Origin of the sequence: Bacillus sp. Leaf49 (genome assembly GCF_001426125.1) — a bacterium.
Classification (GTDB): domain Bacteria; phylum Bacillota; class Bacilli; order Bacillales; family Bacillaceae; genus Bacillus; species Bacillus altitudinis.
In genome coordinates this window covers 167,831-225,501 of sequence record NZ_LMRK01000020.1, presented here as the reverse complement: position 1 = coordinate 225,501, position 57,671 = coordinate 167,831, and the positions used below count along the sequence as shown (strand labels likewise).

Genomic DNA, 57,671 nt, shown 5'->3' with positions numbered 1-57,671 from the left:
CTAAATATCCATTAGAAACTTTAGAAAAGAAATTCGGAGTTATGGGAAACCAAATGTTTCACCATGCTTGGGGCATAGACCTATCCGAAATAGGTGCTCCAGTGCCACAAGGGCAAGTTAGTTTCGGGAAAAGTCAGATTCTACTCAGAGATTATACGACAAAAGAAGAAATCAAAGCTGTGATTCTTGAAATATGCGAAGAGGTAGCTAAACGAACGAGAGATCATAACAAAGTAGGGAGAACGATTAGTTTAGGTATCGGATATAGCAAAGAAGAATATGGCGGTGGGTTCCACAGAAGCAAGACAATTGAAAGTCCAACCAATATCACTATGGACATCTATAACACGTGTATGGAGTTGTTTAACACGTTTTATCAGCATAAGACGGTCAGAAGTATTTCAGTAACATTAAGTAAAATTGAAGAAGATACTAATCAGCAGCTAACTTTATTTGATGAAAGAGGATTGGAGAAAAAAAGACAGCTTGGCTACGTTATGGATGGTATTAGGAATAAATACGGATCGAAATCGCTGCTTCGGGCAGTTTCATATACTAAAGGTGGTACGGCATTGTATAGAGCTGGCTTAACGGGCGGCCATAAAAGTTAATGTTGACATAAAATGATTTCTGATGTATTAATTTTTTCTTAATGAAGAAGGGCTAGAAGGTGTTCATGGATTATTCTGTGAGCACCTTTATTTTTCTCATAAAAATTGAAACCTCTAAGATGAATTCATTTGATTGCTAGACTGTTATAAGTTACAATTTAATTATAATAGTGGATAGCTTCATATTTTTCACCTCCTTTGAGGTGGAACGAGCTTGGGCTACTGGAATAGCCTAGGCTAAACAAAAAAGACATTCCATAAACGTGGACAGTTGTTGGAATGTCTTTTTTTATTTGATAAAAACGAAAAAAATACCCCTACTCAAATGAGGAGGGGCTTTGTTTATTGAACTCTAATCGCAATAAATTTTGAAATAAATGAGGAATATACTGTTGATGTTCCAGGAGTTGTTTCAAAAATTTTGTATGCTTTATCTGCATCTTTAATTAAGTCTCCATTAACAAGTCCATCTGTAGAACCGAAAGAGAAAACTTCAGGTATTGTACCCTTTAAGCCTTCGCTAGTACTCCCATAAATAACGTTACTCATCAATATGTTTTCACCGATTTTATTCTTACTACCTAACCCTAAGTAGGTTAAGCAAGTGATTGGTACAGTTGCAGTATAATCATTTTTGATGTCAGACACATACAACCGTCTGCCACTTCCAATGCTACTTGATGCAAATGCACAAGCGCTCCATTCATGTTCATCTGCAAATGTTACTGGAACACCTATGTAATTCAATGTAGAGGGCAGCGCAAGAGATAGAGCATAGTCAGTCAAGAAGATAATTCTGTCCTTATTACAGCTGTAATAAAGTTCAATTGGCTGATTAGGAAGAATTTCTGATTGATAAGTTATCGCTACAGTTTTCCAAGTGTCACTGTTTTTTGAAAAGGTACCCGAAACACCAGAAGGTCCAGGCAAGTATTTTCCTGATAATCTCATTGAAAAGACTCTTGCGCTAGAATTTGAAAATGATGTAGATGATCCAGCAATTGTACTAGCAATATCTCTTATCTGAAAATAGATTTCTTTCTTTCCATCCTCACCATTTGAGAACATCACATCATAGTCAGTTGATGGACGGCTAGAAATATTTTGCCATCCTGATTCAAGCATGATTTGTTTCAACTTACTATATAAATCTTTCTTTAAAACAGTTATTTTATTGAAAATTGTATCAGACATTAATTCTTCATCCCCTTAGTCCAACTATGCTCTAATGGTGTTTGTCTAGGGGCATTCATGGATGATCCACCTAAAACGAATCCTTTTCTAATATCAGTTTTCTTTTTTGCTGATTTAATTGCAATTGGATCAGAAACAATGATCTGTTTTTCAAAATTCGAGTCCCTTAATCCTACAGCAGGGGTAGGGGGAATAATCTTAACTTTAGTATACGATGGCTTTCTCTGACCATATAAAGTTGAGCTCATTATAAATCCTTTTAACTTATCCATTATTCCACCTCTATTCCAGTGTAGTTTGAGGGGAAAGAGGTTGTTCGGTTAGTTGTGTAGTAAGTATAGAACACCTTAAATTTTTTCTTTGTGATAGAGTCAATGTAAACATCTCCATCTAACAAGGCAGTGTCTTTTATAGCATATAGTCCATCTAAATAACCTCTCACACCTTCTAGGTTGTCACCAAAAGCAATTGGACTAATAAACATAGTGCCAAAAATGTTGGTTAAGTTATCGCTCATAAAAGTACTTAATAAATAAGAAGTTGCTTGAGGATAGTCTGCTTGATCGTCCATTAACACTTTCCCAATAGTCAATGGGTTAGCTGAAGTAGCATAAAGACAATTTACATTCTTGGCTGTTTTGCCGTAAATAGAAGGTTTACCAAAATAGCATATGCTGGCATTCGATCGCAAGATAGTAGGAGGAACGACAGTGAAAATTATCCGATCCCTGTTTACTGAGTAATACAAAGTTAAGTCAGTTTCTGGATTAAGCGTTGCAGCAGTTGTTATAAAAACAATGTTCCAAGCTTCATTTCTTTTGAAAGTCCCAGAATTCATTGGAGTAGAAGAGGGGGTGTATTCCTTACATAACCTGAAGGAAAAGTAAGCGTAGTCAGTTGATGAAAAATTTGTTGAAGCAGAAGGGGAAGTAACTGCACTAGCAAAAGGACGAATATTAAAATAGATACTTTCTTTACCAGTCTCACCTGTGGAATACATAACATCAAAATCTGTGTTTGGATTCGATGTAACATTAGTCCATCCGGCATCGATTAACAAGGAAATAATTCGATTATAGAGATTCTTTTTCTTAATGGTTTCCTTCTTGAACACACTCATAATTAATATCCTGTGACTTCGATTGCTATAGCTGCAGTGCCGAAAGAGTTACTAGAAAGAACCCCAGGAACAATTACAAAGTATTGTCTAGAACCGTCCTCTATAATACTTCCATGGAGTACATTATCGTTAGGAAGCCCATAGATACCAGTGATTTTACCTCTGGTGCCTTCACTGGTATTTCCATAGTAAAACTCAGACAACATATAAAAACCTTGAGTGTTTGGGTTCTTTGGTGATAGGTTTACTATAATCGGCCTAACTGTAGCACTGGTTGCTGGAGCAATATTAATTGGTGAATTTGAAATGATTACATTGTTAGCAGAATCTGCTCTTGTTGTTGTAGCATAAATTAAACCTCGGCTATCTGGCTCATCCGCATAAATTTCGTCAGGAATTCCAATGTAATTTAGAACACACCCTAGACCAGTTGCAGAGGGACTTTCAATGACGATAATCAACCTATTCTTGTTTACATTTAGACGATACGTCATTACAGTATCTTTAGATAGCAATCCAGTAGAGGGGGAAACCATGAAATACTTCCATGGCTCACTTGGTCTACCTACAGTTCCAGCGGCACCATTTGAACCCGGTGTGTATGATTCAACTAATCTAAATGAAGCTGTGCAATAATCAGTTGAGATTATTGAGTTTTTGTCTGTGACATCAGTTGGCCTCATTTGGAAAACTAGTTTTTTATCTCCTGATTCTCCAGAGGAGTAGAACACGTCATAATCAGAAGTAGAGTTAGAGGATTTGTTTTCCCATCCAGCATTAATTAGAGAATTCTTAATCACTGAGTAGAGGTCGCTCTTAAGACAAGTCCCAGTTGTAAATATGTATCCCATAAATAACCTCCTATAGTAAGTTTGTTGTTTTGATTTTTAGTGTTACTTGTGCATTGTTCTGACTGTGATTGATCAATTGAACATGTATTTTCTGCGTTCCATCTTTGTCTTGACAGGGAATGTTAGCGATATCGTAGATTGAATCTGACTTCAAGCTCTGATACACAATGTCTCCATTTGAAGACTTATCAAAAACAGATACAGATATTAAATTTTTGTTCTCATCTTTTGCATATACCGTTCTAATATCATACTTATCAAACCACGCATCTAATGAGAGGGTTTTTGTCTCACTCGGAAGTAATTCAACAGTCTCATTGATTTCGCTTAATGTAGGCACTCCACCTCGTCCTCCTGACATTGCAATAAAAACAATATGGTCTTCAACAGGGATTTCTTTAATAAATTCAATGGATTTATTCGATTTCTCAATGTAATCCATCTGTTTTGATTGAAGAACTCCGTTTTTGTAAACTATCATTGTGTCATTGTTGTTTTCATATTCTGGTACATTAAACAACTTAACAGGGATAGATCGATCATTAGGTAATGATTCATAACGATATTTAATCCCGCCGCTGTTGATTGAAGTAATTGTGATCTTTTTGCCAGTTTCATCTACTGCAAGTTTCGTATACCCTCCAGCAATCAACTCATAGTTTCCGGTGATTTTCTTCATGCCGACAACCACCGAACTGCTTTCGATAGGTATGTAATTCAGTCTTTCAGTGCCTTCGTTATACGCAAGCACTTTATTGTTTCCGATACTAGATTCATCAACTAAAACTGTACCTAATAAAGCAGGATCGTGAAGGTTTGTATGAGTGTGATTAGTACTAGACTTGAAATTTAAAGATTCGTTAATTTTATCACTTGACCAAGTCGATACCTTATCAACGTTATTGTCATTAATAGCAGTTGCTTGCCCATTAGCTATACTCGAAACTCTTCCTTTTTCATCAACTGTAACAGTGGGATTAAGGTATGTTCCAGCTTCAACACCGTTCTTGGCCAATTGGGGAAGAGAAGCCGTCCCTGTCAAGTCACCACTTAATGTAATTCCACCTTTAACTGTTGATGTGGCATCATTTATAGAAGAAGCGCCTCCCGCATATACCCAAACATCTCCACTGTAAATGTACTGAGTTTTACTTCCACTGTGATTCGAATCACTTTTTATGAAAATCCAATATCCACGCTGTGGAGAAGGAAAAGCTTGCATAGCAGCTGAGTATGTATCAAACTCACCTTTAAACTGAACTCCTGTAGTGATTCCATTAATCTGATCCTGTATATTTCCAGTAACACCCAATAAACTATTAATCTCATCGATTGAGGCTACTTGTCCAGACAGCGATTTTGCGAAGTCAACTATATCATCTCCGTCTGCATCATAGATTGATCTTTGCATATCTCCAGAAGCCACTTTTGAACTGCCGTACATTAGGTTTCCGTTTTGCTCAGAAAATTTATCAATCACTTGCTTGTTGCTGTGTATATGACTTTTTATCTCAAGTTGATCAGTAGAATCATTAACTGTTCTGATGTCTTCTGCTGTAGTTTTTAACCTGTTTTCGACATTGCCTGTTAACCCTTGTAAGTAAGCAATTTCTTTAGGTTTAACATTTCCAATGGAAGTTGTTTCGGGTAATTGGACAACACCTTCAAATACAGGGCTATCAACAGGAGCTTTTTTAAAGTCGAGTTCTTCAATGGCTGTTTGTACGGTGTCTGACTCAATTGAGTCAGTAGAGGTGAACACGATAGAAGAAGCATCACCACCTGAACCACCGCCTTGTGGAGCATCTACAAATATAAGTCCAGTACCACTTGGATTTATCTTGATCCATTTATTCGCAAAACCTTCGTATGAAGCAGGTGTATCAATCAGATCAAGAAAACTTAGCTCACCATCATCGACAAAAGATCCACTGACAAGCTCAAATTGCCCACCTCTATAAATATAAAGAGTTGGTTTATTTAACTGTGATTCATCGCTTAAAACTGCATAGATAGCTCCTTCTTGTCCATTTTCAAGCTTCGTTTTATTTTCAACAACGAGGATTGCTTCTTTTCCAGCTAAGTGCTGTATGGTCTGTAAGATTAAATTCAAATTATCACCTCATTTCTATCCAAAACATCTCACCATGATCTCGAACAAATTCGTATCAACTGGGTTATTGAAGGTTATATTGTTTTTATCGGTTTTTACATAAGAGGAAGGGGAGCACTCAACTCCTCCAACAATAACTGCAAGTTGATCTTTAGTTGGGTCGTAATCTGGAACTTCAATAAACGAGACTGTCTGCTCGTTCTCATTAGGGATATATTCAAAAGACCATTTCAGTGATATTCCGCTACTTACTCTCGGGTTGAAAAAACTCATGTGTGAGCACCTGCAAAGTTATACTGAATTCCTTTTTCTTTGATTACAAAGCTAAAGATAGGAGTGTCTATATGATCCATTGAAAAGCCATCCCCAGACCTGATGAAAATCGGTTCTCCGTGATTTATAGAAACAGTGCAATCTTGGTCATTGCGAAATTGAAATTTATAAAACTGTGTCGGCCTATTAGAACCTTGTGATTCTGGAGGGACAATATCGAAGTTCTCAATGTTTGTTGACTCTAGTTTTAAAGAGCCTTTGTATCCAGATCCTAATCGCATAATTTAACCTCCATTAAAAATGAAAAAAAAGAGAGGGATTACCTCTCTCACATTTGTTTAATCATATCTTTTAAAACTTGAAGAAATGCTTTAGCATCTTCTTTTTCCATCCTTAAAATGTCTTCGTTGCCCAAGCCTTCAGAAAGTGAAATCTTGAGAACAGGGAAAACCACTACATCACTTTCTTCGCTTGAAGCAGGGACTTCTATTTCATCAAGTAATAGAGTGAGGGTTTTTTCTTCACCCTCTGCATTAATATGAGCTTCTTTGAATTGATTTGGGTATGGCGAATACTTAATATTAACAGTATTCATTATTCTCTTGGCTCATCATATTCTAAAGCTTGATCGCTGTCTGACACGCCTTTAGTAGTAGGATCAACTACAATACCCATAACAGTTAACAGAGTAAGAAAAGCATTAAATTTTTCAGTTAAGTCATCACCAAGACCAGTCAAATCATATCCGAATGATTGAGCAATAGATTGAACAAAAATAAGAGTAGCAGAGAAGATAGCTACCCAAAATGTTTTCTTTTTTAAACGTACTTTCCAGTTGATTTTCATTTAACATTCCTACTTTCCGAATAATTTCATAATGTCTACACCTGCAAGATTGGCTCCAAGTAAACCAAGCACAACGATTAATAATATTTTAAATACTTGGCCTGAGGCGCTTGAGAGAAAGTCTTGATACCATTTAGTTTGAAGATCAGCACTTCTTTGCAGTTCATTTCTTAAACCAGCTATTTCATTATTCAAGTGTTGTTGATTTGTATCAATTTTTCTATTTTGTTCATTGATGTTTGTGGCCTGATTTTCTAGCAAAGTTGTAATTCTGACAACATTTTCACTTAATGTCTGATTAGTTTTCATCATTATTTTTCTATCAGCTTCAAGTTCTCTAATATTGTTTTTGATGTGGTCAATCTCAAGTTTTAAAACATCGTAATTTCCATCAGCCATAAATACCATCCTCTACAATTAAAAAGGAGATGACTCATCACCTCCTTGAAGTTGATTTTTATAAATTCTCATGGATATTTGTAAATCCACAAAAATCTATATTAATTTAGTTATACTTTACTTCCGTACTGACCTGAAATATAGGCTCGTTTACCTTTATAAATTACTTCCCAGTATCCTTTGGGGTTGTTAGAACCTTTTACAGATCCTGAAATTTCAATTGTTTTGTCTAAAGCGATGGTGTCTAAATTCTTGGCTGAATTGCGGTCAGGCTTATCCATAATAATAGCTGCATTTGAAACGCCGATAATTTTGATCTTTCCAACAGATTTAACTGATGAGCTCTTAGCTGCTTGTTTTGGTTTTGTGGCTTTCTTAACAGGAGTAGATGTTTTAACTGCGCCTGTTACTTCAACATACTTATCAGAAGCAGTAATGTAATAAGTCGCACCCTTAGAGTTTTTCACTTTATATTGATACGATGTTTCGACCTTAACTTTTTCGACAACAGTAGGGAAACCAACGCCTTTATTGACAGTACCTACAACATCTTTATCATCCCATGAGGCTTTAGCGTAAAATCGAAGACCGTCTACTTTAGATTTTAGAGAGCCACTTGCTTTAGAAGAGGTAGACTTGGAGGGAGTAGTGGGAGAAGGGGTTTTTGATTTAGCTAGCAACTCTTTAATTTTAGCAAGAGTTGCTTTACCAGCGATTCCATCTACTGCAAGCTTGTTTGCTTTTTGGAATGCCTTCACAGCAGCAACAGTTTCATCACCAAAGTGGGAGTCCGCACCGTATTTAGGTAATTTATAGCCAAGTTTAATTAGATTAGACTGAATTTCTTTAACTTTTGCACCTTTATCACCAAGACCGTAAGCTTCGACCAATTCAAGATCGTTATTGTTTGATGGTTTTGGTGTTGGAATAGTTACAGTTTTACCTGTTAAAGCTTTATTAACATCGCTAACAAACTGCACCCATGCGTTAGGGTTGTTAGTGTAATAGCGATGACAATCTTTCCATCCTACTACTTGGTGATGTGTCCATAGGTTTTCAGATTTTAGACCATATGTTTTAAGAAGGGAAGCAGCTAATTCTACAGTTGTTTTATAAGTTGTAGCATCAGGCTTACCTGTCCAATCAGGGTGAGTCATTTCGATGCCGATGGTACAGTTGTTTGGATAAGAGCTCAAGTTTCTAAGTGCACTCGCTGTGTAAACATTTGAACCAACATGATAAGCTAACTCACTATTTGGTAAGCACTGAATTACTTTAGTACCTTCTACAATGTAATGTGCTGATCCAAAGCCCGAGGTACCACTTTTACGATTGTTGAAGAAATTGCGGTTTCCTTCTGCAGATGATCCTGGATTAGCAACCCAGTGAATTACAACAGCTTTCACACCTTTTAAAGCTGTTTGAGGTCTGGAGTATTTGTTGGGAGTCAACAAACTTTGAATAATGTTCATTAAGTAAATTCCTCCAATTAATTTTTTGAGCACAAAAAGAGAGCAGGGGATAACCCAAGCTCTCTCGTTCTCACACATGCTCTGTCTTTCTCTGTTATGTATTGAATATATTCCTATAAAATCATAGTTTTATTTCAATAATGCAGCCTTAAGTTCACGCATCTCTTGCTGCATCTTTTCGGTTTCACGTCTCATTAGAGCCATTTCTAGGAATTGACACTCATCAGCACGAATGCCCCACATGTACCCGCCTTTTACAACTTCGATTGTTCCTCCAGTGAATTCACCTGTTTTAGGGTCTACCTTGTTTACAAATTCAGAATCCCACTTGTCATAACAAAGCAATCCAATTTCAGTTGCATCCAAGCCATGCTTTTTAAACACTTCATCAATTTTCTGAGCAATGACACCAATATGCCATCTTGCAGAACTTCCTTTTTCAATTACTGCATCTTTAAATTTAAATCTACAGAAATTAACTTCAGACCAAGCATCCAGCCATTCATCAGGAATATCAGTAATGTTTTGTTTGTATCTTTCATCAGAAGTGTTGATCGTTCCATTTGAAGCATAGATGTTTGCCCATCGTCTGGAAGGCGCACCTAACGATTGAGAAGCATCAGTGTCTGGTCGCAAGTTTGCACGAACGTTCATAATGTTATTTCCCATATCACCATAGATGAAAGGAGAGGCATTGCCGTCATTGCCATAATCAATCCACAATAATCGATCTTGGTTACTGCTAGGCATCGCTTTATTCCCGATGATAATAGAGTTATTGCCAGTATAGTTAATGCCAGCTTCCGTTCCTACAACAACGTTTCGACTGCCATTTGCACCGTTTAGAAGTGTTCTAGCACCGATAGAGACGTTTGCTTCGCCGTCTGTTTTATTTTGATGAGCATATGTTCCAATAACGGTATTTAAAGTATGGGAGGCATTCTTATTTCCGTTTGATCTTTGGCCAGCTTGATGTCCAATGAAAATATTTCTGGTACCAAATACGTCATAACCCATAGCGTTATTACCGATAACAATGTTCTTTTGACCAGTTTGGTTATATTTCATCGCATTTCTGCCAATACCGATATTTTCTTTGCCAGCGAGGTTGTTGGCCAATGCAAACGCACCAATAGCAGTACATCTTTCGGTAGTATAAGATCTTGCCAGAGCTTGATATCCAATTGCGGTATTATGGATACCTCTAACCAATTGAAGCAAGGCGTTACGACCAATTCCAGTATTCCCTAGCACTTGAGATGAAGAAGTTGCTGCAGGAAATCCTCCGCCCTCGTTAACAATAACAGCACCTTGTGGAGCAGGATATCCTGTAGGCTGAATCAGCTTCTCAACTTCTGGGTTCATCTGCTTAAGAATGTAAGAATCCGTCCCTGAAATATTCCAAATATTATTCAAATCTTTCTCATTAAGCCACAACTCATGTCTAGAAACTATGGGATCTTTAATACCTGCCCATTTTAAGGAGTTGTTTCCGATAGCTGTAGTACGGCTGTAATAAGTTCCTTGGGCTAATGAACTTCCACCAATTGAAACGTTTGAGTATTGTGTTTGGTTATTCATTTGAGATAAGAAGCCAACAGCAGTATTTTGCTTACCAGAAGTAAGGTTTCTTAAAGAATCTTCCCCTGTAGATGTGTTGCCGTAAGCGTCTAAAGTAATTTTGTATCCTGAATTTTTTCCATAGAATTCATTGAGGATAGGAAGAGGGGTAGAGGTAAGAGGGAACAGACGTTGATCTCTTTTTTGACTTGGGGGAGCCGTAGCATTAAAAGCTTCTCTTTCTTTGACAATAAGGAATGCGCCGTTACCGAAGTAATTGCCTTTCAAGTCGGCTTGATCAGCTAAATAAGTACCTGGTGGAACGAAGATCGGATACTCATTGTTAGATAGAGCTTCTGCAGCAAGGAAAGCTGATGTGTCATCTGTTTCGCCATCTCCAACTGCACCAAGCCATTTAACGTTTATCCCACGTTGGTTTAGTTCTTTTTTAATTGTATCTACAATACTTCCAGTATCTCCTGCAAGCTCGCCAATGTCTCCAATTAAATCAGCCATTTCTTTCAGCTTATCAGAAGTTGTTGTAGATAGGTTTGTTACTGAATCTAGAATTCCATCAAATTTGGCTTTAATTTCAGGTGCAGTATATCCAACACCATCAGATTTCAGCAATTCAATGGCCATTGGTACATATTCGCCAGTAACAGGATGTGGCATTCTAAAACCCATTAATTAATTCCTCCTTTATGTGTATCAATCAGGCTTATACCATATCTGCCCTGTTTCTGGAGCTGCATTAGAAATGACAACTCTTTTCTTGGTAGGACTTAAACTCTCATCTTGATACCAAATATAATTTAAACTGTGGGGCTCATAAGCACTCAAAAGAATGTTGAATCCTTCATAGACTTCTGAAACACCTATATCAACCCATTCGAATCCATCCCAACGATAAACTGTTTTGATGTTCTTAACAGCGACAGTCCAACCGACCTGCGGGTTTGGGTATTCAACAATTAAATCAGAGTAGTTATTGACAGATGGGTAGTATTTCTTCTTAGTTTCTTCAACGACACGTTCATATTGTGAAGTGATTTGACGGCACCAAGTAGTTATTTCTATACAGCGTTTGATGACTCGTTCACACTCTAAAATTCTCTCGTTCATGCGAATAATGCAATCTTCTGCTTCATCAATTAATCCTTGAAGTGTCTCAACGACTGTATTACCTGAACGTTTAATCCAAATACGTGCTGCAGGGAAGAAGTGAGCACCTTCGCCAACGTATTTAACTTGCAATTCTTTTCCGTCGTTAGAGGCATTAAAAAAGACAACTCCCATCATGTAATCAACACGATAACAGTCATCTTCTAATTCACCATCTTCAATTTCTTTCCACTCAATATTGCCGCCAATTACAACAACTCTATTTTCACGATTAGGGTTTTCGGTTAAAAATATACTTCCGTTTAGAATAGAGTGGGTTTCATCATAGCTCATATATGGATCGTCATATGTATTTTTTCTTTTGTGGTACAAGACAGGGTCATTATAAAGTTTTGGGAAATCCATTCAGTATCACTCCTTTCTTATAGATTTCTGTAAGCTTCGAAATAGTACGTAACTCCTTGTTTGTTACCTTTAAACGTAGAATCAGAACCTGTCATAAATCCCATGTCTACAAGTCGGCCGTTTGTGTTGTCAGGAAGGTTGTTTATTCCTTTAAAATAGATATTTGATTCGAATATTTCCTCAACGTATCCACCGCTTGTGCTTACAATAGCTAATGCAGGATCGCTTTGAACTGTTGATTTAACTTTAACTAAGGAAGGGGTGAAGGGGAGAGGGACTGTTCTGTTTCGAGTCCCATTGCCGATATATGTGCCTACAAAACTTAATTGCTGCAGATTAGTCGACTTAATCTTTCCATTAGCATCTAATGCTGCAACACCGTTCGGCGCATCTCTATCTGTCTTTAGAATAAAATCTTGGTCAGTATACTCGCCTAATTTAGATGCGCTACCCGAAATAGATGCTGAAATTACACCTTTATCATCTCTTACAGGTATAGTGTTTGGTTCTTCATGTAAAGCAGGAGTGATCCCATTTAAAGAGTCTGCACTACCTGCAGTCTGGACAATCCATTGTTCACCATCATATAGTTCAGATTTATTAGTTGCAGGATTAATCCAAAGAGTACCAACGTCAGGATTAGAAGGCTTTTCATTCGTAGAAATCTGATACAATCCATTTACTTTTCCTTTAACCTCAACGGTACTGGAAGGCCTATACGGATTCTCACTTGGCGTTTGCGGTTGAACTATATCAGATAACAAAACACCATTTGAACTAATAGAAGTTTCAACATTTCTGTATGCTTGTACTCCAAAGGTGAAATATTTTGTTGGAACTTGTGATGTAAAGGTAGCTATTCGCTTATCATATCTGACAGAAATTCGTTGCTCCTTAGCTAACGAAGCGCCAAACAAGTAGGTATCTGAAGAAGTGTCAGGATAACAATGTACGATAAAGCCGTCAATGTTGTATTTATCTTCATCAGAGGTTGGATAAATCCAAGAGACCGAAATATCTACAGAACCATTTTCATTTACTTTGTGTGATACGGATTTCACTCCTACAATCGGAGTAGAAGGAGGAATTGAAATACGGTCATTACGTGCATTGTAATTGGTAGCAAGCCGATCATAGTCAATTTTACGAGTGTTGAACTCAGTCGAAGCCTTTTTATTTCTATAGAGCATATCTGACCATTCTTGCTCAATGCTTTTTGGTTTTTTGCCATTTGTAAGTGTCACAGAAATAGTGGAATCATCAAAATTCAAGCTCATCCCAGCTAAAGTAGCTCTATACTCAGTGCCAAATTCTTTGTTTTGAATTCTTACTATGTCACCTAAAGAAATTCTATTCCAATAGTCTTTTTCACTTACTGCATTATACAGGTTGACTATGTTTGTCTTAATGTCAATAGGGGGGGATCTTCGTTTCTCTAACTCTTCATAGCTTTTTTCATACAGTTCCGTTTCATCAAAAATGTTGTCGTTAGTCCATTCTCCTTTGTGAATAAACGGAATTAACTCGTTGAACAGCATTTCGCCCAAAAAAGCGGGCATATCTAATCGATTTTTCAAAGTAGTAATGTCACTGGTCAATGAATTAATTTTTGCTTCGCTTTGAGTAATTTCACTTTTTTTAGTATCAACCTGACTTAATTTTAAATCCCTTTGTTTGATTAAATCCTTAGTATCACCATTGGTTTCTTTAACCACTTCAATTCGATCCAAAATTTGTTGTAATTCTAAATTTTTCAGCACATATAGCTCATTTTCCTGAGTTGTCTTATTGGCTTCTATGTGTTTTTTTTCATCCAGCAGACGTTTAAATGTTTCGGACTCTTTATCCACCATTTCATTGTAGTCTAACAAGGCATGACACAGTTCATTGCTCATGTAATCACTTTTCTTAATTACAATCCTATTTTCATCACGCTGAAAAGGGCTTAAAAAGAAGCTGAAGTCATCTAAGTATCCTTGACCTGTTGGATTAACTGAATTTATCACAATGCCATCTTTTCCAGTTACGTGAAGTCTGGTAACAACATCTTCCATGCTACGAGTGTCTGTCATATCAATCATAAAGTTATGAGAAGAAATTTTAACACCTTTAAACTTTGAGATTTCATCACTTCTGTAGAATGAGACTGTGTTTTTGATGGTATCGAAAACTGGCGTTGCATCAAACGTTTCGCAGATGTTTTTTAAAAAATCATATCTTGATGTCATAGAGCTGATTGAAAATGAACGCCTTTTTTCGTTGAAGGAATTATCAATTTCGCCTACAGTCCAACTTGTTTCGTTTAAACAAACTTCGCCAATCTCTTTTAAATTCTTAGAAATGCCTTCGTACTGCATGATCTTAGATTTGTGAAGCATGTAAGGAGTTAGTTGGCAATTAATCTGAATATCATCTTTTTCTTGGCTACTGGAATCTGTAATACTGTCAATTACATAGTATTCTGTACGGTTCAAGAATGTTGCTTTGATTAGGTACCATTCCTTAATTAGCTTAGTGACGTGGTTTGTTTTAATTTCATCACCATACCTAGCTTTAAGAGGTATATTAAAAGTCAAGTCGTTAATTGCAGCATGATTCAAGTTTACAGATGCATTTGAGAAATCCACTATGTTAGCTATTTTCTTTTTATTCGTTTTGCACAATTCAAGTCTAAGTTTACCTGGCTTGAAAGTGAATTCACCTAGATTCAACGGAAGCTTCACCTCCTAGAAATATTTAAAGCGATAACTAAATCTAATCAAACAAGATCCTTCGACTTTAATTCGATTTTGCCCCTTGCCAAGCACAATAAAATTTTCATTAGACTGTTCATAGCATTCATAGCCAGAAACACTCGATTCTAAGATTTCTTTAATTGAATCAACTTTTACAATTTCATTATCCATTAATCCATCAAAAGAAAACGGACTCCTATATGAACTGAGATTTGTGATTTGAATATCTCCATTACCTATTTTTTTAATTTCCATTGAAAGAGGTATATCAAGATCACCTTTATTGTCTATTTTTAAAATATTATCTTGATGTCTTGAGGGGTCTATCCAGGGGGAGACTACCTTAACTCCGAATTTAAAAGGGAGTACCTTCATAGTTAGCCGAACGTACCCATCTTCAGAACAGTTATGAACCAAATCAATCGGATTTACAGGCATTGCATAATAGATAATATCTAAATTTGAGCTGAAGGCGAGAGGGGAGTAATCTGTAACACTTAACCAACTTGCAATTTCTCTAAGTTTCTTTTGAGTCAAATTCCTATTCTTATAGAAACCCTCTTTGATATTCTGATCTACATAGAAATTTAAAGAAACTTCGTACGGCTCATAGGCAACGCTATCAACAATGGGTTCTGACCGGCCTTTTATAAAAGTCTCGTTAACTGTCTTTCCCGCTAAAAAATTTTCCTCTTGTAATCCACCGTCAGTATTAACATTCGCTACACCCATGTCTGTAGATCTGATGTGGTTAAAGATAAAGTATTGACTTTCTCTAATCATTTAATCACCTTTTTAAACGAAGTAAGAGCCTAAAGGCTAGGCTCTTTATAAACTTCCATAATTCTGTTTGGTATAGTTAGTGATTTTCTTTATAACAGTATCAGAAAACTTATCTACTGTATTCTGGTCACCATACATATTTTCAATATGAAAATGCAATTCGCCAATATTGCCTACGTTGTTATCTGTGCTGTTTACAGAAGGCTGAGGAGCTTTGGTAAGTTTGGTGATAGCGCTAGGAATAATGCTGATAGCTGACGCAGCACTTTTAACAATATTCGCACCAGCCATCTTAACTTCGGTCGGAACTGCAGAAATCACTGAACTCAGCTTTTGTCCAGTTCCCCATTTCGGGGTAAACGACATATCATTTTGGCTGATGTCTCTTACGATTTCGACAGCTTTAAGCATATTTTCAGTGTCAGTCTTGTTAAGAACTAGCTCTTTATCATGGAGTACAGCTAATTTACCGCTACCTAAGCCAGTACCAGTGTAACCACCAGTGTCAAAAGCGGCTACCTTTTTACCTGTTGTATTTCCTTTAACGACAACTCCAAGAGCTTTTGAAGCCTCTTTAAGCTTATCAATCAAATTGTTAGAGATAGACTTACCAATTGACTCCATATTTGAATTGATGAATTTAGTGAACTCAGAAAGCTGCTTATTGATGTCACTGATCTTACCATTCATCAATTTTCCTTCTAAATCCTTGAACCCACGCTCATCGTTTACAAGATCATCATATTTTGTGTTGATTGATTTCTCATCTTTTTCAAGTTGATCCTGCAAAGCTTCTTTACGCTTGGAGTTTTCACGATCTTTGAGGAATTGATCTAAGTCAAGCTGCTCTTTTTGCATCTGTTCAGTTAGTTCTTTTACCTTCGACTTACCGAACTCTGAGTCATCTAATGCGTATTGATTTATCTGTTCTAAAAGCTTTTGAATGCTTTCCTGACGATCTTTTAAATCCTTTTGGAACTTTGCTTCATCATCTTCCTTATCGATACCGTCAATGATATCTTGAGTAGCTTTACGATGAGCTTCAAGTTCGATATCACGCATCTTTTCGTACATCTCTTTATAGATAGAGACGACTTCATCAGCAAGCGATTTGTAAATATCTTTAATACTTTTCTTGGTTTGATATAGCTCTAAGTTGAAATCCTTTTGCTTATCTTTCCAAGATGCGATCTCATCCGATATTTGCTTTTGGATCTCTGGGAATCCTTTAGCTGATTTTTTCTGTTTTTCAAGCTGTGTTATGTATTTAGCAGCTTCTTTTTGTTGCTGTTGAATCAGCTTGATTTGCTGACTATAGTACTTAACTTTATCTTTGTCTTCTTCAGTTGTTTGGATCTTAATGTCGACATTCTTAAGCTTTGATTCAGTCTTTTTGACTGACTTATCAATATTGTTAAGAATTTGATCAGTTTTAGATTGAACAATGGTAGCTTGTAGCTCATAAACTTGATCTTTGATGCTGATGAGGTCAAGTTTAGCTTGCTTTAATTCTTCACGTAATTGATCACGTTGAGCAGCGTTTAATTGCTTATTTTGCTTTAGCTCTTTGTTTATCCAACTAACCTTTTGAGATTGTATCTTTTGTTGCGCTTCAACTGCTTTACGCTGCTCATTTGTATATTTTCTAAACTGAGCACTATCATTGAGATAGCGACTGGCTTTAGATTGGTTTTGAGCAACTTTCAACTCTAAATCAGACTTACGTTTTTCAAATTCATCAAGTTTTGACTGAACGATTTCATATTGTAGGTCTTGAATTTGGTCTTTGACAGAAGATAGGTCACCTTCAAGTCCCAATAAATCAGACTTAGCTTGCGAAATAGCTTGTTGACGTTCAGCTTCAGAGCTAGACAAATCTGATCCGATTTGTTGCATATATGCTTCTGGATCAATCGCTTTACCGTTTTTCTCAATCTGCATATGAAGATGAGTACCAGTAGAACGACCAGTGCTTCCCATCTTGCCGAGAGTTTGGCCAGCTTGAACCTTTTGCCCAGCTTTGACTTTGAGTCCTTTTTGCATATGCATGTATTTGGCTACTGTGCCGTCATCTTGTTGAACAACTACCCAATAACCAGCAGATTTAGAGTATGCTGCAGTAAGGACTTTACCTGATTTTAGAGACTTGATAGGAGTACCAGATTTAGCAGCTAAATCTAAACCTTTATGAGGAGCAGATCGTAAACCTTTTTCTTGCTGACCGAAATGAGATGTTCTTCTCATTGAGTCATAGTAACCAGCAGCCGATCCACCACTAGAGGATAGTGAGCCACCCATTTGTTTAAAGTAACTGTTCACTTTCTTAACGTAATTCTGCGTTTCTTTAATAGGTGGTACGCCGCCATACTTCGTTACATTGCCAGGCCCCGCATTGTATGCGGCTAAAGCTTTTTCAATTGACCCGAATTTATCAAGCATTTGTTTAAGGTACTTAGTACCACCCATAATATTTTGATAAGGATCTTTAGAATTCTTAACTCCTAGACCTCTAGCTGTAGCAGGCATAAGTTGCATTAATCCTGTTGCGCCTGCATGTGAACGAGCATTAGGGTTAAAGTTAGATTCTTGTTTAATAACCGCAGCGATTAGCGCAGCTGGAACATTATATTTCGATGCAGCTTGATTAATAATGTTTGAATACTTACCTGAATAAGAACCGCCTGAAGCAGAATATGAAGATCTAGAAGGGGAGTAGGATGAAGAAGAATCAACTATGCCCGTTTGAGCAATGTATCCAGATTTAATTTGTTCTTTAAGTAGCTTAATCTGACTCTTAAGAAGTTTTTCTTTTCTTTCTAACGCCTTGATTTCCTTCTTAATTGAATCACGATATTTCTGACTCCATTTAGGGTAGTCGTTGGTCTTTCTATTTTGTTCTTCAATTTGCTTATTGACTCGCTCTAATGCTTCTTTATATTTGTCTGCAACATAGATTGAATCTTTCGTTGATTTTGAAGCCTTGTCAGCTGAATCCGACATTGTTTCAAAAGACGTTCCAGTTTCATTTAAAGATGCTTGAGTTAATTCTGAAAGCTTATCTAATTCTTCCAGTTGGTCAGTGATACCAGATAATTCACCAAGATCTCTTTGAGCAGCCTTAAATTGTTCAATCGCAAGCTGATCTTGCTTACCATTGGTCATTTTCAAAGAATCTTCTTTTAACTTTTCCAACTCTGCCTTTTTTCTCAATGCATCTTGAACAGTTTTAATTGCTGTGATTTCAGATTTGTAATACCCGATTTTCTTATTTAAGGCATTCGCTTGATTCAATAACTCTTGTTTTACGGAAGTTTGCATATCTGCATATGCTTTAACCTTAGCGTTTCGTAGCTTGATTACTGCATCACGATTAATTTTAACAATTCCGTTTTCTATTGAAATAGCCCCAGCTAAATCTTTTTCCTTTTGGATAAGCTTCATCGCTTCTGAAGCAGAAATAGACTTACCTTCGGCCATCTTTTCCAATAAACCATTTAGAGGGGAAACTTGATCAGCTAAATCATCGTATACATCACCTTGTAAAGCTTCCATCGCTGCAGTAGCTTGACCAGATTGTAGTAATTGATCTAATACATCTGTCGTAGCTTCAATATCACCTTTAACTTCTTTGAGCTTATCGGATAGATTTCCAACCGATTCACCTAACTCATCTACACCTTCACCATTTTCATTCCAGGTGACTTTCGCTGAATCGCCAGAATTTTTAGCCTTATCTAACGAATCCTTAAGCGTGGAGTAGGAGAGGTTCAAGTTATCGACTTTCACTTTCCCATCAGAAAACTCAGTAATAAGAGATTTCAGTGAGTCTGTTTGTTTATCAAATTCCGATCCGTTGCCATTGTTTAGTGATTTTTGGAGCGAGTCCATAATGACAGATACTTGCTGCGAAAAGCTCTTAATTTGTTCAGGACTCAATTTACTAAAGTCCATTGTGTTTAAAATATCGGTGATTGATTGTTTGATGTTTGGGTTAATATCAATTGAATTAAAGGCACTGATTACATCTAATACTGAAGCCTGAATTTCAGCATTTGCGCTTACTATTGATTGTTTCGCACGCAAGGCTTCACGTTCGTATTTGTATCCTTCTTTTACATAATCATCATTATTTGCGAAAGGGTTTTCGAAGATTCTTGTAATCCAACTTGAACCTTCTTTGTAGTTATCAGCTAAGGCTTTATTAGCTTCCATTTCTTTGTTCAAATCTTTAAGCTTTTTAATTTGATCTTCAAAATTAGAGGCTGCATTATCTTTCAGATCACGTTTATTGAAATTTGCCATCTCTTCAGTATATTTAATTGCCTCTTTTAAGGCTTCGTTGTTCTTAATGATGGCATTACCTTGAGCATCATACCCTTCAACAAGGTTAGGGAATGTTGCTGCTAACTGTTGTGAAACTGATAAGTATTCCTGTTCTTTTTCAGGCGTTAGTTGGTTGTCATCTTTAGCTTTACGAAGTTCTTTATACTTATCGATTAACCCTTGAGTAGCTTCTTTATTCGTAGTCCAAGCTTCGATAGAGGTGCTTTGTGCAGTCTCGAAATCCTCTTGAGCTTTTTTTGCATCAGAATAAGCGCTAACCAATTTCTCAACAACAAAACCCAATGCAGCAAATCCTGCAATAGGCAATGCGGCTCCAGCTAAAAACATTCCAGCAGATTTTGCTGCTTTTCCTAAAGTGGCAAAAGAAAGGGAAAGAACTCTATTTGTCGTTGCTGCTATCCCTGCACCAGTAGAGTATGTTTGCAATGTAAGAGGGAGTGCTTTAAGTGTGTTAATGATTTGAGCGCCACTTTGCATAGCCGTTGTTCTTAAAGCATTAGAAAACAGTATAGTGGCCACTGTAGCTGTTGCGAAAGCAGGAGCAAGGAAACCGATATTTTTAATTAAGCCAGTAGTCAATCCCATGAAATTTCCTAGAGCTTCTGTAGAAGCGATAAGACCATCTGAAATGAAGGCATCACTGGCGGCAACAGCGAATTCAGTAACCGTATTTTGAAGGCGGTTTATCCGTGCCTGTAAGCTATCAGCATACTTTTCTTGTTCTTTCCATGCCGAACCCATTGAGTTTGCAGAAGTGTTAGCTGCGTCTTGATAGATAGAGTAGTTATTCAATAGGGCGTTAAATCTAGATAACTGATAAATACCCGCAACACCAATCGATGTGTTTTGCTTTTGGGCATCAGACAAGCTGTCCCATTTTTCTGCTACTTCGCCAATTAACTGACTTGAAGTTTTTGCTTCACCAGCTGCCGTTTGCACAGAGATGCCGATTTGATCTAAGGCTTTAATAGAGCTTCTATTATTACCAATTCTCGCAAAAATGGTCTTTAATGAGTTACCGACTATATTTCCACTTTCACGTGTTGTGCTTCCAATGGCTGCTGTATAGCCGATTAAGTCATTCAATTCAACACCGAAGGTGGAAGCGGTACTTCCAGCTTTTCTTATCGAATTAGCCATGTCGAGCGTGGAAATTGCAAAATTGTTGTCAACTTCATTAAGTTTATCAGCGATAGAAATTGAATCTTTTGCTGATACGTTGAAATTGAGCATGGCTGCAGTAAGAGTGTTTACAGTATCTGATGCAGTTAGATCTGAAATATTCTGCAAAACTTGTGCTGTTTTGGTTAAATCGGAAAGTTCATCTGCCTGAAAACCCATTCGACCAAAACTTCCCGTAATTTCTAGAACATCTGATACTTTGTTTGATAATTCATTACTTAAATCTAATGAAGTTTGAAGGAGCTCATTGAATTTGTAATCTGGCAAATCCATGACTCTTCGGATATTTGTCATTAGAGTGTCAATTTCAACAGCTTGCTGAGTTATATTTTTTAGAGCTGTAATAGCTCCATAAAATATAGAACCTGACAGCAAATATGCTGGAATACGACTAAAAGCATCACCCAATTGTTGTCCAAATGTTGTTGCTCTTTGAGTTGAGTTTTGAATAGAGGACGAAAGCTCTCTAAACTGCATATTGAGGTCTTTTATCTTTGAGGATAATGCAGGGGTTTTAGAGGTGAGTTGAGTAACAGCAAGAAGGTACTCTTGAATCTGAGTTTTGCTACTGTTGCTAAGGTTATTTCCATACTTGCTCGTTAAGTTGTTCGCATTAAGCTGAGCTTGTCTTTGATATAGTGCAATTGTTTGCTTTAGCTCGTTATTCTTTGCAACAGCAGACGACTTGTCATCTAATGTACGAATTTTTTGCTTGAGGGAATCAATTTGGGCTGAGGATTGAGCAAGGTTGATTTTACGACCAAGGGAAGAGAGGGTGGTATCGGATAAAATACCTTGCTCACGAAGTCTTTGAAGAGAGGCGTTTAACGCATCAATATCTTTTCTTTTTTTATCGAAGTTAGTGGAAACAGTAGAGTTTTTCACGTTTCCTTTTTCATCAAGATTATATGTAAAATCCTTGTAACCATCTCGATTTTTCTGTGTAGAACCAGTAACTTTACCTTGAGCATTCATTCTCTCGGTATTTTTAACAACTTGGCCGAGTTTTTGTTGAGCACTTGCTAATTTATTAGTTTCGGTTGTTTGCTCTTTAATTTTCTCAGTTGTTCGCTGGATAATTTCTCCACTGCGTTTATGTTCCTGAGTTACCTTTGTAACATTGCCATTAAGATGTTGGGTGATTCTTGTGGTTTCTTTAACTGTGTCGTTGTAATTTTTTAAATTGGACTGATATTTGTCAAATGCAGAAGTGAACTCTTTTAGAGTCTTTAGGGTGTTGGTGTCAATGTTTGTTTTTAACTCAATGGCATTCAGTTTGGATTGTAACTGCTTAATTTGCCTGTTTAGATTTTCAGTTGTCTGTGAAGAGGTATCTGCTACGGGAGTAACAAATATTTTTAGTTGTTCGCTCAATTAATTGCTCACATCCTTTCAGTGCATACGGGAAATTGTGTTTGATTAAGCAGTTTATTACAGCTATACTTTTAACATAAGGTAAATGGGGGAACGCCATGAAGAAATCCATATTATTTATATTGGGAACTGTTGTTATCTTGTCTGGATGTGGTCAGAACAAGGTAACAGAAGAATCTTCTAATACTAAAACTGTAACGGCTAATGAAGAAACGAGTTCCGCTAATGATAGGCACAAATTAACTGAAGAAGATAGAAAGCTTATAAGGCTTATAAAAGAAGAAAAATTTGATGAGGTTATTAGCAAAACTGCTGAATTAAAGGAAGTTTTTCAAAAAGACTATTATTTTATAGCTTCTGCTTTCAAAAAAAATAAAGAGTTAAATGAAAAGAAAACAAATGTTGAAAACTATGATTCATATGCATACATTGAAGCCATGTTAGATAAGGTTAAACATTCAAATGCTCATACTGATTTAAAATACAAGCAAATCAAGAAAGATAATTTGGATAGAATTAAATCTTTAGAGAATCTTAAAAACCAAAACGCAGCAAGAGATAAGAATGAGATTGATGAATACGAAAGGAAGAAACAAATAGAGGATAGATCATTGAATCCACAAGACGTATCTATTGGAATGACGGAAGATGATGTGCTTTTGAACGGGTGGGGTAGACCAACAAAAGTTAATACAAATGTCACTAAAAATAGAACCTTAAAACAGTGGGTTTATAAAGGAAATAAATACTTGTACTTTGAAGACGGGATATTAACTTCAATTTCTAAATGAAGCCTTATTGAAAAAGCTGTGCCGTTTGTAGGAAAACACATTCAGCACAGCTGTTTTTATATTCTTTATACTTCTTCGGATTCGTTCACTTCATAGTTCAACTCATATGCCTCTAGTTTGAGAGTCTCTCCATGTCTATTCACCAGAACAATTTCAAGTATATCGTTAAATTTTGCTAAGAGACGCTCAGTAGAAATATCAGCAAGCTCTTGAGATGAAGAAGTTTGATCAACCATTGCAACTACATCTAATATGATGGGATTAACAAACTTGGTCATCTCGCTTGAGCCAGCTTTCCTCTAGTTTTGTTGTGTTTTATTGACTTAATGTCCAATGCAATAATCTTTAATAATTCAGATACAACTGATACAAAGGCAAAATTGAGAGATTGCTTATAATTCAATTCTCGTTCTTGAAGTACGTTTTCAATCTTTTTCATTATTTCAATTCGAGAATCAGAAAGTGATTTTTTCTTATCATTTCGTCTATGCTTAGAGCTTCTTTTATAATCTAATCGAATCTTATTTTCTTTGTAATATTCCACACATTCCTTATAAAGTTCATGCAGATTTTCAATTCCACAATTTCTAAAAGTCTCTTCTAACAAATCGTAGTTAAATAGTTTCTGCTCTCTGGTTGCATCCTCTGAGATATACATCCCGCTTTTGCGAATTACAGGAAGTACGTCATGAGTCACCCAACGTTTGAATTGTTTCGCTTCAGGTTTGCGACTGCTCAAGATTAATGTGTAGAGACCTGGTTCATTAACGATTGTTTTATTTGGATTCCCAATACCCTCATTTAAAATGATAGTATTCTTTTCATCATCATCAAGACGGCTCAGCGCTTGACTCGGATTGCCAATTTCTAATATGTTACATACATCCCTTGCTACAAACCAAGTTTCTTCATCTCTCATAAACGTTCTTACATTATTCCCTTTATAATCAAAAGCTCTTTCAAATTGATTCATTTTTCATTCCCCCGTTAAAATTATTCCAAGAAATACTCACGTTATGTACCTTAACAGTTCCTAGTTTTTTACCGTTCTTGTGCACAAGCAACAGTTCGTCTAGTTGGACTCTTTCTTCTGAAATAGAGTAATAGGACTCCAATATAGCTAACTCTTCCTTGTTAGAATCAACATTTTTTGAAACTTCTAACAATATTGTCCCAGTAACATTGTTAGGTGACATGGCTCTTCCTCCTCACTAATAACAATACCTTGGTAATTTTGAGCTTCTTTAAGTTTATTTTTATCACCTCTTTGTTTCGTTTAGAGACTGTTTTGTTTTGTTTCTAAACAAAGGTTACCATTATAAAAACAGACAAGTCAACAACTTTTTTATAAATTTTGTTTTATAATTAAACATTTTTTGTGTATTGGTGTATAATAAGAACACAAAAAAGAATACGGGGTGGAAAATTGAAGTTAAGACCAAATTACATGCCTTTAGAGATTACATTAGTGAAAAAAAGGAAAAAGAAGGTGGATCTTAGGAATAATGTGGATGTATCATCAGCCACTATTTCAAAGTTGTCTAGAAATGAACCTGTGTCATTGAGCTCAATAATTAAAATATGTGAGTATTTAGAGTGCGATCTTCAAGATGTGGTTGTTTTGGAGGAAGTTAAAGAAGAGTCCTAAGCAAAAGTATTGCAAGTGATGTTATAATTAGAGGAGGGGTGATACAAAATGGAGGACAAAATTTTACAAGCTATCCATGAACTTTCAAATGAGTTGAAGACAATTAAATCTGAAATTGTGGATTTCAGAGAAGATACGAATAAAGAATTCAATCAAATCAACGTTAAACTAGACAGATTGGAAGAAAACCAACCGAAAGATATCACTGCACATTTAAAACAGATTCAAAATGTAGACAACAAAACAGTCCTGCTAAATAAAAGGCTATTCGAAGTAGAAAGCCGCTTAAAAAATTAAGTCGCCCAAAATTAATGAGCGACTTTTTCTGCGTTTCGTATAGCTAATTTGAAATATCTAAACCAAGTTTCTGCTTCCTTTAAAGCTTTCTGAGCTTCAGGCGATGATTTTTTAATCGATGTTGGTAATTCAGGATCATAAACAACTCCACTGTAAAAAGCAACATCATAGAAGGGTGTATCGTAGTCTTCAAAACAAATTCTTAAATGAATATAATTGATGTAATCGCTTGTTTTACTAGAAGCACTATTACTTCCAATTATGGCGCCAATTCCGCCTCCGATTGCTCCACCTACAGTTGCCCCTAAAATCGAATCTCCTTTAGACACTTTTGATACAGTACTGCCATCTATATTAACCTCAACATCAACTATATCTTTGAAGTCATACGTTTTTATGACGGGAGTAACATTACTGTCTTTAAAGTTGTCAATTGAAATGTAGCCAATTTTTACTTTTTCACTTGTTTCATCGAAGAATATTTTGGTTGATCCGTCAGTTGAAGTATAAGCTCGGGAATAATTTTCGTCATCAATGCTATCGAGTGCTTTTTTTCTGTTATTTTGATGATCTATTGATTTCATGACTAGGAAAATGCCTACCCCGCAAAACGCTAAAAATCCAAAAATAAGCCAACCCACTCATTCCCACCACCAGTATATTTTTCCTATAGTATACCATGATAACCCAATCTAGAGGAACAGGGCAGGGGATACTCATTCTTAATCGTGAAGCTGGTGTCGTTTTAAATGACATCAGAATCTATTTCACTCTAAATATAATACAGTAGTTTAAGACGACAGTATTCGGAAAGTGAACTTTCTCACTATCATTTTAAATGAGAGTGGATTTATATACGTCCCTAATTTCAACTTAGGCAGCTGAATACCATCATTTTAAATGATAGTGGTGACCGGCATAGTGTTCCTATCATACAGATAGGGAGTCGGTTAAAACTAGCCCCTTTAATACCTGTCAAATTGACAGACATGAAGCTAACCATTTGACATAAGTTTGAGGTGAGCCCAAATATGAGAACAGGGGAGAGGTTAATCACTTTCATCTCTCTTTTTATCCATGGCTTGTTCAAGTAATTTTCTAAACGATACAAGGACAGCGAGTATATTTTTATCCCTACCTAAATATGTCTTGAAAAACATTAGTGAACATAGAGTAAAGAAGGATGCAGCTATCCTCGGATAGACTTCTCCTGAGGCACTCGGATGAACTTCTCCCGAAGTGAAAGGCAAGAATATAGCAGTTACAGCAGGTGTAGCAGCTGCTATCAAAGCGCCAATAAAGAATATAATATGTTTATCATCATAGATTTTTTCAAGACCATCAATCCTTGCTGAAGCTATTTCTAAGACTACTTCATCAAGCGATCTTAGAACATTTACTTTTTCTCTTGGACTTTCCGATTTACCTTCAATTGAAAAATGTGTATTCAAATATTTTATAAAATCCTTCTCGTTCCAATTCAACAAAGCATCTTCCATTGTTTCCCTATCGAATTTTCCCATACAATTTTCACAATTCATTCCAAATCACCTCATGGATAATATCGGAAAAAAGGGGGCGATTTTGAGTTTAATCCTCATTATATTATATTGGAATTTCCATAATAAGCATTGCTTTAATTAGAAAGGAGGGGCGAGAAGTCACTTTTCATCGTTCTTCTTTGCTGCTAAAGCCTGTTCCAACAACTCTCGAAAGGACACAAGCAGAGCAAGAACATTTTTATCTTTTTTTATGCTGTGTGTAATGAACACTGACACAGCTACTGCACATAACGAAGCGACAACAACCGCTCCTAACTTAATTTCTTTTTTATATACAGGATAATCAACTATAAAAGAATCTCCAAAGGCTATTATTGCTGGAACAACAACCACTGCAATTAAAGCCCCAACAAATGGAATGACATATTTTGTTTCGTATATTATTTCTAAAGCTTTTGTTCTAGAAATAGCATTTATCAATACAGCTTCCTCAAGAGATTGCAAGACCTTATATTTATCTTGATACTTTCTTGCTTTCTGCCCGTTAAGAGGGAAATGGAATTTTATATACGCAACAAATACACGTTTATTCATTGCTATCAAGCTGCTCTTTAAGGTGTGTTTATTAAAGTTCTTGTGATTAAATTTTTTTATTTTATAATTGTCTATTCTTTTTTGTTTCTTCTTGCCTATCATCCTTTACCACCTCAACAGAATTATCGGCAGAAGGGGAGAATTGTTAAATGATGGCATAGAAAAACCCCACGTTAAGTGAGGTTAGAGGAACTCAGTAATATTTTATTCTTCATGATTAAGCTGGTTTAAAAACCGCATCAAGATAATCTAAAGGATTTTTTATAGATTCTTTTAAATTACCCCATTTAAGCGTTTCTTTAGAAACCTTTCTCGCTTCTTTGGCTACCGCCATCTTTTTCTGGTTTTTTGCATAAACAGCATCCACTATGGTTGAGTGAACCATGAACTCTAAATAAATCGCTATGCCTGAAGAAATTTTAAAAGTAGCTAAAGCGAAAAGTAATCTCGCTTCTTTTTTTCGTCCTTCTCTATAAAAGCGATATGCCATTTTCAAGTGAATAATACTAACACTTACTGGGGTGATCAAAAAGAAAAAAACATTGTACCAATTAAATGCCACTTTTAAATTTTTCTCACGAATTTCTCGATATGCAGCATATGAGGTAGTGATATACATTAATCCCACAAAAATCAGTAATAAAACTAAGTAATCCATTTAGCTTCCTCCAAGTTAACTACTAAATCTTATTAGGCTTTTTCTTTTTTCTTTTCTTCCCGCTTTCAATTACAACTCGTTTAAGGCCTTCCTTTTTAATAGCCTCATTTCTTTTGAAGCGCGCTTCAGCAGATTCAGCATTCGATTCTTCAATATATTCAACAGCGTGTTGTTTCATAATCTGAGTAAATTGGCTTCTTCGATTGTAATTATTGTAGTCAACATAAGCAAGTATTGCCACTAAAAATCCAGCGCCAATACAAATCACCTTTAACCAAATTGCAGTATTACTTGACCAATAGTTTGAATCTCCATTAAAAAGCCCCAATAACAGAACCCCTATAATTGCACCGCTTGGTATTAGCATACCCCATTTCCGTAAAATTATTTCCGCTTTATCGTCATTTTGACGAGGATAGTAATCCAATGCAAATGGAGCAAACAATAATAGTGTAGTAATGAAAAATTGAACATAATCAATATCTTTTTTTACTGAATAACAATACCCTGCAAATAAACAAAATGCAACAACTGCACGCATTGCAAAATACATTGTCATATCTCGTTCTTTTTTTACCTTCAATTCCAATACTGGCTCTGAAACTGCACTCATCTTATCTAATCCACCTCGAACGTTTATTCATTTCAATTTTATCAACTCTAATGATAACACAAGATCATGAAAAAATTAACAATTTTAAACAGCTGATATTAAGAAAGAATAATGTCCAATTAACATACAGAAGTGGAACACAAATCTTAAGTAATGATAACGATTGAACGAAACGGAGTAAGAAATTTAAAAATATATATTTAATAATAATTGGCTCTCGTAAGACATTGCAATTTTTAACCATAAGCAAAATCCCTCAAAAGAAGGATTTTGATTCTGAATAAAAGAGGGATTTCAAGCGAAGATTTGATTCTTTTCTTCCTCAAAGTTTCTTAAGTCGTAATGCTTGATTGTAGTTGATACATCTTCATGATGAGCGATGTATTTACTAACCAATTCCAACTTGATTTTTTTAACTTCGAGAAGATAAGTAATGCAAGAGGCTTTGAATAGGTGGGGGTTGATACGTCTGCCAAGAATATCTGACAGAACATCTGAACAAAAATAATCCGCCCAGGACTCTGAAATCTGCTTAGGTTCTCCGCCGTATTGCGTTGTAAAAATATACTCATGGTCATAGCCACGCTTCTCATGCCATAACTTCATGTATTTTATAGCCTCTAAATTCACCATGTATTCCAGTACTTTTCCTTCGCCTTTACCTTTACCAAAAACTTTATGACTCATAACGTACGATTGATCTTCATTAATAGGATAATCCAATAGCTCTGTTTTAAATTGGACTAGCTCAGCTCTACGACCCCCAACATTAAACGCAGTGGCCAGCCATGCCATCCCAAGATAGTTTTCGTCTTCTTCTAGTGTGTCCATCATTAATTTGTAATCATCATATGTCACTTTAACTTTTTCATAAGTCACCGTTTTAGGTATAGCAGGGAGACCACGAGTGAAGTTTCGAAATGTTTTGTAGTTTGGATCATCTTCCGCAACTACATTTTCAAGATAATTGTTGAGGGAAGATACTGAAGCTTTTTTTAGAGCAATGCCACTTGAAGACATTCCACGATTTTTCAAGAAGCTCTGATATCGTATAAAATCTCTTTTAGTGATCTTGTATAGTTTCTTTCCGTTTAATGATGTGTGCACCCACCAGAAAAATTGACGAAGTGTAGAATGGTACTGTTTTTTAGTTTTGTCTCTGAACGAGTTGGCATCCAGAAATTCTGAAACCAGGTCTTGATGTTCCTGATCAACTTGCGACCACATATCATCAGTGACTTCAGGTAGCTTTTGCGCTCTTTTACGCAGCATGTTTTGTTCGATTTCTTTGCTCATTATTAAATTCACCGCCAGGCTATTTGATTGTCTTATAACCAGCCTTGCGAACATCTTTCATAGCAGCTTCCACTAATTCACCACTGTGTTTGAGCTTTTCAGCAGTGTTGCTCATAAAAGGACGAGGCTCACCATAGCCATAACCATATTCGTCAGGGAATTGATACCCTTCACCGGTCTCAACAATAGTCGCAACATCTCGTCCCTCATCTGTTCTTGTGTTATCTAACGAAATACCATTTGATTCATTCGCAACAACAAATGATGCCTTTAACTCACCAGTTCGGTTATATTCCACTGGACTATATGAATCATATACCACTGTTTGAACTTGCTCTTGTCCTGTTTTGACTAAGAGCTCTTTTGTATTACTGCCAGACTGCAAGGCTTTTAAAGCTGCTTTTTCAAGCATAACGGCTAATTCTTTATGATTCTTGGCCATTATGCTTCAGCAGTTAGTTTTTCAACTTTTTTCAATATTTCTTCGTTCGCTTTGTCAACAAGTGCTTCTTGAGTCGCAATCATACCTTCTGTCATAGAACGTAATTTTTCATCGATACTCTCGAAGCTTTCCTTTGGAAAAGAATCGTTGATTATTTTATAGTATGGGGACTTAACCAATTCAATCATTAAGTTAACTTTAGAAGTGATGCCTTGTGGTATATTAGCGACATCACTGAAGGTGAGGATTGTATAAATATTTAAAAGATCAACGAAATTAAGCTTGTGTTTAATCTTTTTATTCGACTCAATTTCAGCTACATCTTCTAGAGCCATTTTAATCATTTGTGTAATCTTAACTGGATCAAAGTTGGGGTAGATGTGAACATGGAACTTATCATCTAACTGCACTTTGACTTTCTCATCGTACTTTTTATTCCCATCCTTAATATGATCTAGCGTTAATTTTTGTGTTGTCATCATATCTCTCCTTATGATTAAAATAAAAACACCTCAAATAGGGGAGAGGTGTTAGCGTTTTTTGAAAAACATTTTATGTTTTATTGAATATAAAGTTATAGCGAGTTTTAAAATTATTGCTGTATATAGACACATAGGATACAAAAAGAAAAGCCATCTTACCTTTCCGCAAAAGGACTCTTTCCAGAATCCCTTTAAAAGTAAAATGTCCTCAGATACATCAAAAAGTCTCAATGGCAATCCTCCTTTTTTCAATAAAATTCTTATTTTATTGTGGTGGAGTATACTGCTCCCCAGTAATTTGTTCATATTGTTCAGGCGTAATTCTTCCAACAGCAACTGTGTTATACACCATCTCTTTAGTCCACAATCCATCATCGTAAAATCCTTTGATTGCTTTATACCAATCGATTGCCATCTAAATTCCTCCCATCGCAATAAAATAGTAAAGTTCAGATAACTGTTGTTTAACCATGCTTATTTCAGATGGCTCAGGTTCGACTTTAAAAGAATCCATGTATTCTTGAGTAGCTGATTCTTTCCATGTCTTTTCTTCGGGATAAAATTTACCTAAATATAGTGATTGGGGAGGTGCGATATCTGTGCTCATTTCTGGCAAAACTTCTCCTTCAAAGTAATCAGATTGTCTTAAGTAAATAAAGTTTTCATCATAGTAAAATATTGTTTTCATAGATGTGACCCTCTTTATGATAGTGGTATAGTTTCATTTAAGGACACTCTTTCAACTTTGCTATCATCCTTAGAAAACAAACCAGAATAGATTAAGTCTCCTGTTGTCGTTAGTGTCATTCGTGCTTGCCCATAAGAACCTACAGTAACACCTGTAAAATCAATGTTTTGAACAGGGAAATAAGATAACTTGGCAATTGTTGCACCGAGCGGAGCGGTGAATGTTCCCTGTATCTCTAAAGTTTTAGAAACAGGAATGTATCTGTGTCTTAGTGGGTATTGCGGGTTTGTAGTCCCGACTACTAAAGTAGTATTAACCCAAACCACATTAAGGTCATTAGAGGATACAAGCTTGTTCCAAGTTGAATTTACATTTTGTAGCCTCGTGAAAAGCCATGTTTCATTATTTTTCAATGAGATTGCCAAGATAGTCTTATTGGAGTTGTCCTTAGAATTGATTAAGAAGAGGAAGGGATCTGTTGCAGAAGGGGCATTAGTTAAACTTTGACCTGTGTAAACTCCAGGGGGGAGAGTCAATACATCAGTTCCGTTTGCAAGATTTTGAGCTTTCCCGTCATCTTGAGTCAACTTGAATTTTTGTGCAGCATCCAAAGTTGTCGCTAACATGTCTATCAAACTTTCATAACCGTTCCATTTGTCTTTCTCACCTGGCTGAGTATGTAAGTTTGTTTTCAGTTCATGCTCATCTGTGTATTCTTTAGAATTTACTAAAGCCAAATCAGCTTTCTCTTGAGAACCTTCAATGGTTTCTTTTTTATTCCATTGTTCTTTTTGATCTTGATCAACATGGATATCAGAGTCGTTTTGATGTTTATTAAACTCTGTCTTGCTGGCTTGTTCGATGTTCAATACATCACCAAGTCCAACTTGCTCTTTTGTGACAGCATGAGGGTTTTTAGTGTCATGCTTATGAGTTTCTAAGTCACTTTTAATTTCCAACTTAAATGAATCATTATCACTTTTGAAGATTTCAACATCACGCTTCATGGAATCTTCACTGGTTAAAAAGAGGTCTTTGAGGTTAGCAATTTGCTTCTCTAGCCTTTTGTACAACCCTCTTACTAATGAATCAAGCATTATGTCGAAGCCTCCCCAAACACAGAGACATCTCCATCAGTCACATCTTCTAATTTAATAAATACTTTTTTGAAAGGGGAAATCGGGAATTCCCAAGCCTCGTTAATTCCTTCTGTTCCAGTTGCTATTCGGTAATCACTTAACTGAGTACCTCCTAATTCAATTTCCTGATCATCATTCGTCAATCCCACAAACGAAATTTTTCTTGAAGTAGATGTCCCAGTGATGCTGATGGCTAATTTTTGGTAGTGTTTAACTTCTAATGATTCACCGTCAGAAGGGGAGACTGACTTCTCATGAAAAACAAATGATGTACGATCAGGAATTACTACAATAGGAGCTGTATCTTCTGCTATAATAATCACTCCTTAATAAAAAGAGGAGGGGAGACCTCCTCAGTTAATCAAAAATCTACTTATTCTCCGTCTACTGGAGGAGTTGTTTGATCGTCTTTTACGATACCTTTAGATCCATCAGCATTTCTTTTCACACGTGAAAACTTACCGATTTTTCCATTTTCATCCGCCAAAGCTCGGTATCCGATTTCTGGAGTATAAGCTTGACCTGCTTCCAGTGAAATATCAGCTTCTCCAGAGAAATTGACTTTAGGTAATTGAATATATAGATCACTGTAAACTTTAGATGTCTTAGGATCGTACTCAATTGTATGGATTTCAAATTCATAGTTCTCAGAGAATTTTTCACCACTGATTTCCACAGTTTCAGCATCTACTTCAATTTGATAGAACACTGTGATTACAGCTTCTTTTTTAGCAAATTGCTCAGGGACTGCAACTTCAGTAGAAGTTGTTGAGACATTCAAATGTTCGCCGTCTTCATTTGTAAGAGTAACTTCAGAAATCGGAATATAGCTTAATTTAACGGTATTAGTTTCAGAGACAGTTAAATTTTCATCTTCCCATACAGAAATGGCCTCATTTTCAATTTTAACTCCTTGTTGCATTGCCATGAAATCAAGATCAAAGAATGCGTTTCTGACGTTACCTGAAACCTCTTTGCTTGAGTTAATTACGTATAAGTCTCTATTGCCCCAGCCACCCTTTAAAAAGTCCTGCTGAACTTGTTGTGTGAACTGAGTCATTTGTGTCACAGAGCTACCGATAACTTTCTTATCGCTAATTCTGCGAACAGTGATTTTTCCAACTTCATGGATTACTGTTTGTTTGCTCAAAAGTTTTCCTCCTAATAAAAAAAGAGACTTTATCAGTCTCCAAATAGTTTTTCTAAATTTTTTGCTTCTTTTGCGTTGAGATGATATGAATCTTCTTTATAAAGATCAATTGATTTACTCCAGTCGTTAATCTTAGCTTCAGAAGAAACCGTTGCGAATAACGTTGTGGTATTGTAATTCATAATCTCTGCCATTCTGTAGAAGCTTAGTTGCAATTGATAAACAGTCATGTCAGCTATTTCGCTGTATGTGTACCCATTAAAGGCAGCCACGCAACTAACAATATCTTTAAGGTCATTTTGACTGTCTTGCCGCTTTAACATTTTGGCCAAATCGTCAAATTCTTGTATTTCTTCATTGGTTGATATCTTCTCTTCGGATAGACAATGCATATCAAGCACCAGTTTTCTTAAACTGTTAAAATTGTTTGGGTTAATTTCAGATAATCTTTCTTTATCAACAAATATCTTCTCGAAAACTTTATGATAGGCCTCACTAAAATCAGGAAGGATATGATTTACAATATTAAATAAGCTGCTACGCTTAAGCTCTATAATTAGCTCATTCAAGTTCTCAGCTTCGTTTAATTTTTCATACTCTCTAACGATTTCTTTTTTCGACATCTTAATAGCATTTAAATAATGCACATAATTAGGATAATCTCTCAGCTTGATAAATGATATTTCACCAATTTCGGTCATCACCGAATCTCCCAAAAAGAAAAAATCCTTGTTGCTAATCATTTAGAAGCTCCAAACGTGAAAATCAGTTTGTATCCAAGATGGCCATCAGGCGGATTAGGAATAAGCAATCTCTTGTATGTAATCATTGATCCGAAGCCAGTTATGTTCTTTTCGAATAAAAGGTTGCAAATCCTATCAGATATCTTTGTGTTCCTGAATTCAGTTTCCTCAAATGTGTCTATATGTGTGTAAACGTCGATCATAATGTCTTGGTTTAGGAGTTTATAGCTTTCATTTGGGCTTTTGGGGATTCCAGAGCCTAAATATATACATACTCTACAGATTGGTTGAGAGTTAAGATCATCTGTTTTAGGTGCACGTTTAAACAAATTAGAATAGATAGGTGGGAGAGTGAGACCTCTATCTTCTTCGATAGCAGGTTCATAATAGTTATCCAAACTTTGGACATCAGGAAGATCGGGTGAAAGGGGATCATCTTTATAATAGAGGAGCCGATTAACATCTCTGTCATTCATTATTTCTCTAAAAATGTCCGTTATATGTTGTACCATCATACTCATTTGTTATCACTGACTTTCTTTTTTGCGATGAGTTTAATGGTGCCCACACCATCAATTACTTTTGAATAATCAATATCGTGAACAATATACTCTTCTGAATAAAATTGCGTTTTTAACCCAATTTTTAACTGAGGATTAGTAGAGTAGGGGAGAGTGATGTGAGCTTGACCATCAGGAAGATTGATCGGTTGATCAGAGCTGTTAACTGAAACAGTTCTCTCAAATACACAAGGGATTTCAATACTTTCACCAGGAACAAGTTTTTTAATCGGCTGCCCAGTGATTTCATTTATTTTGCCCGTGTCAACCTGTATGTCACCTGTCGATAGTTTGATTGAGCTGTTGCATTGTTTCATAGTTGCGCTATCATTCATTTTATTATCAGTTGGTCGAGAATTAACCAGCCAATAAGAACTGTCGTACAAGATAAGATCGCCACGATTCAACAACCCCAAAACTGTTATAACTTTTTTAACTTCACTATCTTGAGTTGTTTGGATAATAACATCAACAGGCTTATCGTTTAATAAAACACTATAAGTTTCTGGAGAGTTTGCTAATATCTCTTTGAATATCTCATATTTATTTGCAGAAAACTCTTCGTTCTCCCATCCACTCAAATAGTTTGAAGAAGAACTCAAATACCAATCTTTAGACATTTAAGCACCTCATTCAAAATTATTTGTTTTAAGCTTGTGTAATAAAGCATCTATTTCATCAGACAAATCTTCGTATGCTCTATTTACTTGAGCTTTAGTATTCGCCAAGCCTGTTAATTGAATGTCTCTACCAATCACATTGTTCAACTTTAAAGCTCGATCTCTATATCGCCCTAAATGTTGTTTGTACATAAGCAGCCCAAGTAGTTTAATTTTTGGTCTAGACATAACTTCACTGAACTCTTCTGTAGATTCATCGTACTTAAGCGGCTCGAGATCAAGCTCATACGAAGCTAACGCTTCAATGAAAAATTGTTTCTCTAGTCCTTCTGGAACTACTTCATTTGATTGAAATTTTGAATGAAATGAATTTAATACATCTTCATATCCAGCCATCATAATCTATCCCTTATGCATCAAACTTAAAGCCAGTGTATTCCTCAATGAACTTAATTTTGCTATGATCATTGATCTTAGAATCCTTTGCAACTTCAAATAGTTGGGCTTTTTCAGAATCTAACTTAATAGATTTTTTCACATTGTCTTCAAATGATTTTTGAGTCTTAAGAGTTAAAATCTTTTTAATCGTTTCCTGATCAATAACATTTTGAGTAGTATCGTCACTTTCAAATCCTAAATGAACTCTAGTTTCTTTGTCGTCAATATAAATCTTAGCGTGAGATCCAACCCCATCAGTTCCAGCAAACATTTTCACATTATCATAAACTTGGGACTGAACTTCAGCTACAGTAATTTGTCTTACTCCGTTAGCAGGAAGTTTGAAATCTCCATTAGACTCAAATTTTTTGAAGTACAAATCCCAAGAACACAAGTTTTTGATTTTAATTTTCTTATCTAAATCGATTGACATTATATCCCTCCGTGTTTAAGGAGGGACAATGCCCTCCATATTAAATATTACTCTGGTGTGATTTCGAAATTTTCATCTCGGATTAAGCCGATTTGATGTTCCATGCCTTCAGCAACTCCAGCACCTAGTTCCAAATCAAAACGAGTGATTTCAGTACCAGTGACCACATCATTACCTGTCATAGTTGAGATTCCGCCTTTTTGGAACACTTGCAGTGGTGATTTAGCACCTTGAGGAATGAAGAAGAGGAGGCCTTCTGGAAGATAAGTTTTGAAGTTGTCCTTAGCTTTATTTAGCTCTGTCAGATTGTAGCTGTTTGGAAGCTCGACAATAGAAGATCCTTTGTATGTACTCAGTAAACCAGTTTTTCTGATCTCATCCATAACTGACTCAGGCAATTTTGTGCTTGAAGCATCTCCAGCCACAGCTTGGTATCCTGCGAAATCATTTAACTGCGAAACAACTGAATAGTCTCCTACAATTGAAGGTTGTCCAAATCTACGAATCTTCTTAATCGTGTCATCCACAGCACTCTTAGCAATACCAGGGCTTTCAGAGAAATATTTTACGCCTTTAGCCTTTTTGATAGCATTAAACATTTCATTTACTACGTAATACATCGCCTTATTCATCATGTCGATTTGAACTTGATCCATGCCTTCAGCGACCTTGTCGAGATTACCACTCATAATTTCACGGTAGTTTACTGCGTAACCGGATGAAATGGTTTGAGTAGCAATCGGGTATTCTCTCCAAGCTGTAGTTGCGAATGGAACATCACCACGAGAAGCTTGAAAACCACTTCTAATCGACTCATGTGCATATGTCGTCATCATAGGCTGTTCATCATAGCCGATTGGTTTAAAATTACCCATGAAATCGAACAATTTTAAAGCTGAAATTAACTTAGGTTCAATTGCAAATCTTACAATTTGATTGATCTCAGCTTTAGCAACTGGATTACCAGCCAGAGCTTGGTCTCCTAAATTTTTGACGTGCTTCATAGCAGCATCAACTTTAGCGCCATTAAATTTAGATAAATCTTTACCAGTTGCAACTGCAGAAAAGATTTCTACAATTGGAGACTTAGTATTTAATTTAGTATGTGCAAAAACATCAGAATCACGTCTTGCGTTGTTTAATTCAATTTTCATTATTTAATTCCTCCAGCGATAGAATTAGCCCTGAACCGTAAGATAAAGTCCATTGCCACCGAATGTTGTATTTTCAAGCACTTTAAGTTTTACTTTATATTCATCATCTGTACCATCAGATTTAACCCATTTTCCTGAGCCATCTGAAGCAGAGACTAAAACATCGTTTTTAACAATGTTTTCGAAGTCAACCACAGTATCCTGGCTAAGTTCAATAGGCAAGCCAACGCAATCCGCTAATCGAAAAGCTCTTACAAACTCATCTTTCAAAACCTTGAAATCAGCTTTATTTCGAATCTCAGGTTTGTCGATAATGTTGCCTACAACATAAACATCTCCTTTAGCAGCAGCTGCAGATGAAGGAGTAGGGGCTAGTCCTGTAGAATCATCTGGTAAGACTACATAACCAGGAACCAAATCTTTTGTAGCTTTACATCTTGGATTATTTTGCACTTGTTTAAAAGCGCCAATCGTACCGAATTTAAACATTCAATTTCCTCTTTTCTATAAAAGTCTTATTTTATTAATAAAGTTCCTCAATAGTTACAGAAGCTTCATTGCCAGTTTCGTTAATTTCTGAGTAAATGTCGTTCACGCTATTAATCTCATTTGAAGTTTGTTTCATTCTTTGACTAATGTAAGATTGTGCAATAGCAGAGTTGATTTCTGAAACGATTTGGGTTTTTAACTCCTCAGTAGGGGAGGTTGAGAAGAGCTCAATTTTCTCTTTGGCAACAGATTTTTCTTCTTCTGTATACCGAGAAAGATGCTGGTTCAACTCTGTTTTCAGAGTTTCCTCTGTAACTGATTTTTTAAATTCTTTTAAAGAGTTAATTTCTGCATCAGCCTTTTCTTTGTCCTCTTTAGCTTTTTTAACTTCTTCATCTTTAGCCTCAGTTTTAGCTTTCTCATCTTTAACTGCTTGCACTGCTGCATTAAGTTCATTTGTTTTTTTAGTCAGTAATTCATTTAATTCGGAAACTTTAGCTTCCAGGGATTCGATATCCACTTTAAGTTTTTCGTTAAGTTCCACAAGTGCTTCTTTTTCTTTAGACAAGATTTTATCCTCCTTATTTTTGCTATTTAGCTCTAACAACACTGCTGAGTCATCCGCTGGATCAACGCCTAGTATCGCATCTCCAGTAAAATCGAAGATCATAGGGACACGACCTTCTTCTTTGTAGCCACCTTCATATTCAATATTCGTTTTTCCTTCAACAGCTGATATTTCCACAGATGTCTCAGGAAAATCGCCATCAAACATTTTCGACTTCAGCCACTGAACAAACTTAGGATACCTCTGGTTGTAAATGTAGCCTTCGCCAATGAGCACTCGTTTTTGTTGCCCATTCACTTCAATAGAATCGATGTAGCCATTAGTTGTAACACCTACAACTGCACTATTCTCAAATAGTGGTGTACCGTCTTTGATTTCAGTTAGCCCATGTCCGAAGGGTTCGCTATTTTCATAATCAATAAACTCAACACAAAGGGGCATTCCCTGAATAGACTCCAGGTTAGCTTTAATGTACTTTTCCAACCACGTGATACCATTTTTATTAAATATGGTATCGTTCTCATGAATTTCAAGGACTACCCATTTCAAATAAGTCCTACCATTAACTTTTTTGCTATTGTTAATTTCTAAAATTGCGCTTCTCAAATAAATTTACACCTCCTTTCAAGATCCCGAAGGTGTCCCGTTACTGTTATTAGTTTTAGATTTTATGGTATTCTCGTTGTGCGAGTCTTTTTCTGGAGCGCCAGCTTTTTTATCTTTGCTTAGCGTGAATGATGTTTCATGGACTGGGTATTTCTCATCAAATTTTTCTTGTTTTTCGTATTCCATTAAAGATATATAAGCATCAGGATTCCAACCAGTTGCTGCAATCCATGCAGTCAAACTTCCACGACCACTGGTGTACAAATCTTTCATGTTTTGAACTTTTTCTTTTCTGTTAACGTGCGTAAGAGGGAGATAATAAACTTCAATAAATGATTTTGGATTATTGATAATATTTGCGTTTATTACCTTGTTGAATTCATTGGAGATTTGTTCTAACCAGGAGAATATTTGAGAGGAGACCATTTCGATATTCGTTGATTGAGAAGAGTAGTTTCCATCTTGACCATTCAATGCGGAACCTGCAAAGCCAAGGTTAGTTGATATCCTTTTAATTAATTCGTCTTCACCTTTAACTTTCAGAAAATCAACGTTGGTTTCAAGCTTATTTAACTTAGTTCCTGATGCCAATGAGAAAAACTTATATCCAGTTAAGCCATTTCTAGAGCTAAGTGCATTTTTGATGCTTATATGCTGTTGTTCTTGCTGTGTTTGAGAGAGGGAAGAAATACCTTTTTTTTCACCCTCAGGCAACGTTTGATAAATTAGGGTACTGTTTAGCTCATCTAAGATATTACGTTTCGTATCAACAAAATAATCATCATAAACCATATCAACAAATGCAGCTAATCCTATAGGTCGACCCCATTGATCTTCTATTCCTGCACTAGCTTTGTTCGCTATAGTTCTATTGTTGTCTAACACAATCCAGCGTTTATTCAAATCCTTTTTATACTCGACATAACCTTGTCTAAACTCCTTCGGCCACCTTTTAAGTTTCAAGGATCTGCCGTTACCTGTGAATTTATCAAAGTAAGATACATTAAACGCAACCAAATAAGATGAGTTCTTCCGACCAACAATTTTACAATAGTCAATAGGGAGAGTTAACACAGAACAATTAAAATCATCTCTGTTATTGATTTCAGTCATCCCTTCAATTTCAAGATCACTTAGAGTAGAAGGGAAGGGATCATCTCTGAAAGATTCAAAATAATGAAAAGAGGTTCCATAAGTACTCAACTTTCTAATGATATCTCTTGCAATTTCTTTATCGTTTATCTTAGAAAGAGCTCTAGTATAGTCAGCCTTATCTGAAACGAAACTGTCATGAGAACTTGAATTTCCATAGACAACTCTATCCAAAGTTACGAGCGAAACCATATAATCAATCACATTTCGATAAATTCCATTTAAATTATAGAGATATTCTGAGGTTTCTCTGATTTGTTTATTGTGTCTATTGTGGTCTTTTAGCCATGATTTAACATTTTCGTAATTGAAGGAGCTTACAGAAGAAGAGTAGTAAAGAGAAAGGGGGATAGGGGATGATAAATCTGTGTTAAATTCAAACGACTCGCTTTTTTCCTTTTTCAACATTCCACCTCCAATCGTTTAATTGAAAAAGAACCCGAACGAATATTCATCGTTTGATTCCTCTTTTTCTAAAAATAAAGCAATATAATATAATGCATAAGCTATAGCACTGTACCTGTCTTTATCTATTCGTTTAACCACTTGCTCTACACTAAAAGAATTTTGATTTTTTTTAATTCTTAAGTTGGCAACTTCATCGATGAATAACTGTGTTTGAATACACGCAGCTTCTATCATCACATCATCTAAAATTCCTTTTTGGTTTTTAATATCATCATAAGCCTTTAACAGCTTCAACTTACCAGATTCTACATAGTCTAAAAATTGAGTGATGATGTCCTGGTTAATACCTTGAGATTTCAAATTGTAAACAATCTCCGGGGAATTAGGAACGTCAGGTTTTTGGTCAGTATTTATCGTAGCCCAACATCCTAATTCTTCGTTGGTTTCTGGATCAGTGACATCTTCTAAAAGACGATCTATTAAACCACTTCCCACGCCGTTTCCATCCACAATAACTGCCTTTACTCTAGAGAGAGAAGAATCCTGATTACCTCCATAATTTTTAAAAATTCTTTTAACAACTATGGACTGCTCCTTGAAACTAAGTCCGTTAGGAGGTTCAATTATATTTACAACTTGAACTTGTCTAATCAGATTATTGCTATTTCTAATAATCTTTAAAACGACAATTGCTGTTTTATTGTTGGATTCAGCTGCAGATCTCGCAACATCGACACCTATGACGTATTCGTTCAATAGGGAATTTTTGTTCTTATCTTTAGGACACGAAAGCTCTGGCTGAGTTATTGTTCTAGCTTTAATGAGTTTACTGATGTTAATGAGGGCTCCATCACTCGCACCGATCCAATCGCACAAGTAGTTCTGTCTGAAACGAGTGACGTTTCCTTGTCTGGCTTTATTAATAGTCGACATTTTCTGCCTACCAAAATGAATTGGTATTCTCCAATCAGAACCGAACACAAACGAACCTTTAAGGTCGCCAGTTTCTTTAACCATAGTTAATATCTTTTCATACTCATCGGAGTTTTTGTAACCAGAAGTGGAAAAGCGGTTTATTTGACCGTTGAGCTCAGTTGGATCAATTTCACCAGTCATTGTAGTTCGAGGGATATTGAAAATAGGTTCAATGGCATCATCGTACAAATCTTTATCAATCAATGCAGATTCTTCCAAAGAACCTCTTCTTCTACGAAGTCCTTTCGAGGACTGTGCGTTTGCAAGGTTGTCAATGATAGCGCCATTTTGAAATTCTACCCTACCTGAGTCTTTGGAAAAGTTCTCACTTTTAATCTCGTCAGCCATAGCAGGGTAGAACCTTAAAATCTCATCGTGTTTTTCTTTCCAAATCTTAACCGCAGATTCTTTAGTGGAAGCTGTAATAGCCAATGTAATGTTAGGAAAGCAAATAGCAGTATGATAAGCAACCATTATTTGAGTCAGTGTATTATGACTAACTAGCCCATTACTTATAAATGAGTTTGTTAAAGGCATATATAAGTCATACACATAATCCTCTGAGTACTCTGTTTCAATTACACTAGTGAAATAGTAATTAGAATCATAGAGCTCTATTAAATGATTGAATGCATCGCTATCTTTATTAACAAAACACTCATTTTCATTTAATAAAAGTGATAATTTCTCATAAGTAAGCCCATTTGATCCTTTTAGTACATGATAGAATTTTTCTCTAGTTTCACCTTTTGGATAAATGGCTCTAATGTTATTTTGCTGAAAAGGGATTACATCTTTATTCGGATTACGATTTTTGCTGCAAATCGAAATAAGTTTTTCTTGTTTTCTTGAGCAACTAAAACCAATTTCTCGCAAAAAAAGATCAATATTCTTTGTGGAAATGTTGATCTTATAATGATAAGTATTGTATTTTTTATTCAGATACTTTTTTCTGAAAGAAATAATACCGAAATTTAAAAGTAACATTTGGACTTGTTTGCTCATTTTTTCTGATGCAGTGCAAAATTGAACACTTTTATTTGTCACACATCCATCGGTATCAAAAAGCCCTTGTATTGTTTTTGCGACAATGTTTTTAGGTGCTTTCAGTATAATTTTAGGTATTTCCTTCCCGAAAGCATCATTTTCTTCCATTCCCAATTGTCTGAAAAATTCTCTAATGAGCTTACCAAATACATTATAATTGATTTCATCTTTTTGCTTTACCGCAACACCTAATACGTTGTTAAAATAGTCTTTGTAATTTTTTATTATATCTTTGTCTTCATTTGTAAAACCTATTAAATTGTTTCTCGTTAAACAACCGTCGCCAAGAAGATACCCAATTATTAGTGCTAATTGCTCATCAATGTACTCAGGAATATTGAATTTGTTTCTTTCTACTTGCCATCTGCCTTGATTACTAAACCCACCTAAGAAATCATCAAAATTTACATTTAACTTCGTTTCATTGCCAAATACATTATTGTTTCTTGAAATCGGTAATAAATCACCAACTTTAATTTCACTAGAGGCTTTGTATCTTAAATGTCCATCTTCACACATTACTAATATCGGGTGATTTAAACTTGCTTCCAAGTCATAACCATCTTGGGTTTTTATTTTCTTCGTTTTCTTGAGGCCGCTTGATATACCAGCCATTGAAGTTTCCATTAAACCATATCTGTTTTTCATCGAAATTTTATGTATTTTTTCAACTTCAGATTCTTTTTTTTCGTAGTTGAATAGTTCTCCAATTTCTAGTAATCCATTTTCAGTGAATAGGATCGTATCTCCCGCAACACATTTTGATCCACCACGAGGAATACAAAAATAATTTTGGGGGAAACGACTAAGTGTCCTCATCATTATTCTTTGATATAAATCCAGTTCAATGCCGCCGACATCAGGTTTGAGCATATCGTAAAATATATCTGGATAAAAGCGAATAAACGAGGTGAACTCAGCCCATTTAGAAATGTTTTTTCTGATGATGTTTTTCTCACCATCGCGCTCTAAGGGTGTTTCGAAAGAGGATTCATAAATATCGTTTCTGTCGTTACTGTTCTTGTGATTTTTAGAAGTGAAGTTTTTATAACTAGCCATTACTCATCTTCACCATTTTCATACAATGGCTCAGTATAGATTTTACCTAAATCCCTGAACACATTATTTCTTTCTTCTTTCGACTTTTTGATTTGATCATCAGTCAGACCCTTAGATTTAAAATCCTCTTCAAGCATTTCATCATAAAAGTGATAAATATCTTCATAATTAACAGGCTCTTTATCTTCTAATCTTCTGTAATAATTTATTATTGCCCAAATGATTAAGTCGGCATCATCATAGGGTTGAGCGGTCAACCGAGGAAGAAGGGGGATAATACCTAATTCTGTTTCCACAGCTTCAAAAAGTTGCGTGATAACATCAACACCACCACTAATATCACTTTTACTGAGCTGCGAGACGTTGATCTTAGCGTCAGTAGCGGCTTTAGAAGCAAGCGCTCCCCATTCTTTCGCTTCTTTAACATCACCTCTTGCAGTGGACATCTCTTCTTTGACACGAAATCTTATAAATGAAAGCAAACCTTCAGTATGAAGCGCTGTTTTTTCACCGTAGCTTCTAATCAACTTAACATACTTACGTTCAAATTGTTTGTACTCATCAAGAGTGTAACCTGATCCCCATTTATCAACCATGTCATCTGTAATTTCTGTAGAGTAATCAGTTGATGAAGGGGAGGGAGCGGTATCAACACTCATGTTATTAGCTTCATTTTCTATGAAACTATCTTTCCAGCATGTTCCATTGAATTGCTTTAACGAGTTTGCCATTGTGATGTATGCACTGAACGTGTCTGTTTTTCTCTGAATTGCTTGCTCCCAGTACAACGGATCAAACTTTACGTCCATTTGTTGAAGAGTGTTATATACGGTTTCCATGTCATCATAATTAATTGTTTTCTTTAGACAAGTTTTACAAATAGGGAATTTCCCAATCTTTTCGTACAGCTTGTTTTTTGTGTTGTAAAAACCGTTCATTTTATCCTTTTCTTTAAGACAATCTAAACATTTTAAATATTCTTTTCCTTTTTTGACTCCCACATATAACACCTCCAAAAAACATATTTTACGAAACGCCTAGTTTAGAGACTAGACGCTTTAAAAATATGTTGTAATACTTAAATGATTTTATCCATGTAAGTTAATTCTCCACTTTTCGAAATGCGTACTTTTCTTCCTCTTGACTCCTCAATCATCATGTCAAATAAACCCTGCCCTATGCCAGCTGGATCGATAACCAGCCTAGAAGGACGATGTTTTAAGATAAATTCAATGATCGATATTGCTTGTTCTCTAATTGAGGATCGCACACTTTTCAAAGTTAAATTTTTACCCAGGTTTGAATCCATATCTATTAAAACAACTCTCGAATAATCCCGACCAGGATCTACATACATTATTAGATCTTTTTCTTTATCCGATTCCATTCGAAACCTACGCAACGCTTCAAAAATCTCCTGATCGCATTTATATCCAACTTCTTTAAGTCGAGCAAGAACTTGTAAATATTCAAATAGATCGTTTTTATTCAGTTGTTCAATCATCATTCATCATCCTCATCAATAAATTAAGTTAAAATTAAAGTTTTATATCAATTGGCAATCATTAGTGAAAGTATGTTCTTGCTTTCATGAGATAAATCTAGCCACTGTTCTGCTAAGATATGAATAAATTCATTACCAGACATTTAATCATCCTTTTCATCTACCGTCTTTAAAACGAATTATGTATGTAGCTTCAATACCTTCTTCATCAAATACCATGAATTTCTGCGAAGGCTTAGTTCCAAAGCGTCCTTGCATAGCGTAGTCGTCAGCGCCTACTAAAGCTCCATTAACAACTACAGTTGTGCTACCGTATTCTTTTTCGTAATTGTGGTGAACATGTCCACCGAATATGTAAGAAGGGATATAGCCAAGTAATTGAGGTAAGCGTGTTACACACTGATCAACCCGATCATAATGACCATGCACAAACACAACTTCTTGATTTTTAATTTTTGTAGGGATGAAACCGTCTTGCTCTTGCTCAATAGTGATATTTGAAATGTGGCTTAGACGAGCTTTTAAATACCAGTTAATTAAATACTCGAAGTTTTCTTTAATGCCTACATCGTTTTTGGAAGGGGAGAGGCGACCGTGGTTTCCTGCAACACTATAGAATTTAACTTCTTCAAATTCACTAGCGAATGCTGCCAAAATCTCAGCTAATGTTTCTGTGACGTATTGAATTTGCTCTATAGAATCAGTATTAGCTTGAACTCGTGTTGAAACATGTATTAGCCCACCAATTAAATCTCCAAGATTAGCTACATGCAGAGTTGAAATCCCATTTGATTTACCGTGTTTAATAACGTCCTGAGTTAGTTTCTGGACTCTCTCGTTGAATACTTGTTCATTAAAAGTGTTAATTCGATTATTGATGTCCATTCCGAAATGCCAGTCACTGAACAGTGCTAGACCATGCTTATCAGATGTTGGAGGAGGAGGGGAGGAGAATTTAAGAGGACGTTTTTTCTCTAAATTCAAAATTGCTTCAGTCAAATCATCACGGATACGATCAAAACGAGCGGAATTTCTAATCTTCTTGGTTAACTCTCTATTCTGATCACGTCTGCGTACTTCTGCTTTAGCAGCTTCAATTTTGAGTTCATCATATTTATCTACAATCTCTTGATCAAGATTCTTATTTACATGGTAATCAGCCCATTTACGATATTGAGCATAGTCTTTACGCCATTTACTTTCTCCATAGTTCTCACCAGATTCATCGTTAAGCAAATCTCTAATAACAAACTTGTCGATTTTATACTCGTGTTTATTTGTATGTAATCTAATAAAATAGTCATCAAAGCTTTCGCCTTTTCCACGTTGCAACTCTGGTTTTACAATTACATTCATTAACTCACCCACCTTTATTCATTGTCTTTTACAGGCAATTCATTTTCTTCCTTAATAGTGATGCTGACCTGTTTTCCGTTAAATTCAGATAAAATTTCTTTAAAATCGTATCTAAGTTCGTCGTCTTTTGTAAGTTCTGTCACTTCCATAACGTCCATATCGAAAAATCCTTTTAAGTTAACTTGATTAGTCTTTTTGCTTGCCATTATAAAACCTCCAGATAGTATGTAATTTTTATTTTGAACCGAATAAATTCCTTCGGATGCCCAATGCCGACACATTGGAACACCCGAAAAAAGGAGAGAAGAAAGGGGAATAAAGAAGAAATGTCGGAAGGGTGCTGGGGAAACACCCGAAGGAATTTACTAACTAGAATAACCCCATCTTTATAAGATAGGGAGGTACACTGATTACGGGTTCAGCGATTAAACCTTTGAAGTCGACAGACTTTAAGTAAGTCGATTAGATAGTAGCTAGTGAAACACACTTTCTGGCAGTATTTCAACTCCCCGCCTGCGGAGAAACCATCGCTACTTGATGGCCTTTTTACTTAAAACCTCATGGACAGGAGCACACACAGTACTCTTACTAAAATTTAGCTAATCCATAAGTCAGACAGTCACAATTTCTTGTGCTGTAGAAATACCAAGTGTAATTGTTACTCAAGTGAAAGTCTTGCTAGTGTAAAAATGAATGGAAGGGTAAGACCAATATAACCCCTTCTCTGAGACAAACACTAATTTACTTGTCAGGTCACACACCTTATCTACATAGCATTGCGTGTAGATCACCAGTCTCTTATTCTGCATGGTTTTTTCTTACCCAGTGTGAGAAGGTACATGCTTGGGAAAATAAATTTTAAAAGAAGATTGGACGCATCCAATCACCTTAAGTGCAGGCCGAAGCACAACACCGCAATTAGTTTTAATTGTCGAGCAAAATGCCTCCTATAACAAGTCCCTGTTAGGATACAGTCGCATTTAATTAAGCGTGAAGACTTATTGACATTAATAGCCCGATAATATTCATTTGGTATATGTTGAAGAAGGGGGTGTTCAAACCTATATAAATGAATATTATCCGACTCAGGAGTAGCCTTCTCCTTAAATGTGAGTCAGAACTAACTTATGAAAGGAAGTGAGTCAGTTTGGAGAAAAATTGTACAGGGCAGTCAACCCACTAATGACTATTATTTAATTAATATTCATTAGTCGATCACGAAGACTCCTACCTCTTCGTGGAAGACATAAGCCATTCAACTTAAAAACCAAGATGGTCTATATACGTTATTTATTTAGATAAAATCAACCTTTTACAGCATCTTTAAGTGCTTTTGCAGCTTTAAATTTTGGCGCTTTTGTTTCAGGAATATCAATTTCTTCACCTGTTTGAGGGTTGCGACCCTTACGCGCAGCACGAGTAGCTACTTCAAATGTGCCAAACCCAGCAATTTTAACTTGGCCTTCTTCTTTAAGAGTAGATTCAATTGCATCTAATGTTGCTTCAACAACTGTCGAAACTTCCTTCTTTGCTAATCCTGTTGCTTCAACCACCGCTGAGACTAATTCTGTTTTATTCATTCTTATTCCTCCTGATTATATGTGTAATTTGTATTTTTAAAAATGGGGAGGGGAGATATACTAACCTTTTTAATTTGGATATTTGCTTTTTACCTCCCTTATGACGATTATCTCCAAAAGCGGTCTGAACCCTTGTGGCTCTAAGGCTGAAGCCGCTTTTTAATAGCTTTATTTTTGCACAAAAACGCTGTATCCCTTGTGGCTCTAAGGCTCAAGGCACTTCCTAAACCGTCATTTTTGTCCTAGATACATATGATTTCTGTCTTTTTTTATGTTTTTCTTTTTCAATTGTGACTGAACACTTTGTACAAAAACTAGAGTTGTTCGAGGTAGGCTTATACATTTGTCCGCACTTTACGCAACCTTTGAAAGTTTTCAAATTCCTTTTCAGATTATTGAGTATGGTTTCACCAAAGCATTCCCACAACGTTGCTTTATATCTGCTTTTCTTTTTGTACAGATGTTTCACAAGAACATCCACAACATATTGTTCATCACTATTTATTTCAAGTAGCTTTTCTCTAATGAGCTTATACACGTATAACTTCTGATTCGGCTTAGTTTCTTCATTATTAGTAAGCCATTTTTTATTTCGATCAAGCTTTATGTATTCATTAACCAATTCTTCATCTTCTTTAATACGTTTGTTTTTTAATAAGAAGTTGTAATCGAAGTGTCCAGCAACAGCTTTGAAATTAATCCTATCAGTTGGAATGATTTCTTCTAGTTTATTTACAGTACTCTCATTAATAGGCTGTACAGAAGAGATATCCTTATCTTTAGCATGGACAAAGAAGAAAGGCACTTTATCTTTTATGTAATTTTTAATTTGTTTGTCAACATTGTCTGGTCTTGTAGGCATGAATAACGTTTTTGCATAGTCGATAGCAAAGTTATTTTCAGCGCATAGCCATTTGATAACATCAATATTAACTGAAGAACTGTTCCAAATCTTCGTTATGTTGTTACTGTATTCACCAATATTAACCGCATAGGCGTTGGTCAGAGATTCATAGAGATTTTCACTGTTAATCATCTGTTTGTTTGCAACACCCATCTCATAATAAAGGGGAACGATGTCAGCGACATGTTTCTTTGCGATATTAACAAAGAAAGGATCTGATATTATCAGCGCTTTATCCCCGTCATTGTCAAACTGGAGCAATTTTGAGATTGGATCATGAACACTTGTATAAACTCCTTTGGTGATAAACCATTCATCTAGCAATTTGCTTCTAACATTCTTTCTAATACCATGCTCACGATAAAGATGAGGGGAGCGAAGTACATCAATTTCTCCTTCATCATAAAGCGAACAGTAAACATTGCTGCCATCCAATAAACCATTCGGATTTTCAATTCCTAAAAACAGTTTTTCACAAAAAGCATATAAATCGGGGCAAAGATAGGTGTACTTAGAATTTTCAATCTGCAGCTTTCCTGATTTTGCGTCTTTTACAAGACTCTTTTTCTTATTCTTAATGGTTTCTTTGACATGATCATCATTCAATAGTTGAGGATAGAGGAGTAATGCATTTTGCAAAGGCGATCTGAATTTTCGATTCTCAGTAGCCCCCATAATTTTTAACATAATATCTTTATCATTACCAATTGCCTTTATTTCCTCAACAGTTTTGTTACTAATAGACTTGAGCTCATCATGAGTAATATCAGTAAGGGTTTGAAGCATTTGATATGTAAGTTTCCCCTCAACTGAAGGGTCTTCTTCATTTAATTTAGCCCCCAGACAACCGTACAGAACAAACTTTTCTTGATATTCGTTCCAGGACTTATAATATTTCCACATCTTAAATTGCGATTTAGTGAAAATAATCTGGATATCATCTTTCTTAATATCCCATACCTTACCGTATATATCTGTAATTTGTGTTTTATTATGTATTTCTGCAAAACGATGAAAGTCGAAGGGCACTAACAATCCTTTAACCCACGGCAGTCTGACCATAAAGCTTTTACTACTGAGCTTAGGTGATATAATTCCACAACCATCAGTATGCTCAATAGGAATATTCATTTTCTTTCTAGTAATTTCATATGTATTGCGGTCGATATAATCAACTTCACTCATTACATCGGTTTCTAAATCATCAACAACAACAGTTTTACTTATATCAATATTCCAATGGCTGCTGGCACTATTCGATAAAGCAAGGTAAGCATTCCATTTATTGATGTTCATCCCACCATTAGAATTGATATCATCAAGACTAAGTCCACATGTTAAAGCATTTTCAAATTTATCGTATGTAGACTTCTTAATAAAACAAGCTTTTTTCGTTCGTATTTGCCCAGCTGAACTCGTAAAGTAAACATAAAGTTCATTATTATGTACAAAACCTTCATCAAGAATACTCTTGAACACCTGGAAATGGTATACCTGAACCACAATTACATCATCAGAGAAATTGTTTTCTTTTATACCTAGAGTTCGAGTCATAACTGAATCAAACATAGCGATCTTTTTATTGTCTGTTAATGTGTCGGCTCTAAGCATCCGTACACTCTCATGTTCACTGAAGGCTTGATTTAACTCCTGTTTTAATTTAGCGATTCTGTTTTTTATGTATTTCTTATTTTTTTTTGTGTCCCCATTATGTGTTTTAAGCAAATCTCTATATCTATAAGACTTTAAAATCTTTCTATGTAACAAATTTTCTCGATCATTATAAAAACTCGAAGTATCAAGACTATAAATAAACACTTGTTTGCTTAAATCATTTGTTTTTCTCCCCAAAAGCGCTCTCCTCTATTTGTTATTTTGTCTTTCAATATGTAATGCCAATCTTTTAAACAGGGTAGAAGACTCGTCAAATTTACCAAACCATTTGAGGTCTTCATAAAATGTGTTCTCTTCCTGAGAAGCAATGCCATTAACAATGCGATACTCAAGAAGTTCAATGATGTCCTGCTTGTTACATGATCCCAATAAATCACCTCATTTCAGTACGTTATAAGGTGATTATATATGTTATTTACACTTTAGTCAATATAAATTATATGTTATTTGTATTTTATTATGAGAGACTGAGAAATCAGTCTTCAATAATGGAGAATATCTCTTGCATATCACAATCTAATGTTTTACATAGGGCTATAGCGTAAGGGAGTGAGGGGGGATTAGAACAAAAACCTTCATCATTATTAGTACACCAAATAGAAATCCTACTGGAATTAGTGCCTATTTGGTCTGCAAGCCACTTTTGTTTAATACCTTTGGAGTGTAAGTAACTCTTTAAATTGCTTTTAACCTTATATTTCATAATATCACCCAATGAGAATTTTATATTATGTGTTGTCTTTATTCAAATGTTCAATTAAATTCACTTAAATAGATAAAAAAAGTTGTCTATATAGGTAACTTTTGTTACTCTATCAGTGGAGGTGCAGTATGACATATTTTGATGAAGTCGTTACTAGATTAAATATTGACGATGTATCACTGTTAACTTTGCTGCAAGAATGCGGAGCGAACAGGCTAATAAAAGGAATGACAAAAGAAGACTTCAAGATCGAATCAGTTAAACTAGATACTCAATTTTCAGAAGCGACTATAAGATCAGCTTTAAGTAAATTGGAGGCACTACTGCTTATTGAAAGAGACTCATCAAGTAAGCATCATAAATTCATAATTACTTCATATGGAATTATGGCCTTAGAATATCATTTGGAAGGGGAAATGGTTTAATGTACGGATTTGTTGGAATTGGTCAATGTGGTGGGAGCATTGCAGATGAAGCAATGAAAAGAGGATATTTCAGTATCGCAGTCAATTACTCTAGCTCAGATCTAAATAGTTTAGAAGTTGTTGAAGACAAACTAAAGCTAGTTGGATCCGAAGGGGTAGGCAAGGATAGGGAAGCAGCTATCAACTATTTTAAAAATAACTGGGAATCATCTGTTGAATTTATTAAAGAAGCAATGGAAAAGCCATCGATTCAAGTTGTGTTCGTAGTCTTTTCAACAGCTGGAGGTACAGGATCAGGAATTGCACCAACATTAATAGAATTATTAGATGAATACTTGGATAACAAAACCGTAGTTGCTGTACCTGTGATGCCTGATCACAGTGAAGTGATATTGAATCAATTAAACACCGTTGAATGCCTTCAGGAACTGTCAGAAAAGCAATTGAATATAATTCCACTAGACAATTTTAAAGTGTCTCTAAAGGGCATTAAATCGTTCTCAGAGCCTATGCTATATCAAAAGGTAAATAAACAATTTATTGATATGCTTGAAGAGGTTGAAGAGTATACAAACCTTCCATCTAGCTACAGTACATTAGACAAGAAGGACTTAAACCAAATTTTCAATACTCCAGGTGTGACAGTGATTTCGAAAATGGATTTATCTGATTATAATAAAGGGAAATTTGCAAACACTCTTCATGATGATATTAAACAGTCATGGAAGCATTCGATATATAGCGCAGACACTTTTGATTCATTAGTTAAAGCTGGTGTTATTATAGACGGCAATGCAAATTTAACAGATCAGATTAACTTTAAGCGACTTTTCAGTGAGGGTGAACCATTAGATTTATTTAAAGGGTATTATGATACTGGTAAGAATCAAGCGATTTCTATTTTAAGTGGCTTAGGGTGGATTAACGACAGAATGAAGCAATTAGATGACCTGATTGAATCAAGAAAAGTTGAACCAGTAAAAGAAGAGGTATATGTTCCAAAGTTTAATTCAAAGTCAGCATTTTTAAAGCAGCAGACTAACACCAAAAGGGACGTAAAGCAGGTAAGTAAGGGGAGTTTCTTAGAGAAACTTAAATCATTAAAGGGATAAAGATAGTGAGATGGTCAATTGACTGTCTCATTTTTTTGTTATCGTAAATTTTTGAGGACGATATCGTAAAATTGATCAAAAGGAGAAAAAAAACAGTAATAGCAATGTGTTTGGCGATAATTCGATTATTATGAATGGTGAGTGATCGTAAAGTCGTTGTGGGAGTAAGGAAAAGTGGACAAATTTAGAGGAAATCGTGAAAAATGAGTGAGTAGAGGAAGGGGGAAACGTTGATATATAAGGCGTTTACGATAGCAAGTACGATAGAAAATAGGCTAAAATCGATAAAATTTAAAGGGTGTGGAAATGGAAGTGCTATGGGCACATTTGTTCTTTGTTTTAGCGGTTTGGATGTTAATATACCCCCTCCAGTGGCAATAGATGGTTCTGAATACGTCTTATAATTATAGTTATAATGCAGATTCCTTGGTGAGTCTGCTTTTTTATTTGCGGCCAAATGAATGCACAATTAATAAGATAAATCAATACTTTATTGAACTAAATTTAAAAATTTTAAAAAATTGATCTGATTTTGAAAGTTTGTTCCATTAAGCGGAACAATTCGTGTGAATAACAGGGGACAGGAAATCGAAGTGTTATTTTTTTTAATGTATATGTTTATCATTATATAGTCTTTGTCTTTATTTCATCACATTATCTAGCCTAACTATTACGCATCATATTTTAGCCATCACACATGACACATTCACTATAGTATATTCTATCCCTAACATCAATCATTCACACATCACCATATCAATTCTAAGCATACTGACAGCCTCATACAAAGGTTTAATTCACTCAAACAACCTATCTATCTAATCACATATATCACACCACACAAACGAATATAAGCACAAAAATAAATATGAATAAATCACATTAATAAACAACAAATAACACACATCACCACGATAATATGTTATAATAGAAGTATGGAAAGGAGGTGCAAAAGTGCTTGAAAAGGTGACTATAATAATGGCTTTACTAATCAGTCTTACTACAGTCTTAATCAATATGCTTGTGATTATTGAGAAGGTTGTCAGTATCACTAAAAGTATAAGCCAAAAGAAAAAGCGTACACATAAGCGACCTAGGTCAAGGACACGCAAACGTATACGCCGTTAAACATCATTAGACATTGGGAGATACTTCTCCCTTTGTCATCTATATTATAGCACCTTGCAGCACTTTGTAAACATATATGCAGCATAAACAATTATGGTACTCACTAATTACATTCGGTATTACATTCGTTGTATTCTGGCTTATTAAAGACTTATTCAGCAGCAACACACAATCATTTATTATTTGGACATACGCTATTTCTACATTGATCCTTATAATCACTTGGTTGTCTTACTTTGTATTTAAAGGTTTTAAACGGTGAGCGGTAGCTCAGCTCGCCATACATATAATTTTGAATAGGGGAGAATGAATGTCAAAAGTTAAAATTATTGATTCGATTATGGGCAGCGGTAAAACAAGTCTAATGATTGATCACATGAATGAATCATCTTTAGATAAGCATTTTATTTTTATCACTCCATACCTGGATGAAGTATCAAGAATTAAGAAGTCATGTAGCAACAGAAAATTTCATGAACCAAAAGTTCACTCAGAAAAGGGAGAAGTATTATATAAGATTGATTCTTTTCATAAGCTGCTTTCAGAAAACAAGGATATAGTTGCGACTCACGCATTGTTTAGTATGTCTGATCAAACCACCAAAGATTTAATTTACTCAGGCAATTATACTTTGGTACTTGATGAAGCAATGGAAGTGATTAAGAAATTTAATATTTCTAAAGATGATTTAGATATGTTATTTAAAAACAACTGGATCATTAACAACAACGGAAAGATATTGTGGAACTCTGAGAATGAAGAAAAATTGAATAGGGAATACAAAGGGGAGTTTCAGACATTAAAGAAGCTGGCCAAAAGTGATAATCTAATCTATCACAATGAATCTGTTTTGTTCTGGGAATTCCCTAGCGATGTTTTTGCTAAGTTTAACGAGGTGTACGTATTAACATATTTGTTTAATGCTCAGATTCAAAAGTATTATTTTGACTTACACTGTATTGAATATGAATTGTTATCAGTCATAAAAGAAAATAAAAATTATAAATTAATTAAACATAATGAATCCCTAGACCAAAAGGTTAAGGCTGCTTTGAAGAATAAGATAAACATATATGAAGGAGATTTGAACAAGGTAGGTGACGACTATTACGCATTGTCTAAAAATTGGTTTGAAAGTAGATCGGTGTTACATAAGCGTTTAAAAAACAATATCTTAAACTATTACCAAAATATCATTAAGTCTAAATCAAACGAGAATCTATGGACAACCTTTAAATCTCATAAAGGGAAGTTGAGCGGCAAAGGATACACTAAGGGATTTTTAGCGTGTAATATTAAAGCTACTAATGAATACAGTCATAAGAAATCATTAGTTTATTCAATCAACAGATTTGTTAATCCAGCTATTAATGATTTCTTTAAGCAGAATAACATAAATATAGATCAAGACATCTACGCTTTATCAGAGATGATTCAATGGATATGGAGATCAGCAATAAGGAATAACAAATCAATCAATATATACATCCCATCATTTAGAATGAGACGTCTATTAATCGAGTGGTTAGAAAATGACCTATGAAAACAAAAGCAATAAATCATTTTAAAAACTCAACAGCCACAACGGTTTTGAGCAATCTCTCGTAAAAGAAAAGAAGTTAAAATTATATATAATATATAGACTGAAAATAAGACCTTGGGGTGCTGACTTTGGTCACTTCAACAAGTTGAATTGCCCTTTCGTCCTACACCACCCCAAACCCCTCATAGGACGTAATAAAATACTCAATAAAATTAAAAATAACACACAAAAATCATTGATTAAAATACAAATAACATATATAATAAGGATATAGAAAAGAACAAAATTCAGTCAAATAACAAATAAAGAATGGAGAGAATTATAATGGCGATAAATGTAACAATTCATACCTCATTTTTGAATCATAGTGGAGTTTGTGAAGGATATAAATACGATAAACTCAAATTAAAAGAAACTGGAGGAAGACGTTTATATTTCGCTGCTATTAATAACGGTATAAGAATGACCACACTTCGCAAATTAATGAAATTAGAAAATGGACAAGTTTTTGTGAGTTTTGGAAACAAAAAATATGAAATTGGATCATATGAGGAGGTAAAGAACTAATGAGATATTTCGCTACTTACAACTTTGTGAAAATCGGAGAATTTTCAACACTAAAAGAAGCACAACAAGAAATAGGGAAACATCCTGAATTTTTTAAATCAAAATATACAAAAAAAGGCACTCCAAAAAGTAGTTATACTCAATTGAAGCGATTCGCAATTAGTGACAACAATGGTGATTTATATTACATCTATTAAGAAGTTATAGAATTCAATAAAATGAATATTTTAAAGGGAGAGATTGGATATGAAAAAAGTAAAGCCGAACAACTGGGTATGGACTAAATTAACAGAAGAAAAGCATCCTGATAGAAAAGCTGGAACACCTGTACATACAGCTTATATGAGAGAGGGTGACGCTGAGTGGTCTCCTCACAGCTCATGGATTGCTAAAGGATATATCCAGCATGTTGATACGCTAAACTCGTCACAGTGAGTATAAACAGGCATTAGGCTGTGAGCGTCCTGGTCAATAATGGCCAGGGGTTGCAAAAATAAAAAGTGAGACTGGAGAGGGTAAAGATGATGTTAATTAAACAAAAAGGTAACAGATACTACAGATACAGCTGGGCTCAAATGAGAAGTTTTCCAATAAAAAAATCAGAAGCATTGGAACTAATCAAAAATGGTGAAGCTGAACTAGTCGAAGCCTTTATTACTGATCCTACACCCCAACCAATCGAATCAGAATTAACGAAACAAGAAATCGAAGATGTTCAAGAAGAAGTGCAAAAAACAAATGTTGTAAGTCTAAACTCAATCAGAGAAGCAAAAAATGAAAAAGAAAATATCGAAAAAGCAAAAGAACACTTCACCAAAGATATTTTGCCTAACCTCAATTTAAATGACATGAAAAATCTTATTAATCTCTCATCTAAAAAAGATGAAACGGGTTTTCAGGAGGAGATGGTGAGAATTGTTTTAAGAATGAGTATTGAAGAAGGGGTATCCCATTTAAATCAAATTAAATAAGGTTCTGTAAAGGTGCCTTTAAAAAAGGAGAAAATATGTTTAAAGAGAATCTAGATTTTTACCCAACTCCAGCAAGTTTAATCAACAAAATGAATAGAAAGGTAGATTGGAAGTATATTAAATCAGTTTTAGAGCCTTCAGCGGGTTCAGGCAATTTGGTGGAAGCAATTCATAAGCAATTTGATTACACCAAGATATATAGAAGAGAATCAAAGTATGACATCGATGCTATTGAGCATGATGAGAACTTGCGCCACTTGTTAAA

General features: G+C 35.4%; 63 protein-coding genes (2 of these 63 running past the window's edge). 13 read left to right on the top strand and 50 right to left on the bottom strand.

Annotated elements, in window-relative coordinates; all coding sequences use genetic code 11:
• On the top strand, nt 1-611 hold the 3' portion of the coding sequence (locus tag ASG46_RS10895) for a DNA polymerase IV (RefSeq protein WP_056704627.1). Its footprint begins 658 nt before the window's first position; the window shows 611 of its 1,269 coding nt (coding positions 659-1,269); the start codon falls outside the window, past its left edge; the stop codon is at nt 609-611.
• Between the two features lie 342 nt (nt 612-953).
• Here ASG46_RS10895 and ASG46_RS10890 read toward each other — a convergent pair whose 3' ends face one another.
• The 16 genes from ASG46_RS10890 to ASG46_RS10815 all read right to left on the bottom strand — a co-directional run bounded on the left by ASG46_RS10890 (nt 954) and on the right by ASG46_RS10815 (nt 22,387).
• Nucleotides 954-1,805 carry a hypothetical protein gene (locus ASG46_RS10890; RefSeq protein ID WP_056704626.1) on the bottom strand — a complete coding sequence of 284 codons (852 nt, stop codon included), beginning with the start codon at nt 1,803-1,805 and terminating at the stop codon, nt 954-956.
• On the bottom strand, nt 1,805-2,077 hold the full coding sequence (locus ASG46_RS10885; RefSeq protein WP_056704625.1) for a hypothetical protein: 273 nt from the start codon (nt 2,075-2,077) through the stop codon (nt 1,805-1,807). Before ASG46_RS10885 ends, ASG46_RS10890 begins: the two co-directional genes overlap by 1 nt.
• Complete coding sequence (locus tag ASG46_RS10880; RefSeq protein ID WP_056704624.1) at nt 2,077-2,925, bottom strand: hypothetical protein; 849 nt, start codon at nt 2,923-2,925, stop codon at nt 2,077-2,079. The genes ASG46_RS10885 and ASG46_RS10880 overlap by 1 nt, the downstream gene beginning before the upstream one ends.
• A gap of 2 nt (nt 2,926-2,927) precedes the next feature.
• Entirely contained in the window at nt 2,928-3,776 is an 849-nt protein-coding gene (locus ASG46_RS10875; protein WP_056704623.1) for a hypothetical protein, read from the bottom strand.
• 10 nt (nt 3,777-3,786) lie between these two features.
• Complete coding sequence (locus tag ASG46_RS10870) at nt 3,787-5,889, bottom strand: hypothetical protein (protein ID WP_056704620.1); 2,103 nt, start codon at nt 5,887-5,889, stop codon at nt 3,787-3,789.
• A gap of 15 nt (nt 5,890-5,904) precedes the next feature.
• Nucleotides 5,905-6,162 carry a hypothetical protein gene (locus ASG46_RS10865; RefSeq protein ID WP_056704618.1) on the bottom strand — a complete coding sequence of 86 codons (258 nt, stop codon included), beginning with the start codon at nt 6,160-6,162 and terminating at the stop codon, nt 5,905-5,907.
• Entirely contained in the window at nt 6,159-6,443 is a 285-nt protein-coding gene (locus tag ASG46_RS10860) for a hypothetical protein (RefSeq protein WP_044141823.1), read from the bottom strand. The genes ASG46_RS10865 and ASG46_RS10860 overlap by 4 nt, the downstream gene beginning before the upstream one ends.
• Nucleotides 6,444-6,490: 47 nt before the next feature.
• A complete protein-coding gene (locus ASG46_RS10855; protein WP_056704614.1) occupies nt 6,491-6,757 on the bottom strand; it encodes a hypothetical protein in 267 nt (88 codons plus the stop codon).
• Nucleotides 6,757-7,008: a phage holin gene (locus ASG46_RS10850; protein ID WP_056704611.1), complete on the bottom strand. Its 252-nt coding sequence runs from the start codon at nt 7,006-7,008 to the stop codon at nt 6,757-6,759. Before ASG46_RS10850 ends, ASG46_RS10855 begins: the two co-directional genes overlap by 1 nt.
• A gap of 9 nt (nt 7,009-7,017) precedes the next feature.
• Nucleotides 7,018-7,407, bottom strand: a complete 390-nt coding sequence (locus ASG46_RS10845; RefSeq protein WP_073208319.1) for a hypothetical protein — start codon at nt 7,405-7,407, stop codon at nt 7,018-7,020.
• Nucleotides 7,408-7,517: 110 nt separating this feature from the next.
• Nucleotides 7,518-8,879, bottom strand: a complete 1,362-nt coding sequence (locus tag ASG46_RS21635; protein ID WP_162242781.1) for an N-acetylmuramoyl-L-alanine amidase — start codon at nt 8,877-8,879, stop codon at nt 7,518-7,520.
• 129 nt (nt 8,880-9,008) lie between these two features.
• Nucleotides 9,009-11,126, bottom strand: a complete 2,118-nt coding sequence (locus ASG46_RS10835) for a tail fiber domain-containing protein (RefSeq protein WP_056704607.1) — start codon at nt 11,124-11,126, stop codon at nt 9,009-9,011.
• 24 nt (nt 11,127-11,150) lie between these two features.
• Nucleotides 11,151-11,969 carry a hypothetical protein gene (locus tag ASG46_RS10830; RefSeq protein ID WP_056704605.1) on the bottom strand — a complete coding sequence of 273 codons (819 nt, stop codon included), beginning with the start codon at nt 11,967-11,969 and terminating at the stop codon, nt 11,151-11,153.
• Nucleotides 11,970-11,986: 17 nt separating this feature from the next.
• On the bottom strand, nt 11,987-14,680 hold the full coding sequence (locus ASG46_RS10825) for a DUF7359 domain-containing protein (protein WP_056704602.1): 2,694 nt from the start codon (nt 14,678-14,680) through the stop codon (nt 11,987-11,989).
• A gap of 15 nt (nt 14,681-14,695) precedes the next feature.
• Entirely contained in the window at nt 14,696-15,487 is a 792-nt protein-coding gene (locus ASG46_RS10820) for a phage tail domain-containing protein (RefSeq protein ID WP_056704600.1), read from the bottom strand.
• A 45-nt stretch (nt 15,488-15,532) separates the two neighbouring features.
• Nucleotides 15,533-22,387, bottom strand: a complete 6,855-nt coding sequence (locus ASG46_RS10815; protein ID WP_056704598.1) for a phage tail tape measure protein — start codon at nt 22,385-22,387, stop codon at nt 15,533-15,535.
• A 98-nt stretch (nt 22,388-22,485) separates the two neighbouring features.
• On the opposite strand from ASG46_RS10815, the gene ASG46_RS10810 reads away from it, so the two are divergent.
• Nucleotides 22,486-23,178 (top strand): hypothetical protein, encoded by a 693-nt coding sequence (locus ASG46_RS10810; protein ID WP_056704596.1) that lies wholly within the window; start codon nt 22,486-22,488, stop codon nt 23,176-23,178.
• A gap of 65 nt (nt 23,179-23,243) precedes the next feature.
• Here the strand turns inward: ASG46_RS10810 and ASG46_RS10805 are convergent, their stop codons facing one another.
• From ASG46_RS10805 to ASG46_RS10795, 3 genes are read right to left on the bottom strand one after another with little or no spacing between them, the layout of a single operon-like run.
• The gene (locus ASG46_RS10805) at nt 23,244-23,456 is read right to left on the bottom strand and encodes a hypothetical protein (RefSeq protein WP_056704594.1); all 213 of its coding nucleotides are present in this window, start codon (nt 23,454-23,456) and stop codon (nt 23,244-23,246) included.
• Nucleotides 23,453-24,151 (bottom strand): BRO-N domain-containing protein, encoded by a 699-nt coding sequence (locus ASG46_RS10800; protein WP_056704592.1) that lies wholly within the window; start codon nt 24,149-24,151, stop codon nt 23,453-23,455. The genes ASG46_RS10805 and ASG46_RS10800 overlap by 4 nt, the downstream gene beginning before the upstream one ends.
• Entirely contained in the window at nt 24,138-24,374 is a 237-nt protein-coding gene (locus tag ASG46_RS10795; RefSeq protein ID WP_056704591.1) for a hypothetical protein, read from the bottom strand. The genes ASG46_RS10800 and ASG46_RS10795 overlap by 14 nt, the downstream gene beginning before the upstream one ends.
• A 251-nt stretch (nt 24,375-24,625) precedes the next feature.
• On the opposite strand from ASG46_RS10795, the gene ASG46_RS10790 reads away from it, so the two are divergent.
• Nucleotides 24,626-24,826 carry a helix-turn-helix domain-containing protein gene (locus ASG46_RS10790; RefSeq protein WP_235562237.1) on the top strand — a complete coding sequence of 67 codons (201 nt, stop codon included), beginning with the start codon at nt 24,626-24,628 and terminating at the stop codon, nt 24,824-24,826.
• 48 nt (nt 24,827-24,874) lie between these two features.
• The gene (locus tag ASG46_RS10785) at nt 24,875-25,123 is read left to right on the top strand and encodes a hypothetical protein (protein ID WP_056704588.1); all 249 of its coding nucleotides are present in this window, start codon (nt 24,875-24,877) and stop codon (nt 25,121-25,123) included.
• 11 nt (nt 25,124-25,134) lie between these two features.
• Here ASG46_RS10785 and ASG46_RS10780 read toward each other — a convergent pair whose 3' ends face one another.
• From ASG46_RS10780 to ASG46_RS20540, 31 genes are all read right to left on the bottom strand, one after another.
• A complete protein-coding gene (locus ASG46_RS10780; RefSeq protein WP_056704586.1) occupies nt 25,135-25,764 on the bottom strand; it encodes a hypothetical protein in 630 nt (209 codons plus the stop codon).
• A 408-nt stretch (nt 25,765-26,172) separates the two neighbouring features.
• Complete coding sequence (locus tag ASG46_RS10775; protein ID WP_056704584.1) at nt 26,173-26,664, bottom strand: hypothetical protein; 492 nt, start codon at nt 26,662-26,664, stop codon at nt 26,173-26,175.
• A gap of 120 nt (nt 26,665-26,784) precedes the next feature.
• The gene (locus ASG46_RS10770) at nt 26,785-27,321 is read right to left on the bottom strand and encodes a hypothetical protein (protein WP_056704582.1); all 537 of its coding nucleotides are present in this window, start codon (nt 27,319-27,321) and stop codon (nt 26,785-26,787) included.
• A 115-nt stretch (nt 27,322-27,436) separates the two neighbouring features.
• Nucleotides 27,437-27,877, bottom strand: a complete 441-nt coding sequence (locus ASG46_RS10765; protein ID WP_056704581.1) for a hypothetical protein — start codon at nt 27,875-27,877, stop codon at nt 27,437-27,439.
• 22 nt (nt 27,878-27,899) lie between these two features.
• Nucleotides 27,900-28,490 carry a hypothetical protein gene (locus tag ASG46_RS10760; protein WP_056704579.1) on the bottom strand — a complete coding sequence of 197 codons (591 nt, stop codon included), beginning with the start codon at nt 28,488-28,490 and terminating at the stop codon, nt 27,900-27,902.
• Between the two features lie 294 nt (nt 28,491-28,784).
• Nucleotides 28,785-29,786: a tyrosine-type recombinase/integrase gene (locus ASG46_RS10755; RefSeq protein WP_056704577.1), complete on the bottom strand. Its 1,002-nt coding sequence runs from the start codon at nt 29,784-29,786 to the stop codon at nt 28,785-28,787.
• Nucleotides 29,787-29,805: 19 nt separating this feature from the next.
• Nucleotides 29,806-30,228 carry a hypothetical protein gene (locus ASG46_RS10750; protein WP_056704576.1) on the bottom strand — a complete coding sequence of 141 codons (423 nt, stop codon included), beginning with the start codon at nt 30,226-30,228 and terminating at the stop codon, nt 29,806-29,808.
• Nucleotides 30,228-30,707: a hypothetical protein gene (locus ASG46_RS10745; protein WP_056704575.1), complete on the bottom strand. Its 480-nt coding sequence runs from the start codon at nt 30,705-30,707 to the stop codon at nt 30,228-30,230. Before ASG46_RS10745 ends, ASG46_RS10750 begins: the two co-directional genes overlap by 1 nt.
• Nucleotides 30,708-30,975: 268 nt before the next feature.
• Nucleotides 30,976-31,125: an XkdX family protein gene (locus tag ASG46_RS10735; protein ID WP_056704573.1), complete on the bottom strand. Its 150-nt coding sequence runs from the start codon at nt 31,123-31,125 to the stop codon at nt 30,976-30,978.
• Nucleotides 31,126-31,398, bottom strand: a complete 273-nt coding sequence (locus tag ASG46_RS10730; protein ID WP_056704572.1) for a hypothetical protein — start codon at nt 31,396-31,398, stop codon at nt 31,126-31,128. It lies immediately after the preceding gene.
• Between the two features lie 14 nt (nt 31,399-31,412).
• Nucleotides 31,413-32,495 (bottom strand): hypothetical protein, encoded by a 1,083-nt coding sequence (locus ASG46_RS10725; protein ID WP_056704569.1) that lies wholly within the window; start codon nt 32,493-32,495, stop codon nt 31,413-31,415.
• Nucleotides 32,495-32,860: a hypothetical protein gene (locus ASG46_RS10720; protein WP_056704566.1), complete on the bottom strand. Its 366-nt coding sequence runs from the start codon at nt 32,858-32,860 to the stop codon at nt 32,495-32,497. The genes ASG46_RS10725 and ASG46_RS10720 overlap by 1 nt, the downstream gene beginning before the upstream one ends.
• A 50-nt stretch (nt 32,861-32,910) precedes the next feature.
• Complete coding sequence (locus ASG46_RS10715; protein WP_056704564.1) at nt 32,911-33,687, bottom strand: hypothetical protein; 777 nt, start codon at nt 33,685-33,687, stop codon at nt 32,911-32,913.
• Nucleotides 33,688-33,719: 32 nt separating this feature from the next.
• Nucleotides 33,720-34,388, bottom strand: coding sequence for a hypothetical protein (locus ASG46_RS10710; RefSeq protein ID WP_235562233.1), 669 nt, complete (start codon nt 34,386-34,388; stop codon nt 33,720-33,722).
• Nucleotides 34,389-34,426: 38 nt separating this feature from the next.
• A complete protein-coding gene (locus ASG46_RS21345) occupies nt 34,427-34,951 on the bottom strand; it encodes a hypothetical protein (protein WP_056704560.1) in 525 nt (174 codons plus the stop codon).
• Nucleotides 34,948-35,610 carry a hypothetical protein gene (locus ASG46_RS10700; RefSeq protein ID WP_056704558.1) on the bottom strand — a complete coding sequence of 221 codons (663 nt, stop codon included), beginning with the start codon at nt 35,608-35,610 and terminating at the stop codon, nt 34,948-34,950. Before ASG46_RS10700 ends, ASG46_RS21345 begins: the two co-directional genes overlap by 4 nt.
• Nucleotides 35,611-35,619: 9 nt before the next feature.
• Complete coding sequence (locus ASG46_RS10695) at nt 35,620-36,006, bottom strand: hypothetical protein (RefSeq protein ID WP_056704792.1); 387 nt, start codon at nt 36,004-36,006, stop codon at nt 35,620-35,622.
• Nucleotides 36,007-36,019: 13 nt separating this feature from the next.
• The gene (locus tag ASG46_RS10690) at nt 36,020-36,481 is read right to left on the bottom strand and encodes a hypothetical protein (protein WP_056704556.1); all 462 of its coding nucleotides are present in this window, start codon (nt 36,479-36,481) and stop codon (nt 36,020-36,022) included.
• 47 nt (nt 36,482-36,528) lie between these two features.
• Nucleotides 36,529-37,635 (bottom strand): hypothetical protein, encoded by a 1,107-nt coding sequence (locus tag ASG46_RS10685; RefSeq protein WP_056704554.1) that lies wholly within the window; start codon nt 37,633-37,635, stop codon nt 36,529-36,531.
• Nucleotides 37,636-37,659: 24 nt separating this feature from the next.
• Nucleotides 37,660-38,124, bottom strand: coding sequence for a hypothetical protein (locus ASG46_RS10680; protein ID WP_056704551.1), 465 nt, complete (start codon nt 38,122-38,124; stop codon nt 37,660-37,662).
• 34 nt (nt 38,125-38,158) lie between these two features.
• The gene (locus tag ASG46_RS10675; protein ID WP_056704549.1) at nt 38,159-39,298 is read right to left on the bottom strand and encodes a hypothetical protein; all 1,140 of its coding nucleotides are present in this window, start codon (nt 39,296-39,298) and stop codon (nt 38,159-38,161) included.
• Between the two features lie 18 nt (nt 39,299-39,316).
• Entirely contained in the window at nt 39,317-40,858 is a 1,542-nt protein-coding gene (locus ASG46_RS10670) for a hypothetical protein (protein ID WP_056704548.1), read from the bottom strand.
• Nucleotides 40,859-40,873: 15 nt separating this feature from the next.
• A complete protein-coding gene (locus ASG46_RS10665; protein WP_056704546.1) occupies nt 40,874-43,939 on the bottom strand; it encodes an LAGLIDADG family homing endonuclease in 3,066 nt (1,021 codons plus the stop codon).
• On the bottom strand, nt 43,939-44,940 hold the full coding sequence (locus ASG46_RS10660) for a hypothetical protein (protein ID WP_056704544.1): 1,002 nt from the start codon (nt 44,938-44,940) through the stop codon (nt 43,939-43,941). The genes ASG46_RS10665 and ASG46_RS10660 overlap by 1 nt, the downstream gene beginning before the upstream one ends.
• A 77-nt stretch (nt 44,941-45,017) precedes the next feature.
• Nucleotides 45,018-45,443, bottom strand: coding sequence for a hypothetical protein (locus ASG46_RS10655; protein ID WP_156376668.1), 426 nt, complete (start codon nt 45,441-45,443; stop codon nt 45,018-45,020).
• Nucleotides 45,444-45,599: 156 nt separating this feature from the next.
• The gene (locus ASG46_RS10650) at nt 45,600-46,799 is read right to left on the bottom strand and encodes a metallophosphoesterase family protein (protein ID WP_056704540.1); all 1,200 of its coding nucleotides are present in this window, start codon (nt 46,797-46,799) and stop codon (nt 45,600-45,602) included.
• Between the two features lie 14 nt (nt 46,800-46,813).
• On the bottom strand, nt 46,814-47,005 hold the full coding sequence (locus tag ASG46_RS10645; RefSeq protein WP_056704537.1) for a YonK family protein: 192 nt from the start codon (nt 47,003-47,005) through the stop codon (nt 46,814-46,816).
• A 1,098-nt stretch (nt 47,006-48,103) separates the two neighbouring features.
• Nucleotides 48,104-48,379, bottom strand: a complete 276-nt coding sequence (locus ASG46_RS10640) for an HU family DNA-binding protein (protein ID WP_056704534.1) — start codon at nt 48,377-48,379, stop codon at nt 48,104-48,106.
• A gap of 223 nt (nt 48,380-48,602) precedes the next feature.
• Nucleotides 48,603-51,134, bottom strand: a complete 2,532-nt coding sequence (locus ASG46_RS10635) for an RNA dependent RNA polymerase (protein ID WP_056704531.1) — start codon at nt 51,132-51,134, stop codon at nt 48,603-48,605.
• Nucleotides 51,135-51,146: 12 nt separating this feature from the next.
• Nucleotides 51,147-51,326, bottom strand: a complete 180-nt coding sequence (locus ASG46_RS10630; RefSeq protein ID WP_056704529.1) for a hypothetical protein — start codon at nt 51,324-51,326, stop codon at nt 51,147-51,149.
• Nucleotides 51,327-51,432: 106 nt separating this feature from the next.
• A complete protein-coding gene (locus ASG46_RS20540; protein WP_082515482.1) occupies nt 51,433-51,660 on the bottom strand; it encodes a helix-turn-helix transcriptional regulator in 228 nt (75 codons plus the stop codon).
• 128 nt (nt 51,661-51,788) lie between these two features.
• On the opposite strand from ASG46_RS20540, the gene ASG46_RS10625 reads away from it, so the two are divergent.
• The 9 genes from ASG46_RS10625 to ASG46_RS10590 all read left to right on the top strand — a co-directional run.
• Nucleotides 51,789-52,085 (top strand): hypothetical protein, encoded by a 297-nt coding sequence (locus ASG46_RS10625; RefSeq protein WP_056704527.1) that lies wholly within the window; start codon nt 51,789-51,791, stop codon nt 52,083-52,085.
• Complete coding sequence (locus ASG46_RS10620; RefSeq protein ID WP_056704526.1) at nt 52,085-53,197, top strand: tubulin-like doman-containing protein; 1,113 nt, start codon at nt 52,085-52,087, stop codon at nt 53,195-53,197. Before ASG46_RS10625 ends, ASG46_RS10620 begins: the two co-directional genes overlap by 1 nt.
• 954 nt (nt 53,198-54,151) lie before the next feature.
• Nucleotides 54,152-54,325, top strand: coding sequence for a type I TA system toxin YonT (yonT, locus tag ASG46_RS21630; protein ID WP_436967807.1), 174 nt, complete (start codon nt 54,152-54,154; stop codon nt 54,323-54,325).
• Between the two features lie 310 nt (nt 54,326-54,635).
• Complete coding sequence (locus tag ASG46_RS10615; RefSeq protein WP_056704525.1) at nt 54,636-55,868, top strand: hypothetical protein; 1,233 nt, start codon at nt 54,636-54,638, stop codon at nt 55,866-55,868.
• Between the two features lie 324 nt (nt 55,869-56,192).
• On the top strand, nt 56,193-56,435 hold the full coding sequence (locus ASG46_RS10610) for a hypothetical protein (protein WP_056704524.1): 243 nt from the start codon (nt 56,193-56,195) through the stop codon (nt 56,433-56,435).
• Complete coding sequence (locus tag ASG46_RS10605; RefSeq protein ID WP_056704523.1) at nt 56,435-56,632, top strand: hypothetical protein; 198 nt, start codon at nt 56,435-56,437, stop codon at nt 56,630-56,632. The genes ASG46_RS10610 and ASG46_RS10605 overlap by 1 nt, the downstream gene beginning before the upstream one ends.
• A 49-nt stretch (nt 56,633-56,681) precedes the next feature.
• The gene (locus ASG46_RS10600) at nt 56,682-56,870 is read left to right on the top strand and encodes a hypothetical protein (protein ID WP_056704522.1); all 189 of its coding nucleotides are present in this window, start codon (nt 56,682-56,684) and stop codon (nt 56,868-56,870) included.
• Between the two features lie 89 nt (nt 56,871-56,959).
• Nucleotides 56,960-57,406 carry a hypothetical protein gene (locus ASG46_RS10595; RefSeq protein ID WP_156376667.1) on the top strand — a complete coding sequence of 149 codons (447 nt, stop codon included), beginning with the start codon at nt 56,960-56,962 and terminating at the stop codon, nt 57,404-57,406.
• 35 nt (nt 57,407-57,441) lie between these two features.
• Nucleotides 57,442-57,671 carry the 5' end (the start) of a DUF4942 domain-containing protein gene (locus ASG46_RS10590; protein ID WP_056704519.1) on the top strand. The gene runs 1,378 nt beyond the window's last position, so the window shows 230 of its 1,608 coding nt (coding positions 1-230); it begins with the start codon at nt 57,442-57,444; the stop codon falls past the right edge of the window.

Coding starts and splice junctions, on each gene's coding strand:
- ASG46_RS10820 (WP_056704600.1), bottom strand. CDS start 15,487: ATGATTAGAGAAAGTCAATACTTTATCTTTAACCACATCAGATCTACA.
- ASG46_RS10775 (WP_056704584.1), bottom strand. CDS start 26,664: ATGAATTGTGAAAATTGTATGGGAAAATTCGATAGGGAAACAATGGAA.
- ASG46_RS10620 (WP_056704526.1), top strand. CDS start 52,085: ATGTACGGATTTGTTGGAATTGGTCAATGTGGTGGGAGCATTGCAGAT.
- ASG46_RS10735 (WP_056704573.1), bottom strand. CDS start 31,125: ATGGCAATCGATTGGTATAAAGCAATCAAAGGATTTTACGATGATGGA.
- ASG46_RS10885 (WP_056704625.1), bottom strand. CDS start 2,077: ATGGATAAGTTAAAAGGATTTATAATGAGCTCAACTTTATATGGTCAG.
- ASG46_RS10645 (WP_056704537.1), bottom strand. CDS start 47,005: ATGGCAAGCAAAAAGACTAATCAAGTTAACTTAAAAGGATTTTTCGAT.
- ASG46_RS10595 (WP_156376667.1), top strand. CDS start 56,960: ATGTTAATTAAACAAAAAGGTAACAGATACTACAGATACAGCTGGGCT.
- ASG46_RS10655 (WP_156376668.1), bottom strand. CDS start 45,443: ATGATTGAACAACTGAATAAAAACGATCTATTTGAATATTTACAAGTT.
- ASG46_RS10800 (WP_056704592.1), bottom strand. CDS start 24,151: ATGAATCAATTTGAAAGAGCTTTTGATTATAAAGGGAATAATGTAAGA.
- ASG46_RS21345 (WP_056704560.1), bottom strand. CDS start 34,951: ATGAGTATGATGGTACAACATATAACGGACATTTTTAGAGAAATAATG.
- ASG46_RS10700 (WP_056704558.1), bottom strand. CDS start 35,610: ATGTCTAAAGATTGGTATTTGAGTTCTTCTTCAAACTATTTGAGTGGA.
- ASG46_RS10890 (WP_056704626.1), bottom strand. CDS start 1,805: ATGTCTGATACAATTTTCAATAAAATAACTGTTTTAAAGAAAGATTTA.
- ASG46_RS10850 (WP_056704611.1), bottom strand. CDS start 7,008: ATGAAAATCAACTGGAAAGTACGTTTAAAAAAGAAAACATTTTGGGTA.
- ASG46_RS10835 (WP_056704607.1), bottom strand. CDS start 11,126: ATGGGTTTTAGAATGCCACATCCTGTTACTGGCGAATATGTACCAATG.
- ASG46_RS10810 (WP_056704596.1), top strand. CDS start 22,486: ATGAAGAAATCCATATTATTTATATTGGGAACTGTTGTTATCTTGTCT.
- ASG46_RS10760 (WP_056704579.1), bottom strand. CDS start 28,490: ATGAGTGCAGTTTCAGAGCCAGTATTGGAATTGAAGGTAAAAAAAGAA.
- ASG46_RS10845 (WP_073208319.1), bottom strand. CDS start 7,407: ATGGCTGATGGAAATTACGATGTTTTAAAACTTGAGATTGACCACATC.
- ASG46_RS10795 (WP_056704591.1), bottom strand. CDS start 24,374: ATGTCACCTAACAATGTTACTGGGACAATATTGTTAGAAGTTTCAAAA.
- ASG46_RS10755 (WP_056704577.1), bottom strand. CDS start 29,786: ATGAGCAAAGAAATCGAACAAAACATGCTGCGTAAAAGAGCGCAAAAG.
- ASG46_RS10625 (WP_056704527.1), top strand. CDS start 51,789: ATGACATATTTTGATGAAGTCGTTACTAGATTAAATATTGACGATGTA.
- ASG46_RS10685 (WP_056704554.1), bottom strand. CDS start 37,635: ATGAAAATTGAATTAAACAACGCAAGACGTGATTCTGATGTTTTTGCA.
- ASG46_RS10855 (WP_056704614.1), bottom strand. CDS start 6,757: ATGAATACTGTTAATATTAAGTATTCGCCATACCCAAATCAATTCAAA.
- ASG46_RS10875 (WP_056704623.1), bottom strand. CDS start 3,776: ATGGGATACATATTTACAACTGGGACTTGTCTTAAGAGCGACCTCTAC.
- ASG46_RS10770 (WP_056704582.1), bottom strand. CDS start 27,321: ATGATAGGCAAGAAGAAACAAAAAAGAATAGACAATTATAAAATAAAA.
- ASG46_RS10710 (WP_235562233.1), bottom strand. CDS start 34,388: ATGACCGAAATTGGTGAAATATCATTTATCAAGCTGAGAGATTATCCT.
- ASG46_RS10640 (WP_056704534.1), bottom strand. CDS start 48,379: ATGAATAAAACAGAATTAGTCTCAGCGGTGGTTGAAGCAACAGGATTA.
- ASG46_RS10600 (WP_056704522.1), top strand. CDS start 56,682: ATGAAAAAAGTAAAGCCGAACAACTGGGTATGGACTAAATTAACAGAA.
- ASG46_RS10745 (WP_056704575.1), bottom strand. CDS start 30,707: ATGACAACACAAAAATTAACGCTAGATCATATTAAGGATGGGAATAAA.
- ASG46_RS10650 (WP_056704540.1), bottom strand. CDS start 46,799: ATGAATGTAATTGTAAAACCAGAGTTGCAACGTGGAAAAGGCGAAAGC.
- ASG46_RS10610 (WP_056704524.1), top strand. CDS start 56,193: ATGGCGATAAATGTAACAATTCATACCTCATTTTTGAATCATAGTGGA.
- ASG46_RS10790 (WP_235562237.1), top strand. CDS start 24,626: ATGCCTTTAGAGATTACATTAGTGAAAAAAAGGAAAAAGAAGGTGGAT.
- ASG46_RS10615 (WP_056704525.1), top strand. CDS start 54,636: ATGTCAAAAGTTAAAATTATTGATTCGATTATGGGCAGCGGTAAAACA.
- ASG46_RS10765 (WP_056704581.1), bottom strand. CDS start 27,877: ATGGATTACTTAGTTTTATTACTGATTTTTGTGGGATTAATGTATATC.
- ASG46_RS10680 (WP_056704551.1), bottom strand. CDS start 38,124: ATGTTTAAATTCGGTACGATTGGCGCTTTTAAACAAGTGCAAAATAAT.
- ASG46_RS10865 (WP_056704618.1), bottom strand. CDS start 6,162: ATGAGTTTTTTCAACCCGAGAGTAAGTAGCGGAATATCACTGAAATGG.
- ASG46_RS10785 (WP_056704588.1), top strand. CDS start 24,875: ATGGAGGACAAAATTTTACAAGCTATCCATGAACTTTCAAATGAGTTG.
- ASG46_RS10750 (WP_056704576.1), bottom strand. CDS start 30,228: ATGGCCAAGAATCATAAAGAATTAGCCGTTATGCTTGAAAAAGCAGCT.
- ASG46_RS10880 (WP_056704624.1), bottom strand. CDS start 2,925: ATGAGTGTGTTCAAGAAGGAAACCATTAAGAAAAAGAATCTCTATAAT.
- ASG46_RS10605 (WP_056704523.1), top strand. CDS start 56,435: ATGAGATATTTCGCTACTTACAACTTTGTGAAAATCGGAGAATTTTCA.
- ASG46_RS10670 (WP_056704548.1), bottom strand. CDS start 40,858: ATGTTGAAAAAGGAAAAAAGCGAGTCGTTTGAATTTAACACAGATTTA.
- ASG46_RS10730 (WP_056704572.1), bottom strand. CDS start 31,398: ATGAAAACAATATTTTACTATGATGAAAACTTTATTTACTTAAGACAA.
- ASG46_RS10805 (WP_056704594.1), bottom strand. CDS start 23,456: ATGACCAAGTTTGTTAATCCCATCATATTAGATGTAGTTGCAATGGTT.
- ASG46_RS10690 (WP_056704556.1), bottom strand. CDS start 36,481: ATGTCAATCGATTTAGATAAGAAAATTAAAATCAAAAACTTGTGTTCT.
- ASG46_RS21635 (WP_162242781.1), bottom strand. CDS start 8,879: ATGAACATTATTCAAAGTTTGTTGACTCCCAACAAATACTCCAGACCT.
- ASG46_RS20540 (WP_082515482.1), bottom strand. CDS start 51,660: ATGAAATATAAGGTTAAAAGCAATTTAAAGAGTTACTTACACTCCAAA.
- ASG46_RS10725 (WP_056704569.1), bottom strand. CDS start 32,495: ATGCTTGATTCATTAGTAAGAGGGTTGTACAAAAGGCTAGAGAAGCAA.
- ASG46_RS10860 (WP_044141823.1), bottom strand. CDS start 6,443: ATGCGATTAGGATCTGGATACAAAGGCTCTTTAAAACTAGAGTCAACA.
- ASG46_RS10830 (WP_056704605.1), bottom strand. CDS start 11,969: ATGGATTTCCCAAAACTTTATAATGACCCTGTCTTGTACCACAAAAGA.
- ASG46_RS10695 (WP_056704792.1), bottom strand. CDS start 36,006: ATGGCTGGATATGAAGATGTATTAAATTCATTTCATTCAAAATTTCAA.
- ASG46_RS10665 (WP_056704546.1), bottom strand. CDS start 43,939: ATGGCTAGTTATAAAAACTTCACTTCTAAAAATCACAAGAACAGTAAC.